55 protein-coding genes (2 of these 55 only partly in view) are annotated in these 57671 nt (G+C 46.8%); 3 read left to right on the forward strand and 52 right to left on the reverse strand.

Annotated elements, in window-relative coordinates; all coding sequences use genetic code 11:
• The 5 genes from ABUA31_RS02675 to mtaB all read right to left on the reverse strand — a co-directional run.
• On the reverse strand, positions 1 to 116 hold the 5' end (the start) of the coding sequence (locus ABUA31_RS02675) for a ribonuclease J (RefSeq protein WP_022217240.1). The gene continues 1549 nt to the left of window position 1, outside the view; only the first 116 of its 1665 coding nucleotides appear in the window; the start codon lies at positions 114 to 116; its stop codon lies off the left edge, out of view.
• A gap of 5 nt (positions 117 to 121) precedes the next feature.
• The gene (locus ABUA31_RS02680; RefSeq protein ID WP_015533126.1) at positions 122 to 400 is read right to left on the reverse strand and encodes a DUF1292 domain-containing protein; all 279 of its coding nucleotides are present in this window, start codon (positions 398 to 400) and stop codon (positions 122 to 124) included.
• A 59-nt stretch (positions 401 to 459) separates the two neighbouring features.
• Positions 460 to 909, reverse strand: a complete 450-nt coding sequence (gene ruvX, locus ABUA31_RS02685; RefSeq protein ID WP_015533127.1) for a Holliday junction resolvase RuvX — start codon at positions 907 to 909, stop codon at positions 460 to 462.
• 14 nt (positions 910 to 923) lie between these two features.
• Positions 924 to 1181, reverse strand: a complete 258-nt coding sequence (locus tag ABUA31_RS02690) for an IreB family regulatory phosphoprotein (protein WP_015533128.1) — start codon at positions 1179 to 1181, stop codon at positions 924 to 926.
• Between the two features lie 66 nt (positions 1182 to 1247).
• A complete protein-coding gene (gene mtaB, locus ABUA31_RS02695) occupies positions 1248 to 2606 on the reverse strand; it encodes a tRNA (N(6)-L-threonylcarbamoyladenosine(37)-C(2))-methylthiotransferase MtaB (protein ID WP_015533129.1) in 1359 nt (452 codons plus the stop codon).
• A 92-nt stretch (positions 2607 to 2698) separates the two neighbouring features.
• Between mtaB and ABUA31_RS02700 the strand changes: the two genes are divergently transcribed.
• Positions 2699 to 2932, forward strand: coding sequence for an HPr family phosphocarrier protein (locus tag ABUA31_RS02700; protein WP_015533130.1), 234 nt, complete (start codon positions 2699 to 2701; stop codon positions 2930 to 2932).
• A gap of 101 nt (positions 2933 to 3033) precedes the next feature.
• Here ABUA31_RS02700 and thiI read toward each other — a convergent pair whose 3' ends face one another.
• The 13 genes from thiI to ABUA31_RS02765 all read right to left on the reverse strand — a co-directional run bounded on the left by thiI (position 3034) and on the right by ABUA31_RS02765 (position 18174).
• Positions 3034 to 4221 carry a tRNA uracil 4-sulfurtransferase ThiI gene (gene thiI, locus ABUA31_RS02705; protein ID WP_015533131.1) on the reverse strand — a complete coding sequence of 396 codons (1188 nt, stop codon included), beginning with the start codon at positions 4219 to 4221 and terminating at the stop codon, positions 3034 to 3036.
• Positions 4222 to 4229: 8 nt separating this feature from the next.
• Positions 4230 to 5375 (reverse strand): cysteine desulfurase family protein, encoded by a 1146-nt coding sequence (locus ABUA31_RS02710; RefSeq protein WP_022217235.1) that lies wholly within the window; start codon positions 5373 to 5375, stop codon positions 4230 to 4232.
• A gap of 77 nt (positions 5376 to 5452) precedes the next feature.
• A complete protein-coding gene (locus ABUA31_RS02715; protein WP_349818527.1) occupies positions 5453 to 6211 on the reverse strand; it encodes a 16S rRNA (uracil(1498)-N(3))-methyltransferase in 759 nt (252 codons plus the stop codon).
• A gap of 28 nt (positions 6212 to 6239) precedes the next feature.
• Positions 6240 to 7202, reverse strand: coding sequence for a 50S ribosomal protein L11 methyltransferase (prmA, locus tag ABUA31_RS02720; protein ID WP_022217233.1), 963 nt, complete (start codon positions 7200 to 7202; stop codon positions 6240 to 6242).
• A gap of 11 nt (positions 7203 to 7213) precedes the next feature.
• Positions 7214 to 8371 (reverse strand): molecular chaperone DnaJ, encoded by a 1158-nt coding sequence (gene dnaJ, locus ABUA31_RS02725; protein ID WP_022217232.1) that lies wholly within the window; start codon positions 8369 to 8371, stop codon positions 7214 to 7216.
• Positions 8372 to 8397: 26 nt separating this feature from the next.
• Positions 8398 to 10245 (reverse strand): molecular chaperone DnaK, encoded by a 1848-nt coding sequence (gene dnaK / locus ABUA31_RS02730; RefSeq protein WP_015533135.1) that lies wholly within the window; start codon positions 10243 to 10245, stop codon positions 8398 to 8400.
• 72 nt (positions 10246 to 10317) lie between these two features.
• On the reverse strand, positions 10318 to 10983 hold the full coding sequence (gene grpE, locus ABUA31_RS02735; protein WP_015533136.1) for a nucleotide exchange factor GrpE: 666 nt from the start codon (positions 10981 to 10983) through the stop codon (positions 10318 to 10320).
• Positions 10984 to 11020: 37 nt separating this feature from the next.
• On the reverse strand, positions 11021 to 12061 hold the full coding sequence (gene hrcA / locus ABUA31_RS02740) for a heat-inducible transcriptional repressor HrcA (RefSeq protein WP_015533137.1): 1041 nt from the start codon (positions 12059 to 12061) through the stop codon (positions 11021 to 11023).
• A gap of 153 nt (positions 12062 to 12214) precedes the next feature.
• The gene (gene hemW / locus ABUA31_RS02745; protein WP_349818526.1) at positions 12215 to 13513 is read right to left on the reverse strand and encodes a radical SAM family heme chaperone HemW; all 1299 of its coding nucleotides are present in this window, start codon (positions 13511 to 13513) and stop codon (positions 12215 to 12217) included.
• A gap of 151 nt (positions 13514 to 13664) precedes the next feature.
• Complete coding sequence (gene lepA, locus ABUA31_RS02750; protein ID WP_022217229.1) at positions 13665 to 15479, reverse strand: translation elongation factor 4; 1815 nt, start codon at positions 15477 to 15479, stop codon at positions 13665 to 13667.
• A 135-nt stretch (positions 15480 to 15614) separates the two neighbouring features.
• Positions 15615 to 16775 (reverse strand): stage II sporulation protein P, encoded by a 1161-nt coding sequence (locus ABUA31_RS02755; protein ID WP_349818525.1) that lies wholly within the window; start codon positions 16773 to 16775, stop codon positions 15615 to 15617.
• A 92-nt stretch (positions 16776 to 16867) separates the two neighbouring features.
• Positions 16868 to 17770, reverse strand: coding sequence for a GPR endopeptidase (gene gpr, locus ABUA31_RS02760; RefSeq protein ID WP_015533141.1), 903 nt, complete (start codon positions 17768 to 17770; stop codon positions 16868 to 16870).
• A gap of 92 nt (positions 17771 to 17862) precedes the next feature.
• Positions 17863 to 18174, reverse strand: a complete 312-nt coding sequence (locus ABUA31_RS02765; RefSeq protein WP_015533142.1) for a hypothetical protein — start codon at positions 18172 to 18174, stop codon at positions 17863 to 17865.
• Positions 18175 to 18435: 261 nt separating this feature from the next.
• Between ABUA31_RS02765 and ABUA31_RS02770 the strand changes: the two genes are divergently transcribed.
• Positions 18436 to 21159: a transglycosylase domain-containing protein gene (locus ABUA31_RS02770; RefSeq protein ID WP_349818524.1), complete on the forward strand. Its 2724-nt coding sequence runs from the start codon at positions 18436 to 18438 to the stop codon at positions 21157 to 21159.
• A 64-nt stretch (positions 21160 to 21223) separates the two neighbouring features.
• Here ABUA31_RS02770 and spoVAE read toward each other — a convergent pair whose 3' ends face one another.
• Positions 21224 to 21580 (reverse strand): stage V sporulation protein AE, encoded by a 357-nt coding sequence (gene spoVAE, locus ABUA31_RS02775; protein WP_055144019.1) that lies wholly within the window; start codon positions 21578 to 21580, stop codon positions 21224 to 21226.
• 6 nt (positions 21581 to 21586) lie between these two features.
• On the reverse strand, positions 21587 to 22612 hold the full coding sequence (spoVAD, locus tag ABUA31_RS02780) for a stage V sporulation protein AD (RefSeq protein WP_015533144.1): 1026 nt from the start codon (positions 22610 to 22612) through the stop codon (positions 21587 to 21589).
• 165 nt (positions 22613 to 22777) lie between these two features.
• On the opposite strand from spoVAD, the gene ABUA31_RS02785 reads away from it, so the two are divergent.
• Positions 22778 to 24133, forward strand: coding sequence for a chloride channel protein (locus ABUA31_RS02785; RefSeq protein ID WP_331473861.1), 1356 nt, complete (start codon positions 22778 to 22780; stop codon positions 24131 to 24133).
• A gap of 25 nt (positions 24134 to 24158) precedes the next feature.
• On the opposite strand, the gene ABUA31_RS02790 is transcribed toward ABUA31_RS02785, so the two are convergent.
• From ABUA31_RS02790 to ychF, 32 genes are all read right to left on the reverse strand, one after another.
• Positions 24159 to 25886, reverse strand: a complete 1728-nt coding sequence (locus ABUA31_RS02790) for a VanW family protein (protein ID WP_238050414.1) — start codon at positions 25884 to 25886, stop codon at positions 24159 to 24161.
• Complete coding sequence (locus ABUA31_RS02795; RefSeq protein WP_015533147.1) at positions 25887 to 26267, reverse strand: DUF3783 domain-containing protein; 381 nt, start codon at positions 26265 to 26267, stop codon at positions 25887 to 25889.
• 119 nt (positions 26268 to 26386) lie between these two features.
• A complete protein-coding gene (locus ABUA31_RS02800; RefSeq protein WP_015533148.1) occupies positions 26387 to 26836 on the reverse strand; it encodes a SpoVA/SpoVAEb family sporulation membrane protein in 450 nt (149 codons plus the stop codon).
• A gap of 40 nt (positions 26837 to 26876) precedes the next feature.
• Entirely contained in the window at positions 26877 to 27293 is a 417-nt protein-coding gene (locus ABUA31_RS02805; RefSeq protein ID WP_349818523.1) for a stage V sporulation protein AB, read from the reverse strand.
• A complete protein-coding gene (locus ABUA31_RS02810) occupies positions 27283 to 27906 on the reverse strand; it encodes a stage V sporulation protein AA (RefSeq protein WP_015533150.1) in 624 nt (207 codons plus the stop codon). The genes ABUA31_RS02805 and ABUA31_RS02810 overlap by 11 nt, the downstream gene beginning before the upstream one ends.
• Before the next feature lie 57 nt (positions 27907 to 27963).
• The gene (locus ABUA31_RS02815; RefSeq protein WP_349818522.1) at positions 27964 to 28647 is read right to left on the reverse strand and encodes a sigma-70 family RNA polymerase sigma factor; all 684 of its coding nucleotides are present in this window, start codon (positions 28645 to 28647) and stop codon (positions 27964 to 27966) included.
• Entirely contained in the window at positions 28647 to 29084 is a 438-nt protein-coding gene (gene spoIIAB, locus ABUA31_RS02820; RefSeq protein ID WP_349818521.1) for an anti-sigma F factor, read from the reverse strand. Before spoIIAB ends, ABUA31_RS02815 begins: the two co-directional genes overlap by 1 nt.
• Positions 29085 to 29101: 17 nt before the next feature.
• Positions 29102 to 29449: an anti-sigma factor antagonist gene (locus ABUA31_RS02825; RefSeq protein ID WP_015533154.1), complete on the reverse strand. Its 348-nt coding sequence runs from the start codon at positions 29447 to 29449 to the stop codon at positions 29102 to 29104.
• A gap of 112 nt (positions 29450 to 29561) precedes the next feature.
• Positions 29562 to 31172, reverse strand: a complete 1611-nt coding sequence (locus ABUA31_RS02830) for a tetratricopeptide repeat protein (protein WP_015533155.1) — start codon at positions 31170 to 31172, stop codon at positions 29562 to 29564.
• A 29-nt stretch (positions 31173 to 31201) separates the two neighbouring features.
• Positions 31202 to 31348, reverse strand: a complete 147-nt coding sequence (locus ABUA31_RS02835; RefSeq protein WP_015533156.1) for a hypothetical protein — start codon at positions 31346 to 31348, stop codon at positions 31202 to 31204.
• The gene (locus ABUA31_RS02840) at positions 31335 to 32633 is read right to left on the reverse strand and encodes a bifunctional folylpolyglutamate synthase/dihydrofolate synthase (RefSeq protein WP_015533157.1); all 1299 of its coding nucleotides are present in this window, start codon (positions 32631 to 32633) and stop codon (positions 31335 to 31337) included. The genes ABUA31_RS02835 and ABUA31_RS02840 overlap by 14 nt, the downstream gene beginning before the upstream one ends.
• 41 nt (positions 32634 to 32674) lie before the next feature.
• Complete coding sequence (queF, locus tag ABUA31_RS02845) at positions 32675 to 33169, reverse strand: preQ(1) synthase (protein ID WP_015533158.1); 495 nt, start codon at positions 33167 to 33169, stop codon at positions 32675 to 32677.
• A 59-nt stretch (positions 33170 to 33228) separates the two neighbouring features.
• Complete coding sequence (locus ABUA31_RS02850; RefSeq protein WP_118016695.1) at positions 33229 to 34449, reverse strand: aspartate aminotransferase family protein; 1221 nt, start codon at positions 34447 to 34449, stop codon at positions 33229 to 33231.
• A 209-nt stretch (positions 34450 to 34658) separates the two neighbouring features.
• On the reverse strand, positions 34659 to 36419 hold the full coding sequence (locus tag ABUA31_RS02855; protein WP_349818520.1) for an ABC transporter ATP-binding protein: 1761 nt from the start codon (positions 36417 to 36419) through the stop codon (positions 34659 to 34661).
• A complete protein-coding gene (locus tag ABUA31_RS02860) occupies positions 36412 to 38148 on the reverse strand; it encodes an ABC transporter ATP-binding protein (protein ID WP_349818519.1) in 1737 nt (578 codons plus the stop codon). Before ABUA31_RS02860 ends, ABUA31_RS02855 begins: the two co-directional genes overlap by 8 nt.
• 187 nt (positions 38149 to 38335) lie before the next feature.
• Positions 38336 to 39085 (reverse strand): YebC/PmpR family DNA-binding transcriptional regulator, encoded by a 750-nt coding sequence (locus ABUA31_RS02865; RefSeq protein WP_015533161.1) that lies wholly within the window; start codon positions 39083 to 39085, stop codon positions 38336 to 38338.
• Positions 39086 to 39131: 46 nt separating this feature from the next.
• Complete coding sequence (locus ABUA31_RS02870) at positions 39132 to 39932, reverse strand: hemolysin family protein (protein WP_055144005.1); 801 nt, start codon at positions 39930 to 39932, stop codon at positions 39132 to 39134.
• A 30-nt stretch (positions 39933 to 39962) separates the two neighbouring features.
• Complete coding sequence (locus ABUA31_RS02875; RefSeq protein WP_055144003.1) at positions 39963 to 40307, reverse strand: type II toxin-antitoxin system PemK/MazF family toxin; 345 nt, start codon at positions 40305 to 40307, stop codon at positions 39963 to 39965.
• Positions 40308 to 40410: 103 nt separating this feature from the next.
• Entirely contained in the window at positions 40411 to 41583 is a 1173-nt protein-coding gene (gene alr / locus ABUA31_RS02880; protein WP_331473864.1) for an alanine racemase, read from the reverse strand.
• The gene (locus tag ABUA31_RS02885; RefSeq protein WP_349818518.1) at positions 41567 to 43087 is read right to left on the reverse strand and encodes an NAD(P)H-hydrate dehydratase; all 1521 of its coding nucleotides are present in this window, start codon (positions 43085 to 43087) and stop codon (positions 41567 to 41569) included. Before ABUA31_RS02885 ends, alr begins: the two co-directional genes overlap by 17 nt.
• A gap of 87 nt (positions 43088 to 43174) precedes the next feature.
• Positions 43175 to 44464 (reverse strand): cell division protein FtsZ, encoded by a 1290-nt coding sequence (ftsZ, locus tag ABUA31_RS02890; RefSeq protein ID WP_022217215.1) that lies wholly within the window; start codon positions 44462 to 44464, stop codon positions 43175 to 43177.
• Positions 44465 to 44589: 125 nt separating this feature from the next.
• Positions 44590 to 46041, reverse strand: coding sequence for a cell division protein FtsQ/DivIB (locus tag ABUA31_RS02895; RefSeq protein ID WP_349818517.1), 1452 nt, complete (start codon positions 46039 to 46041; stop codon positions 44590 to 44592).
• A gap of 24 nt (positions 46042 to 46065) precedes the next feature.
• On the reverse strand, positions 46066 to 47211 hold the full coding sequence (locus ABUA31_RS02900) for an FtsW/RodA/SpoVE family cell cycle protein (protein ID WP_349818516.1): 1146 nt from the start codon (positions 47209 to 47211) through the stop codon (positions 46066 to 46068).
• A gap of 5 nt (positions 47212 to 47216) precedes the next feature.
• Positions 47217 to 48578 carry a UDP-N-acetylmuramoyl-L-alanine--D-glutamate ligase gene (murD, locus tag ABUA31_RS02905; protein ID WP_015533166.1) on the reverse strand — a complete coding sequence of 454 codons (1362 nt, stop codon included), beginning with the start codon at positions 48576 to 48578 and terminating at the stop codon, positions 47217 to 47219.
• Between the two features lie 46 nt (positions 48579 to 48624).
• A complete protein-coding gene (gene mraY, locus ABUA31_RS02910; RefSeq protein ID WP_015533167.1) occupies positions 48625 to 49584 on the reverse strand; it encodes a phospho-N-acetylmuramoyl-pentapeptide-transferase in 960 nt (319 codons plus the stop codon).
• Between the two features lie 70 nt (positions 49585 to 49654).
• On the reverse strand, positions 49655 to 51400 hold the full coding sequence (locus ABUA31_RS02915; protein ID WP_349818553.1) for a peptidoglycan D,D-transpeptidase FtsI family protein: 1746 nt from the start codon (positions 51398 to 51400) through the stop codon (positions 49655 to 49657).
• Between the two features lie 189 nt (positions 51401 to 51589).
• Positions 51590 to 53890 carry a peptidoglycan D,D-transpeptidase FtsI family protein gene (locus ABUA31_RS02920; protein ID WP_349818515.1) on the reverse strand — a complete coding sequence of 767 codons (2301 nt, stop codon included), beginning with the start codon at positions 53888 to 53890 and terminating at the stop codon, positions 51590 to 51592.
• Between the two features lie 37 nt (positions 53891 to 53927).
• Complete coding sequence (locus tag ABUA31_RS02925; protein WP_015533169.1) at positions 53928 to 54503, reverse strand: hypothetical protein; 576 nt, start codon at positions 54501 to 54503, stop codon at positions 53928 to 53930.
• 27 nt (positions 54504 to 54530) lie between these two features.
• Positions 54531 to 55466, reverse strand: coding sequence for a 16S rRNA (cytosine(1402)-N(4))-methyltransferase RsmH (rsmH, locus tag ABUA31_RS02930; RefSeq protein ID WP_015533170.1), 936 nt, complete (start codon positions 55464 to 55466; stop codon positions 54531 to 54533).
• A gap of 19 nt (positions 55467 to 55485) precedes the next feature.
• Positions 55486 to 55938 carry a division/cell wall cluster transcriptional repressor MraZ gene (gene mraZ / locus ABUA31_RS02935; RefSeq protein WP_015533171.1) on the reverse strand — a complete coding sequence of 151 codons (453 nt, stop codon included), beginning with the start codon at positions 55936 to 55938 and terminating at the stop codon, positions 55486 to 55488.
• 337 nt (positions 55939 to 56275) lie between these two features.
• Entirely contained in the window at positions 56276 to 57367 is a 1092-nt protein-coding gene (gene lgt, locus ABUA31_RS02940) for a prolipoprotein diacylglyceryl transferase (protein ID WP_022217208.1), read from the reverse strand.
• 24 nt (positions 57368 to 57391) lie between these two features.
• Positions 57392 to 57671, reverse strand: the 3' end of a protein-coding gene (ychF, locus tag ABUA31_RS02945) for a redox-regulated ATPase YchF (RefSeq protein ID WP_349092960.1). Its footprint extends 818 nt past the window's final position; only the last 280 of its 1098 coding nucleotides appear in the window; the start codon falls outside the window, past its right edge; the stop codon is at positions 57392 to 57394.

Here is a 57671-nt window from a genome sequence, read left to right on the forward strand (position 1 = left end):
CCGCAGTCAATGACTATGATAGAGTCCTCATACTCTATCGCAGTGATATTCATTCCAATCTGTTCCAGACCGCCCAAAGGAATGATCTTCACTGTCTCTTTATTATTCTTATTCAATTTTCTTATACCTCCAAATTTACGTCCTCAAGCAGCTCGTCAAATATCTTGATGACCGCCTCTAATTCATTTTCATCTTCCACAATATCGTATGCTGCCATCTCTTCCGTATCAGCTCCGTTGTTCTCGCGAAGGATAAGGAATGATTCATCATCCGCCTTGTCTATAACGAACAGATAATTCACGCCGCCAAGTGTGGTCTGCTCCACAACCGAGAATTCCACTTCTGTTCCATCTTCTGCTTCAAATATGATACTGTTGTCCGTCTTCCTGTTCTCTGCCATATAAACCTCTTAATACTTCTTCAGGCGTACACAAAACAAAGGCAGAAGGTCTGTGTCTATCACAGACTGCTGCACTTCGCATCAAGATAGTTCTGCAGTATGACCGCAGCCGCCATCTTGTCTATGTACGTCTTCCTGTTCTCTCTTCTCACTCCGCTGTCCATAAGGATCCGCTCTGCCTCCACAGTGGTAAGGCGCTCATCCCACAGAACAACCTCAAGTCCTGTTCTGCGCTCAAGATCCTCCTTGAATGCCTGGGTGGCCTCGCATCTGTCTCCCTCTGAATTGTTCATGTTCTTCGGGTAGCCAAGCACTATCAGCTCTATGCGGTCGCGCTCTCCTGCCGCTCCATACTCTTCAAGTATGGCCTCTATGCGGGCAAGTGTCTGTCTCAGCTTGTTCGCCGACTTTCTCTCTATCGTCTCCAGCGGCTGGGCAGTCATCTTGAGCGGATCGCTCACGGCAACTCCCACCGTCTTGGTTCCATAGTCAAGTCCCAATATTCTCATACTATTCTTTTCCTTTACACGAGGTTATTCTTGATGTAGTCCTCAAGTAAAACCTCAATGATCTCGTCTCTCTCCACCTTCATGATCAGGCTTCGCGCGTTCTTGTAGCTTGTGATATATGTCGGGTCACCGCTCATTATGTACCCAACAACCTGGCTTACCGGATTATATCCTTTCTCGGTAAGTGCATCGTATACTTCTCCAATTATCTCGCGTACGTCCAATGTCGCGTCCTTGATTGGAACAATATTCTGTGTACTTTCGTTATTCATCAAATCACGTCCTCATCTTGTTATTATCTCATGAGCCAATTAACATTCCTATTCTAATATAAAAAACTACAAAAGTAAAGGAAGGTTTCCCCCATTTTGGGTATATGTCACATACACAAAGCTGTTCACAAAACTCTCCGGCATGGATATGTCGCCCACATCTATGAGTATATCCATGTATCTCTCCGTATGTCCTCTGAGATATGTCTTATTGTCCTTCTTTACAACCTCTTCCACCAGGACTTCAAGCTCACAGCCCTCAAACTGGGCTTCATATGCGGTCTTGTTGTCATGGGCAAGCTTAAGCAGCACATCGCTTCGCTCATTCTTTATCTCAGGGGCAACCTGCTCTTTCATGGCGGCAGCGACTGTTCCCTTTCTCGGAGAATACTTGAATATATGCATCTCATACAGATTGAGCTCCGTCAGATATCTGACAGTCTCTGCAAATTCTTCCTCAGTCTCTCCCGGGAAGCCCACTATCACATCCGTGGTGAGCGCAGGGGACTTATACGCCTTTCTCAGCATGTCACATTTTTCAAAGTATTGCTCGCAAGTGTACTTTCTGTTCATTCTCTTGAGCACTGAATCACAGCCGCTCTGCAGGCTCAGATGGAAGTGTGGACATACTTTCGAATTGGATGAAATCCTCTCCACAAACTCCTCTGTTATTATCCCCGGCTCAAGTGAACCAAGCCTTATTCTCTTGATTCCTTTGATTTTTGAGATAGCCTCTATAAGCTCTATAAGTGCTCCCTCATTATTCTTATCTTTGCCATATGACGATATGTGTATACCGGTAAGCACAACTTCTTTTATTCCTGCCTCCGCAAGCTCTGATACTTCTGCAAGGATCGCCTCCTGGCTTCTGCTTCTTATCCTTCCTCTTACATACGGGATTATGCAGTATGAGCAGAACTGATTGCAGCCGTCCTGGATCTTGACATATGCCCTTGTGTGTCCCACAGGGACATGGCCGCCCATCTCCTCGTACTCAGTCTCTCTGGATATATCCACGAAGTATTCCATGGCTTCATGATCTTTACCCGGGGCATTTTTTTCATTGTTTCTCACATTAATATAATCATTAACTATTTCTGTGATACTTTTCTTCTTATTGTTGCTTATTACTATATCTATAGCTTCATCCTGCTCGAGAATCTCTCTGGCTGACTGCACATAGCATCCTGCGGCTATCACTATTCCATCAGGATTCATCTTTCTGGCTCTGTGAAGCATCTGCCTTGATTTTTTGTCCGCAATATTGGTCACAGAACAGGTATTTACTATATATATATCTGCTTTTTCGTCAAATTCCACTATATTTGCACCGGCAGCCTTCAGCATGTCGAGCATGCTGTCAGTCTCCGCCTGATTGACTTTGCAGCCAAGTGTTGTGGCAGCCACAGACATTCCTTTTAGCATGTATTTTACACTCCTTATATTGACTTTTGTATTCTATAAAAATATAATAATGACAGTACATAAAAAACTTACAAGGGTTAGGAGGACTATTTATGACAGCAGTTAAGATTTCTTTAAACTCAATCGATAAGGTCAAGAGCTTTTGCAATGACATTGCGAAATTTGACGCAGAATTCGACCTCGTATCAGGACGTTACGTAATTGATGCAAAGTCAATCATGGGTATTTTCAGTCTTGATATCTCAAAGCCTATCGAACTTAACATTCATGCAGAGAGCGGTATCGATGAGATCATGGCTACTCTGAAGCCATACCTTGCAGAATAGTATTTATTCTGCCCCGTATGTTATATGGATCTGATAATCAAAGAGATGCTTATTATGAAGCATCTCTTTTTTGTTGTCTTTTATCACTGTTTTATATTGTTTTACTGCTTTGCGCGACACATAACGACCTCTGCCGTATCTACAGCCTTGCGGTACAATGGCTCGATAATTCCTGTGAGCTTTGCCTCCGACTTCTCTATCGCAGAGAGAACCGGATGTGTAACCGGATGCTTTGCAACAAATGTCGTACAGCAATCCTCGTATGGCAGTATAGATGTCTCGTATGTTCCGATCTTCTCTGATATGTCTACTATCTCCTGCTTATCCATGCCTATACATGGTCTGAACACCGGCATGGTGCTGACCTGGTTGATAACGTTCAGGCTGAACACAGTCTGGCTTGAAACCTGGCCTATGCTCTCTCCTGTTATCGTACACTGACAGTCATTCTTCTCAGCCAGCTCCTCCGCTATCTTGATCATGTATCTCTTCATGATGATCGTGAGCTCCTCATGAGGACAGTTGTCGTATATTGCCATCTGTACATCGGCAAAGTTGACAACATGGAGTCTGATGGCTCCTGAGTAGTTGGCCACAAGACATGCCAGATCTATAACCTTCTGCTTTGCTCTCTCGCTTGTGAACGGAGGTGCGTGGAAATATACTGCCTCCACAACAACTCCTCTCTTGGCTATCATATATGCCGCAACAGGGCTGTCTATACCGCCTGACAGAAGTGCCATTCCTCTGCCGTTCGTTCCAACCGGCAGTCCTCCCGGGCCAGGTATGGTGATCGAATAGATATATGCTACCTTTCTAATCTCCACATTGATTATCTCCTGAGGTGAGTGCACATCCACTGTAAGATCAGGGAACGCCTCAAGGAGGAAATGTCCAAGCTCGGCGCTTACCTCCATGGAAGTCATAGGATATGTCTTGTCATTTCTTCTGGTGAACACCTTGAATGTGAAGTTCTTTCTGTCGTATGCCTTTTCAACATAATCTATTACCTTCTGCTTGAGGTTTTCAAACTCTGTGTTCTCCTCAACCACAACAGGGCATATTCCAACGATACCAAATACTTTTCCAAGGGCATTTACCACATCCTCATAGTCGTAATCCGACTTGCACTCAACGAATATTCTTCCCTGCTCCTTGCGGATATAGAAATCTCCGTAAGGCTTCAGCTTTCTGTTGATGTTCTTACAGAGTATGTCTTCAAATATATATCTGTTCTTTCCCTTTGTGCCTATCTCGGCATACTTTATCATAAATGCCTTGTACTGCATATTTCCTCCTATTTCTTCCTCACATATCTTCTGAGTATCGGTAAAAGTTCCTTGCAGCACTCGACTGCATAATCTATCTGTTCCATTGTATTCTCCGGTGAAAAACTGAATCTCAGTGTGGACTCAAGCTTCTCAGGTGGCAGACCTATGGCCTTCAGCGTGCTGCTTGTGGAATGTTTATTCGACGAACATGCTGAACCGGATGAGACATATATGCCCTTCTCTTCCAGAGCATGAAGCATGACCTCACTTCGCACTCCCTTGAAGGTTATGCTGGCTATATGGGGCGCATTCCCGGAATTACTGTACACATCGTCTATCTGTGTGAGTTCATCTATAAGATGTTCCTTGAGTTCTCTCATGTGCGCTACATTTGCATCGAGATCTCTGTAGGTCATCTCGGCAGCCAGTGCCATTCCGGCTATTCCCGGTACATTCTCTGTTCCTGACCGCATTCCGCCCTGCTGGCCTCCACCGTATATCACAGGCTTGACCTTGACTCTGTCCTTTATGAACAGTGCTCCAACGCCCTTTGGTCCGTGGAATTTATGGCTGCTTATGGACATCATGTCTATTCCCATACGCTTCGGGTATATCACATATTTGCCAAATGCCTGTATGGCATCCACATGGAAGAGCACACTCGGATTCTTCTCCTTTATACGTCTGGCAATGTCCTCCACCGGCATGACAGCTCCTATCTCATTGTTGACGTACATGACTGACACTATGATCGTGTCGTCGTCGACCTCATCTACCAACCGGTCAACATCGACCACACCATCGTTTCCAGTCGGAATCCTGACAACATCAAATCCCATATCCTCAAGGAATGTCAGCGGACTGCCGACTGAGGCATGCTCAACTGCTGTTGTTATGATCTTGTTGCCCGCTCTCCTGTTGGCAAGTGCGCCTCCTATCAGAGCCATGTTGTTGGATTCTGTTCCTCCCGATGTGAACACGATCTCCTTCGCCTGAACCTTGAGCAGCCTGGCTATCTTATCCCTAGCATCGCTCACGTATCTGGCCGCATCCACACCCTTCTGGTGCAGTGATGACGGATTGCCATAGTCCTGTTCCATTAACTTTACCACAAGATCTCTCACCTCTGGATAAACCGGGGTGGTCGCTGAATTGTCAAAATATGCTTCCATGTTGTCTTCCACCATTCCGAAACCGATATACGTCCGGCTTCAAGCTTCTTTCTTTCACTAATCTCTACAATATTGTTCTAATTGTCCCTGTCGGCACTGAACATGATGATCGACATAACCGCCAGTCCGGCCGTCTCAGTGCGCAGTATCCTGTGTCCAAGAGTTATACATTCCGCCCCGGCCGCCATTGCCTGTTCCACTTCTTCCCTGGCAAAGCCACCCTCCGGGCCTATGAATACCCCCAGACTTCTGCGGGCAGAGGACGGTGCTGTCACATCAGCGATGATCTGTCTGGACTTTGCAAGTCCCTCCGCCTCCTCATATGGAATTATATTCATATCAAGAGTCTTCGCCATCTCTATCGCCTGTGCAAATGTTACCGGCTCCGTGATCTCAGGGACGATTCCCCTTCCGGACTGTTTTGCAGCAGACTCCGCTATGATCCGGCATCTCTCGGTCTTCTTTGCAACCTTCTTTGCATCAAGCTTCACTATGGTGCGCGCAGTGAATACCGGAACTATCCGGCAGACACCGAGCTCCACCATCTTCTGTACTATAAGATCCATCTTATCCGACTTTGGATATCCCTGAAACAGGGTAACCTCCACCGGAAGCTCTGCAAAGTTATCATTCACATCCTCGACGTGGCACAGAACCTCGTCTCTGCCAAGCTCCGATATACTGCACGTATAATCTCTTCCTCTGCCGTTACTGACAGTTATCTCCTGACCCACTTTAAGGCGGAGAACGTTCTTTATATGGTTAACGTCTCCGCCTGTTATGCTTATATCTGTTCCTATATCTCTGCCATCTACGTCTACAAAGAATCTGTTCATATTTGATTATTTCCTCTCACACGCTGGTTCATACATGCTTTTTTGCGACAAAGCTTACCCAGTCATTCATGTAGACAGTATCTACGATATCAAAGTTATTGTCAAGAAGAGCCTGTCTGACCTCATCCTCTTTTATGTTTATAATGCCCGATGATATAAAAATACCATCATCCTTCATAAACTTCTGAACTACAGCCGACATTGGAATTATAACGTCTGCAAGGATATTTGCAACTACTATATCATAATTTGCGCCTATTGACTCTACCAGTTTCTGGTCCTCAAGGACATTTCCGCACTTGAATTCCACAGCCTCGGCAGGAATATGGTTCACATCTCTGTTCTCTCCCGCCACATCAACAGCGATCGGATCTATGTCTATACCGAGAACATGCTTTGCACCCAGCTTATTGCAAACAAATGACAGGATACCGCTTCCGCTTCCGGCATCGAGTATCTCATCTCCATCCTTCATGTACTTCTTGAGCTGGCCTATGCACAGTCTCGTGGTCTCATGGGAACCTGTTCCAAATGCTGTTCCGGGATCTATCTCAATAACTATATCCTCATCCGTTGCATCCTCCGGCACTTCCTCCCAGGTTGGCTTGATGATGATATTGTCATACAGTCTGAATGGCTTGAAGTAGGCCTTCCAGTTGTCTCTCCAGTCCTCTTCCTTCGTCTCACTCTCGGTTATCTTGCCTGTTCCGACAGGAAGAAACTCTGACAGTCTCCTGATCTCTGCAGCCACCTTATCCTTTATCTCCTGCACGTCAAATGTATCGTCAAGGAAACAGGACACCTTTGCAGTTCCATCATTTTCCGGCATATCATCCGGCAGGAGATCGACAAACATCGTCTCCATCTCCTCCTCAGTGAGGGGAATATTATCTTCTATCTGAACACCCAAAACGCCTTCCTCTTCGAGGAAGGCGCTTATGAGGTCTTCAGCTTCACATGTTGTATCTATTGTGAGCTTCGTCCATTTCATATATTTTATACCTACTTTTTCTTTCTTCTCTTGTGATCGCCAAATGTAAATGGTCCTGCTGAATCTGTTGCAGGTCTTGTCTCTACAAGTGTTGCCTGCTCATACTGATTTAGGATCTTCTTCTGCTCCTCTGTGAGCTTCTCCGGCACCTGTACAACAAGTGTTACATAGTGATCGCCTCGCTGAGTTGGGTTCTTGAGGTTAGGTACTCCTTTGCCCTTCAGCTTTATACGTGTATCTGTCTGTGTTCCTGGTGGTATGGTGTAATCAACCTCTCCTTCGATGGTGTTGATCTTGATAACTCCACCAAGTGCTGCCTGTGTAAATGTGATAGGCTCTGATGAATACAGATTGTACTCCTGTCTCTGGAAGTTTGGATGACGATCAACAAGTATGGTAACTGTAAGATCTCCTCTCTCACCACCGTTGATACCAGGCTCACCCTTTCCTTTGATTCGGATGTTAGTACCATTGTCTACTCCTGGTGGAATAGCTATCTGTATCTTCTTTCTGCTCTTTACATATCCTGTTCCTGCACAGTTGCTGCACTTGTATCTGATGATCTTACCAGATCCACTACAATCAGGACATGTCTGAACATTACGTACAACTCCAAAAAGTGACTGCTGTGTTGTCACTATCTGGCCCTTACCGCCGCACTTGCCGCAGACCTCCGGCTGGTGTCCCGGCTGTGAACCGGTTCCCTTACATACATCACACTCATCCTTCAGTGGGAGCTCAAGCTCCTTCTGGGTTCCGAATATAGCCTCCTCAAAGGCTACTCTGATGGTGGTCTTGATGTTTGCGCCCTTCATAGGGCCATTTGTATTTCTCTGACGGCTTGCGCCACCGAACATATCTCCGAATATATCTCCAAAGATATCTCCCATGTCTGCGAAGTCAAATCCACCAAATCCGTCGGCACCGCCACCGTTCTGGTCGAATGCTGCATGGCCAAACTGATCATACTTTGCACGTTTCTCAGGGTCACTGAGGACTGAATAAGCTTCAGCTGCTTCTTTGAATTTCTCTGCAGCCTCTTCATCACCAGGGTTCATATCCGGGTGGTATTTTTTTGCTACCACTCGGTATGCCCTTTTGATCTCGGCTTCAGAGGCTCCCTTGGTTACACCAAGGACTTCATAATAATCGGTCTTTGTCTCTGCCATAGCCTTTACCTTTCATCCTCTATATATTAAACCTCTGTGAAATCTCCATCTACAACATCGCCATCTGAGTAATCAGGTGTGCCTGCACCTGTTCCTGCGTTTGCTCCAGGACCGTTCTGCTCATAGAGCTTTGAGAACAGGTTCTGTGCGCTCTCCATCAGCTTATCCTTTGCAGCCTTGATCTTATCTACATCTGCATCGCTCATATTCTCTGCATCTGTGCTGTCTATTGCTGCTCTTAAGGAGTCAAGATCTGCCTTTACGCCAGCCTTGTCAGAATCTGAAAGCTTATCTCCTACCTCGCCGAGTGCCTTCTCTGTCTGGAATGCAAGTGCATCTGCCTCATTTCTTGCCTCGATGCCTTCCTTACGCTTCTTATCCTGAGCCTCGTACTCTGCTGCTTCCTTAACTGCTCTATCGATATCATCATCTGAAAGTGATGTTCCTGATGTGATAGTAATGTGCTGCTCTCTTCCTGTTCCGAGATCCTTTGCTGATACATTTACGATACCATTTGCATCGATATCGAATGTAACCTCGATCTGTGGAACTCCACGTCTTGCTGGAGCGATACCATCAAGTCTGAATCTGCCAAGACTCTTGTTGTCCTTTGCGAACTGTCTCTCACCCTGTACTACGTTGATATCAACGGCATCCTGATTATCCTGTGCTGTTGAGAAGATCTGGCTCTTCTTTGTAGGGATTGTTGTATTTCTCTCGATAAGGTGAGTAGCTATACCACCCATTGTCTCGATTGAAAGTGTAAGTGGTGTAACATCCAGAAGAAGGATCTCGCCTGCACCGGCATCTCCGGCAAGCTTACCACCCTGGATACAAGCACCGATAGCAACACACTCATCAGGGTTGATTCCCTTGAATGGCTCCTTACCTGTAAGTCTCTTAACCTCTTCCTGTACTGCTATGATACGGGTTGAACCACCGACAAGAAGTACCTTGTCAAGGTCTGCTGCTGTAAGTCCTGCATCAGCAAGTGCTGTGTTAACAGGGCCCTTTGTTCTGTCTACAAGATCTGCTGTAAGCTCATCGAACTTAGCTCTTGTAAGGTTCATATCGAAATGCTTTGGTCCATCCTGGTTTGCTGTGATGAAAGGAAGGTTGATGTTGGTTGTTGTAGCTGATGACAGCTCCTTCTTTGCCTTCTCTGCTGCTTCCTTTAATCTCTGCATAGCCATCTTATCGCCTGAAAGGTCGATGCCCTCTGCCTTCTTGAATTCATCAAGCATATACTGTGTAATTGCGTTATCGAAGTCATCACCACCGAGCTTGTTATCGCCGGCTGTTGCAAGAACCTCGATGACACCCTCACCGATCTCAATGATAGATACATCGAATGTACCACCACCTAAATCGTAAACCATGATTCTCTGCTCCTGCTCGTTGTCAAGACCATATGAAAGAGCTGCTGCTGTAGGCTCGTTGATGATACGCTTTACATCAAGACCTGCGATCTTACCGGCATCCTTTGTTGCCTGTCTCTGTCCATCTGAGAAGTAAGCAGGAACTGTGATAACTGCCTCTGTAACCTTCTCTCCTAAGTATCCCTCTGCATCTGACTTCAGCTTCTGAAGGATCATTGCTGAAATCTCCTGTGGTGAATACTTCTTGCCATCTATCTCTACTCTGTAATCTGATCCCATGTGACGCTTGATAGATGAAATTGTCTTATCTGCGTTTGTAACTGCCTGACGCTTTGCAGGCTCACCTACTACTCTCTCTCCTGTCTTCAGGAAACCTACTACTGAAGGTGTTGTTCTCATACCCTCTGAGTTAGCTATAACTACAGGCTTACCACCTTCCATAACTGCTACACATGAATTTGTTGTACCTAAGTCAATACCTATAATCTTACCCATTGTCTTTTCCTCCTAGAAAAAAAATTTACAATATTAAGAAATCTCCCACTCCGTGGGTCCTTCTTATGAAGTTTAATTTGCTACCTTTACCATGCTAAATCTGAGCACCTGATCCTTGTACATGTAACCCTTCTGCATCTCTTCAACGATTACATTCTCTTCGTAGTTGTCATCCTCTACATGCATCACTGCATTGTGGAATGTAGGATCAAACTGTTCCCCGGCGCAATCCATAGGCTTTACACCTATGCTTTCCAATGACGTCATAAGCTGCTTATATATATTTGCAACTCCCGACTCGAATGGTCTGTCCTTATCCTCATCAGGAATGGCTGCCATTGCTCTCTCAAAATTGTCTACCACAGGAAGGAGCTTCTCAAGAACTCCCTTTGCACCTATGTCGTACAATTTGCCTGACTCTTTTTCATTTCTCTGGCGGATGTTCTCACACTCCGCAAGAAGTCTTGTGTACTTTGTCTCTGCATCCTTGCAGCGTTCCTTGAGCTTCTCGTTCTCCTCACGGAGAGCCTTGCCTCCACGTCTGTTCTCCTTTGCAACATGCTGTGGCTTTGCAGCCTCTGCCTGCTCCTCCGGAACGTCAACGGTCTCATCGACCTTGACTTCTGACTCAACGCCATCCTTTATCTCTGCTGAAGCATCTCCAACTATGGTCTCGGCTGCTGTCTGCTCTGTCTTAACCTTCTTGTCGGATGCAGTACTGTTATTGCTATCAGCCATTACATATCCTCCTATTCATCGTTATAATCTTATCTGTCTATCCATTGTTGTTAAATATGTCATCAAGCTCTCCGGTGAGTTCCTTGAGCATGCTCACAACTTTCTTGTAATCCATCCTCTTCGGTCCGATTATTCCTATCGTTCCTTTTGCACCCTCCGGCATCTTGTATGTTGCTGTTACAAGGGAGCAGTCCTTCAGGTTTTCATCGCTGTTCTCCTGTCCTATCAGGATCTGTATGTCGCTGTCCTGCTGGATCACATCCTCCACATGTTTTGCAAATTCTTCTTTGTCCTCTATGTCTTCCAGTGTTCCGAGCAGCTTCTCTGCGGATGACGTGTTCGCCAACTCAGGGTACTTGAGTACATTCGTTGCTCCACTGGTATAAACCTTGAGATCATCGGCCTCATGGATCGCCTCCATGATTCCCTGGAATATCGTCTCAAGGATCTCTGCATATTCACCTGCCTGAACCTTCATGGTCTGTATAAGTTCAAGATTGATATCCTGAAGTGCCGCGCCCTGAAGGAAGGTATTTAGCAGAATATTAAATTTTAAAATATCTTCATTCTTCAGGCTGTACGTCGTCTTGATCAGCTTATTCTTGACTATATTGCCATCAACCATGATGACCGCCAGCAATGTGGTCTCATCAACCTGTGACAACTGGATGAACTTTACTGTGTTGTTGTACTGTGGCATCGTAACCAGTGTTGCGTACTGAGTGTTAGTCGCAAGCACCTTTGCCACCTGCTTGAGAAGCTTCTCAAGCTTATCAACTCTCTGCAGCAGATTCTCTCTCTCTGTCTGATTCTCTGCTTTCTCTTCATTCCTGTCTGCCATGATGCTGTCAACATAAAACCTGTAACCTGCATCCGTCGGAACTCTTCCTGCCGATGCATGTGGCTGGCATATAAAACCCATGTCCTCAAGATCTGACATCTCATTTCTTATGGTAGCCGGGCTGACATTCATGTCGGCCAGCTTGGAAATGGTTCTCGATCCAACGGGCTCTCCAGTCTCCAGGTAATTCGAAACGATCGCTTTTAGAATTCTGACTTTTCTCTCGTCAAGTTCCATACTCTCATTCCTTTTTGCTTTTAGTCTTATTAGCACTCAACATATCCGAGTGCTAACCACTAAACATAATCTAACACTGCCGCCCCCTTTTGTCAACAAAATAACGAATGTTTTTGTGTTTTTTTTATGTTTTGAAGGACGGTCGTGCCAGTATTATTCTATTAAGAAGTCCGCCAGGATCGTGTTGCTTACGTCGATGCCTTTTTTTGTGAGGCGGATCAGGCCGTGGTCATCTTCGAGGTGGCCGGTGGACTTGTATTTATCTATGACGGAGCCGTATATGTCGTAGATGGAGTGTCCAAAGTAGTCGTTGAATTTTTCTGCACTCACACCGAATATCATACGCAGGCCGAGGAACATATATTCCTCCATCAGCCTGTCTGCGTCAAGTTCTTCTTCCACATTGCGCATGTGTTCTATTATATCTCTTGCCTTACCCGAATTTGCGACGTGATCTCCGAATGTCATGAGCTCCCTGTGTCTTGCCATGCCGTCTATGTAGTCTTCCAGACTGGATGTGTTGGTGTAGCGTCTGCCGTACAGGAAGGACGCTGCTCCGATTCCGATTCCTATGTATTCCCCGAGGGTCCAGTAGACTATGTTATGTCTGCACTCGTAGCCAGCTTTGGCGTAATTGGATATCTCGTATCTGTGGTAGCCGCCGGTGCCTAAGAGCTTATTTGTTATGTCGTACATCTGCCTGTCCACGTCCTCATCCGGGATCTGTGACAGCAGGTTCTCATCTGCTGCCAGAGGAGTTCCGTCCTCCACTATGAGGCTGTAGGACGATATGTGCTCCGGCTTACACCTTAATACCTTGTCAAGGGTGTCCAGATATGACCTCATGGTCTGTCCCGGTATGTCTGACATCAGGTCTATATTTATATTGCGAAATCCGGCCTCCCTAGCCATGTCAAATGCGGCGAGGAACTGGTCATAATTGTGTATCCTGCCCAGAGCTTCCAGCTCATTTTTCTGTGCGGACTGAAGGCCTATGCTCATCCTGTTTATGCCATTTGCTATATATTCTGCTGCCTTACGGCTGGTCAGGGTGCCCGGATTTACCTCTATGCTTATCTCCGCATCCTCTGCGACATCGAACAGCTTCCTCACCGTCGTCATTACAAGTGTGATCTCGTCCGGCTCCAGTATGGATGGGGTTCCGCCTCCTATGTATATTGTCCTGACCTTGTGGGTCTCCGCCAAATACGAGTAGCTTTTCAGCTCCTCGCACAGGGCTTCGATGTATTTCTCACGGTACACTCCATATCCCGACATGCAGGCTGCCCCCACCGGAAATGACAGGAAGTCGCAGTATGCACATTTCTTCACACAGAATGGGATATGTATGTATATGCTGAGCGGCTTCTTCTCATATGACTCTAAAACTTCGTCATTATTTGCATCGCCGAAATCCCGATCTGAATTTTCGGTATTTATTATATCTATCATTAGTATCCTTCCTTTTTATTTCAAATATCGTCACCGCATGAAAAAAGCCGCTACTAAGAATGCTCCTGTCAGAATGCTCTCATTAACGGCTTTTCTACGATTCTATTATTTCTTATTTGATATAACCGTGTCACTGTGTTCCCGGTCTTTTCTATTCCTCATCAAGCTTCAGGACAGACATAAATGCCTTCTGTGGTATCTCCACATTGCCCACCTGTCTCATTCGCTTCTTTCCTTCCTTCTGCTTTTCAAGGAGCTTTCTCTTTCTGGATATATCTCCGCCGTAGCACTTGGCAAGGACATCCTTTCTCATGGCCTTGACTGTCTCGCGGGCTATTACCTTGCCGCCTATGGCCGCCTGGATCGGGATCTCGAACAGATGTCTCGGGATCTCGTCCTTGAGCTTCTCGCACATCTTTCTGCCCCTTTCATACGCTGTATCCTTGTGTATGATAAATGAGAGTGCATCGACCTCTTCCTTATTGATAAGGATGTCCAGCTTCACAAGCTCTGAGCGGACATAGCCCTTCATCTCATAGTCAAATGAAGCATAGCCCCTTGAACGCGACTTAAGTGCATCAAAGAAATCGTATATGATCTCGTTCAGTGGGAGGTCGTACTTGAGAAGCGCTCTTGTCTCCTCCATGTACTCCATGCTCTTGTACACGCCTCGTCTCTCCTGGCAGAGCTGCATGATGGCACCCACATACTCTGTTGTGACCATGATCTCCGCATCGACAAATGGCTCCTCCATGTACTCTATGGTGGAAGGATCCGGCAGATTCGACGGATTGGTGAGCTCTATCACATTCCCATCTGTGGTATGTACCTTATATACAACGCCTGGCGCTGTGGTTACCAGATCAAGATTGAACTCCCTCTCCAGTCGCTCCTGAACTATCTCAAGGTGAAGCAGTCCAAGGAAACCACATCGGAAACCAAAGCCCAGTGCTATGGATGTCTCCGGCTCAAAGCTGAGCGCCGCATCATTTAACTGAAGTTTCTCAAGGGCATCCCTGAGATCCGGATACTTTGCTCCATCCGCAGGATAGAGTCCGCAGTATACCATAGGCTGTGCCTTCTTGTATCCAGGAAGCGCCTCGTCACATGGCCTGTCCGCCTGTGTGACTGTATCTCCCACTGTGGTATCCTGTACATTCTTAAGGCTGGCTGTTATGTAACCAACCATACCGGCTGACAGCTCATCACATGGGACAAATCTTCCCGCTCCGAATATTCCGACCTCAACCACCTCAGCCTCAGCTCCGGTGGCCATCATCCTTATGGTGGTTCCCTTCTTCACGCAGCCGTCAAATAATCGGCAGAATATGATAACTCCCTTGTAGGAGTCATACAGACTGTCGAATATAAGTGCCTTGAGTGGAGCCTCAGGGTCACCATGCGGTGCCGGCACCTTCTTCACGATCTGTTCAAGCACTTCTTCTATATTAATCCCATTCTTTGCCGATATCCTTGGGGCATCCTGTGCCTCTATTCCAATTACATCCTCGATCTCGTTCACGACCCTCTCCGGATCTGCTGACGGGAGGTCTATCTTGTTGATGACTGGCATGACATCAAGGTCATGATCCAGCGCCAGGTATACATTCGCCAGGGTCTGCGCCTCTATGCCCTGTGCGGCATCAACCACAAGTATGGCTCCCTCACAGGCTGCCAGACTTCGAGATACCTCATAATTGAAATCCACATGTCCCGGAGTGTCTATGAGATTGAATATGTACTCCTGTCCATCATTGGCATTGTACACGATCCTGACACACTGTGCCTTGATGGTGATTCCACGCTCCCTCTCAAGATCCATATTGTCAAGAACCTGATTCTGCATCTCCCTGCTGGTCAGAGTTCCGGTCTTCTCTATGATCCTGTCGGCAAGTGTTGATTTACCGTGATCTATATGCGCTATTATACAGAAATTTCTTATCTTTGACTGGTCTAAATGCTCCATGTTTTCACATCCTTATCTATGTCCCGCGCCTTGTATGTGCAGGCTCTTTTATTCTTATACTTGTCTTACTCGCATTTGACGTTAATATAACATGTATGAGCATATAACTGCAAGTGCCAATATGCCACTTAATCCTCACTTCAGAAGCACCTTTGCAAGCATTGCGGCAAATGGTTCGATGGCGTTGTATTCCTCCTCCACCGTGTTAGTCTGTGCGCCTATCTCTGCCAGCATGGCGTGCGGCATGAGATCCATGTTGTACCGGCTCGTACTTATGTATATCTTGCGCATCATGTCGCCGTAATTTGCCCTGCCCGCCAGATAGGTCTGAAGTGCAAATGCCATGTTGTCGACCTTGTTGTCATTGCTCCAATAGTCCACATCGTTGCCATCCTCGTCACGGCACATACCATTTAACAGCATGATCTGTGCTGTGGGCTTTCCATCCACATCTGTAACCAGATGTGTGTCATCCGGCACACCATCCCTGTGGAGATCTATGATGACCTCTATCTCAGGATTGTCCTTAAGTATCTGTGACACACCTTCCCTCGAATAATCATAGGAAGCGTTCCTGTCAAGAACCCCTGTCATCATGTCATATGCCATGGTGTCGTGGTACACCGGTATGCCATATGTATCCGTGAGTATCTCCGCCAGGCGGTTGCCAAGTCCTATCACCGTGTCGTCAACCTCGCCCGGTCTTGAGTCCGCAAATGCCTCAGAGCCGTGGGTGTGATATATCAGAACCTTGTATCCGCCCGTGTCCATATCCAGCGACAGATCTTTGCCGAGCAGATTTTCCGCATCCAGCTCGTCTTTTTTGACGCACTTAGGGTATGTGGCGTTATAACAATATGAAAGGAGTGTATCTGCGTCCATACCTATATAAGAGCTCGTTATATCCGCCATGGCCGACACTGTCCTGGCATCAGCGGATCTCTGCGCAGCTTCTGTGGTCTCAGTGCTGGCAGGCGCAGAAGTCTCTGAAGTCTCCGCCTGCGATGATGCCTCGCCTTCGGAATCCGCATCCTCCGTCTGGTATGTCCTGCCCTCCTCGCACACCTCCCTGACCTGGGATTCCCAGTAATCCATGTAACAGTACACATCCGGCTCAGCCGCACCGGGGCTGTATATGCTCCCGCCTGCATCTCCTGAAGAGCTGCCATATATCCCACGGTACACCAGCTTCCACACATCATCAGCTATCCCGGTCTTTATCAATATCCCCGCGCACACCAGAATCACCCACGCAAGTATATACACAGTCTTCGTATGAAGCTTTCTGTCCGACATACATTTCCACCCCTTTTGAATATGCTATGGCCTCTGTTATCCATTATTCAAATATATGAGTGTACGTGCCAAATGATTCCCTGTATTTTTCTCTACATCGCTATGGCATTTATCGCCTCAGATATCGTAAAGCTGATGCGGCGCACTAGCTCGTCTATATTTTTCGGGGTCACGAACATATCCGCCATATCCTCGTCCAGAAGATTGCACGCTATCTGGTATCTCTGCTTCTCCGTGAACTCCCTCATGATCCTGCGCCCGTAGGTCTCGTTAAATGCATCAGCCACCTCATCCAGCGAATCGTCTATGATGGATGGAACGGAGATGACTGTCGGAACACCGACTGCGATCACGCGTCTGCCAAGGTTGTCTGAGCTCAGTGTCTTTCTGTTGTTGCCGACACCGGAGCCGGGGCTTATACCTGTATCCGTGAGCTGGATGGTGCATCCGAGTCTCTTGCTGCTTCTGGCCGCCAGGGCGTCTATTGCAACCACGATCTCCACGTCTATCTCATCGCATATTCCCCTGACTATATCCACAGTCTCTATTCCGGTCTGTGCCATGACTCCCGGACATATGGCACTCATGACCAGATCTGGCTTTCCCGGAGTGTCCAGGTGCCTTGTCACATACAGATTGTCTATGACCAGCGGGCCTATGGAATCCGGGGTGACCTGCCTGTTGCCAAGTCCGACCACCAGTATATTTCCCGCATGCCCCATGAGCTCCCTGAGTCTGCCCTCAAGCTCCGCCCTCAGAGGTTCATGTATGGACTCCTCATATTCCTTAAGCTTGGAACACTCTATCGTTATATATTGTCCCTTTGCCTTTCCCAGATTTTTCTCCCCTATCTCATCCAGCACCGTTATGGTGGTGGTCTTGATGCTCCTGTCCTCATTCACCACCGTCTTCACCTTGACCCCTGGCATATTTCTCCTGTCGGCTACATTTTCTCTGAGCTCTATCGCAAGATCCGTACGTATCTCCCTGTTCATATGCGTCCTCCTTACATAACCCATTACATGTATAATAAAATACCCCGGCGGATGCATTTTTATGTATCCGCCGGGGCATTCCACGGTAAATCTTACATTACCTTGCCAAGTATTCTGTTGATCACTTCAGGATATCCGCACACCCTGAGGACAGGTGGCTCCCACTCCAGGGATGCCGTCTGATAAAAGCATGTCGACACACCGACTTCTATTCCGCCCTCCATCTCTGATGATCTTACGATCCTTCCAAATTTCTTCTTGTCCTTAACAAGTCCCCAGGCGGCTTTGTTGATGGTAAATTCCACCACCGGGTAGCCTCCCACATATCCTGTCACCTTTGCGTCGTCCACATATGACAGCTCGTCCTTCCAGTATTCAACCGCTTCGTCTATTGATGCAAACATATATCTTCTCCTGTTTATTCTGCACTTTTTTATATTTATTATGCTTTTGAATCATACCGTTGTCAATTTACTCTTTCTGATTTTTTCGTTCACGTTTATTAATTTTTGTTTTGTTGCAATATTTTTTTCTTTATTATTATACTGTTATTTGATATACTAATTTGAAGTGTATATTAACGGCAGTAGTCTGCCCTTATTTAGAATTTACTTTTACAATTAAATAGCGGGGATCTATCCCCCAGGTTTTAAGGAGGTCTTTTTATGGATTTTACTAAGAAGGGAGCGGTGAAGGCTCAGAAGGAGCTGGTATCCAAGCTTCCAAGAAACCGGCGTAAGCTTAACATTTCTGTGTTTAAGATTATACTGGTGCTGGTGCTCGCCATTGTGATAGTCGGTGTCGGAGCCGGATTTGGAGCCCTCAAGGGTATTCTGGATGATACGCCGAACATCAACGCTGACGCTCTCATACCTAAGGGATACAAGACAACTCTTGTATACCAGAATGGAAAGGAGATCACGACACTTGCCAATTCCAACTCCAACCGAGAGTATGTGTATTACGACTCTATTCCTGAGGATCTTGTGAATGCATTTGTCGCTATAGAGGACAGACGTTTCTGGGAGCACAACGGAATCGATGTACAGGGTATCGCCAGAGCATTTATAAAGGGTCTCAAAAGCGGAGACTTCGATGAGGGTGCTTCCACTCTTACACAGCAGCTTATCAAGAACAACGTGTTCAACGTCGGACTGAATGAGTCAACTTTCCTGGATAAGCTTGAGCGTAAGGTTCAGGAGCAGTACCTGGCTGTGGATATGGAGAAGAAGATCGACAAGAAGTCGATAGTCGAGTATTATCTGAACACCATATATCTCGGAGAAGGCTGCTACGGTGTTGAGACCGCTGCCAAGACTTACTTCGGCAAGGGGCTCAGCCAGTTATCGGTATCTGAGTGTGCCGTGCTCGCAGCAATTCCGCAGAACCCTACCAAATACGATCCTCTCCTGTCGCCTGACGACAACAAGACCAGAAGGACCCAGGTTCTTAAATACATGCTGGATCTTGAGTATATAACACAGGCGCAGTATGACGAGGCTATAAACGATAACGTTTACAAGCGTATCGCTTCCGTATCTAAGAAGGAAGAAAAGCAGCAGAAGACAGAGGTCAACTCCTACTACACTGACGAGGTCATCAAGCAGCTTCAGAATGATCTGGTTGCCAAGGGCTACTCAGAGGACGAGGCAGAGTCACTGATCTGGTCAGGCGGACTCAAGGTCATCGTTTGTCAGGATCCTGAGATCCAGGAGATCGCTGACTCAGTTGTAAATGATACATCCTACTGGCCTGAGCCTGTATATCAGCTCAACTACGCTCTCACCCTTGCGGATAAGGAGACAAAGGTTCAGACGAACTACAGCGTGGAGAATCTTGAGAGCTGGTTCACAGAGCAGGAGGGCTACGACTACAGCGCAAGATATTACAGCGAGGATGATGCCCGTGCAGCGGCTGACGAGTTCAGGGATGCCATGGTTGCCGAGACCGGCGACGAAGTCTTCATGGAGACATTCAAGCTTGTCATACAGCCACAGGTATCATTCACTCTCATGGACCAGAACACCGGTCAGGTCAAGGCACTTGTCGGAGGCCGTGGAGAGAAAACTGAGAACAGATCATTCAACCGTGCAACTGAGGCGACCAGACAGCCTGGTTCTTGCTTCAAGATAGTTGCCACATACCTTCCTGCACTGGACGCGTGCAACATGTCTCTTGCCACCGTATACGATGATGCACCTTACTACTATGAGAATGGTAATCAGGTATTTAACTGGTACGGCGGATACTGGGGACCTAAAACTATAAGATATGCTATCATGGAGTCTATGAATATCATAGCTGTAAAGTGTATCACAGACGTAACTCCACAGCTCGCATATGACTATCTGCTGAAGCTTGGATTTACAACTCTTGTTGAGAGAAAGACAGACAGCGATGGTCTCATCCTGTCAGATATCAACCAGTCACTTGCACTTGGTGGTCTGACAAATGGTATTACCAACCTAGAGATCACAGCTGCATATGCAACCATCGCCAACGGTGGTAATTATATAAAGCCTGTGTTCTACTCAGAGGTTTACGACCATGAAGGCAATATTCTGATAGACAACAGGGAGCCTGAGAAGACACGTGTCATATCAGAGCAGACAGCATGGCTTCTCACAAGTGCCATGCACGACGTTGTAACAGGAGGTACCGGTTCAGGTGCCAACTCTTACACAGGTATGTATACAGCAGGTAAGACAGGTACCACATCAGGAGACTTTGATAACTGGTTCTGTGGTTATAACCCATACTACACAGCTTCTATATGGCTTGGAAATGATGAGAACATCACATACAGCCCTGGTTCTATCAAGTGCTATATGTGGAGAGATATCATGGATCAGGTCATTGAGAAGAAGGGACTTGATACATCGGCTACATTTGAGATGCCGGACGGAATCGTACAGGCCACTGTATGTTCGGATACAGGACTTCTTCCATCGAATGGATGTCCTACCGTAACAGATTACTTTGACGCATCCAAGATTCCTACAAAGTACTGTCCAGGTGTCAAGAAGGTTGTCGTATGTAACGAATCACACATGCTTGCCAACAAGGAATGTCCTGAGACTACAACCTTCATCTACAAGCTGAATGATGATGGTGAATATGTTCTTGAGGGTTACACATGGGATGAATCACTCCTCAAGGAGCACTGTAACATCCACGGCAAGAAGAAGGATACAAAGAAAACTACCAAGGCAACAACGACAACCGAGGATACATCGGAGGATACAACGGATGATACAACAACGGAGGAGCCTACAACGACTGAGGAACCTACAACCGAGGAACCTACGTCAGAGGAACCTACCTCTTCAACAGAGATAACCACAACCGAGGAACCAAGCTCGGATGATTCAACCGATACAACTCAATGACGGAAAGCCCCATCATACAATTCAATGTATGATGGGGCTTTTTATATCATGCCTGTCTTCTATTCTATTTTGTCATCTTCGGCTTGAATATCAACGATGCAATATATCCAAATATCAGTGCGGCCGAGCTTCCAACCGCCGCCATCTGAAAGCCTCCGCGGAACAGTCCGATAAATCCATCCTTATCAACCGCCTCAGTTATGCCCTTCCACAGATTATATCCAAATCCCGTGAGCGGCACCGATGCCCCGCACTGTGCAAATTCCAGAAGCGGCTTGTATATTCCAAGCGCTCCAAGCACAACTCCCGTACAGACGAGTATGACCATTATCCTTCCCGGAAGAAGCTTGGTCTTGTCCATCAATATCTGGGCAAGAACACATATTATTCCGCCAACCACAAACGCTTTTACATAATCCATTTACATCTACTCACCTTTCTTTTCGTGATGCTCTATCATGACCGCATGGGCGATCCCCGGTATGGTCTGCCCCTCGTTATAGCTCACCGTGGAAAGCAGGGCTCCCGTCGGAACAAACAAAACTCTCTTCCACTCCCCGGAGCTCACCTTCTTCAATATATATCCGGCGAGGACGGTCGCCGAGCAGCCACAGCCCGATCCGCCAGAGTGGGTATCCTGTTCCTCGTTTTCAAATATCTCTATACCGCAGTCCATATGATTTGCCGATATATCCACATTGTTCATGCTCAGAAGATCCTCAAGTATCGTCTTGCCGACCTTACCGAGATCACCGGTTATTATCCTGTCGTAGTATGTGGGCTTTATTCCAAAGTCCTGAAGATTCTGATATATAACGGCAGCCGCCGCTGGTGCCATGCACGCTCCCATGTTGAGGGAATCCTTCACACCATAGTCCACTATCTGCCCTGTGGTTACGCCCTGGATACACACATCTGACTCTCTGTCTGACACCACAAAGGCACCACTTCCCGTGACCGTCCAGGTAGCTGACAGGGGACGCTGATTTCCATATTCCAAGGGAAAACGGAACTGCTTCTCCGCACTTCCATAGTGGCTTGACGCCTCCGCAATGACGTTGTCCGCATACCCCGCCGCCACAGTCATGGACGCAAGCGACAGTGCCTCCCCGCACGTCGAGCACGCACCATACAGACCGAACACCGGTATCTCCATATCCTTGATTCCAAATGTCGACGCTATGAGCTGTCCCAGCAGATCCCCGGCAAATATATACCTTATATCCTGCTTGACTATTCCCGCCTTCTGTATGGCAAGGGTCACCGCCTGACGCACCATCTCACTCTCGCCTTCCTCCCAGGAATCTTTGCCAAATGTTGCATCCTCGCTCACTCTGTCAAAATATCTCGCCATGGGGCCGTCTATCTCCTTCGGCCCCGCCACCGCTGCTGCCCCCAGTATATATGGGGGATTGCCAAATTTTATGCTCTGTTTTCCTTTTTTCTCATTCATATCATGCAACTCCCTTATATGGATAAATGTAACTGTTACTATAATTCCCTTATGCACTGCAGATTATAATGGTAGTTTTTGTTAATCTCAGCACTGGACAAATTCATTTATTTGCTTTAACATTACTAAAGTTGCTTTACAAAGAAAAAGGAATGGAGAATCGCCGTGGAATTTACAAAGGAATACTGGGTAAACTGTTTTAGCAGATGTGTCAGATATGCTACGACTTTTTTCAAATGGATAGTTTTTTCACTGATAATGGGAACGATATGCGGGCTTGTCGGAACAGCTTTTCATATATGCGTAGAGTACGCCACCGGCTTCCGTGAGAACAATCATATGATAATATATTTTCTGCCGCTTGCGGGAATCGTGATCGTATTTATATACAGGATCTGTGGAATAAGACATTCCAAGGGAACCAATCTTGTCATCGGTTCCATAAGAAGTGTGGAGGACGAGATTCCTTCCCGTATGGCTCCGCTGATCTTCATATCGACGGTCATTACACACCTCTTTGGAGGTTCATCCGGCCGGGAGGGTGCCGCCCTTCAGATAGGTGGAAGCATCGGTGTCTCTATAGGCAAGCTGTTCAAGCTGGATGACAGCGACAAGCACATACTCACACTGTGCGGTATGAGCGCTGTCTTTTCGGCACTGTTTGGAACGCCAATAACGGCTGCACTTTTCAGTATGGAGGTCATAAGTATCGGCATCCTCTACTACTGCGCATTTGTGCCTTGTCTGTTCTCGTCAGTCATCGCATACGCAATAACGAAAAAGCTTCACGTTGTACACGACCACTACAATATAGCCGGCATGCCGACATCCATGGATGTGCCTTTGGTGATCAAGGTCATCGGTCTGGCTATCCTGTGCGCAGTGCTCAGCAGTCTGTTCTGTATATTCATGAACGTTGTGCACAAGCTTTTCCGCAAATATTTCAAGAACCAGTATGTGCGCGTATTTGCAGGAGGCGTGATGCTCGTCCTGCTCAACATAATACTCAACACCACCGACTACAACGGAACCGGTATGAACATCATCGCCCAGGCGCTCAACGGAGAGGCAAAACCAACGGCTTTCCTTCTCAAGGCGCTGTTCACCGCCATAACAATAGGCTGTGGATTCCGAGGCGGTGAGATCGTTCCATCGTTCTTCGTCGGTGCCACATTTGGATGCGCCATGGGTGGACTCATGGGACTCGACCCGGGCTTTGCCGCTGCCCTCGGAATGGTGTGCTTCTTCTGTGGCGTGGTAAACTGTCCTCTTACATCTCTGTTCCTGAGCATAGAGCTGTTCGGAGCGCACGGAATACTTCTGTTCACCATAGGATGTGCCGTCAGCTACATGCTGTCCGGCTATTACAGCCTGTACAACGAGCAGAAGATCATCTACTCCAAGCTCCGCCCTCACTATGTCAATCTCTACACCAACCAGGAGATAAAGACCAAGGAACCGGGATTCCTGGAAGGCCTTATAAGGATCAGGGAGGACGACTCAGACGACATTGAGGAGTAGCCGGCAGCTACTCTTCCTGAGTATCTTACTCAGACTCAGTCGTCTTCTTATCTGTGTCTGAGCTGTCACTCTTATCTTTGTTCTGATCCTTATCTTTGTCTTTATCTTTGTCTTTATCCTTGTCCTTTGGAAGCTTTCCTACCTTGTACACCTCGTCACGCTTAGAGTACACGCTTATCGCCTCAGGATTGTCCGATATGACATTTCCATCGCCGTCATACACTCTTCTGTAGGACTGCACTGTAAGGCCCTCTATTCCCACTGTGTCAAGCACCTGCTCATCCTTGCCAAGACTCTTGTCCAGCTCATACTTGGTCTCATATGGCTCTGTCTCAACGGTCTCCGTGTAGAGCTCCACGCTGAACGGCTCCGTGATGGTGCCCCATATCGTACATGATGTGGAATATCCATCGTAGCTTGTGCTTATCTTTATCGGGTAATCCGTGTCATTTGTAAATACAAAGTCACATCCGCCCCACGCCACAGTGGCGTCAAGTCCCGCAGGAACATACGATGAAGGGTATGGATGACAATGTCTCTCATCTATCTCGAGATTCGCATACAGGCACGCCATGTACATGGTGGATGACACCTGACATATTCCACCGCCCATGTCCATGACTGACTGTCCGTCAGCATATGATGGGCCCGGAAGGAAGCCTCTCTCCTCGGTGAGCTCTCCGACTCCGAGGTTATATGAAAATGACTCTCCCGGCATGAGTATGGTTCCATCGCAATACTGCGCCGCCAGCTTGACATTTGTCTTTCTGTTCTCTGAACCCTCAACCTCTGTGCTGTATGAACTCATCTCGTCTCTGAACAGCAGCTTCCTGTATTCTTCCGTACTCATATCCGCCGGGGTGTATGTGAGCGGGATGCTCACATCCGTTCCCTTCTTGGCAGATTCAAGGCTCTTCTTTGCCGCCTCCAGATCAAAGTCCACACCGTCCTTGGCCTCAACTACCTCGTAGTTCTTGTCAGGGTCAAGCGTTGGATTCTGCGGCTCACAATGTACCTTTTTGTATACCTCGTCCAGATCCACGTCAGCAGACACGACAGGACATTCCACCACAGTGCCATAGTCTCCTTTTGCTATCTGCTTCTTTATGCGGGTTACCAGCTTGTCTGTGTCTATCCTGTAGCTGCCCTTTCCCTTTGTCACAATGAGGTTCTTGTCCTCTATCCTGTATCCATCCTCTATATCCAGATCGACCTTCATCATATCACTGCTCTCGATGGCGGTCGTTATGATGCCGCTGTCGCCTATATATGGATAAATATCATAGCTGCTTCCAAGTGTCCATGATTCCAGAAGCCCATAGCCTCTTCTCCAGAAGCTGTGTGAGTCATCCTGTATCTTCTGCACAGACTTCTCAGAATCCATATCCAGCGCCGCCGACACATCCAGGGTGTAAGTCTTGTCATCCAGCTTCACCTGTATGCCCACACTGCTGTAATCGCGTCTGAACTGGTCATTTATGCTCTTTGCCGCCTCCGCAGATTTCATTCCGCCAACGTCTAATCCGTTTATGGTGGTCTTTTTGTACAGCTTTCTGTTGCCCACACACGCACATATTAGCGCATAAAATATCACCATGAACACCGCCGTGAGTATCCAGCTTATCACTCTGTATCGCTGCTGTCTCTTCCTCCACTGCTCAGATGCACGCCGTCCTGAACGTCCTGAAGCTCTCTGCCTGTTCTGCACAAGTCTCTTTTCAGTTGTATGTCCGTTTCTTCTTTCGTCTGCCATCTACATTCCCCTCATCCTGTAGAATAGATATTCCTTTGCAAGCTCCGAGTAGAGCTGCTGTACAGTCCACTCCCTGTTGCTCCGTGTCACTACCGACTTCAGCCTTACTGCCGGAAGCCCGGTCTTCTTATACCTTTCAAGAAATATATCAAGTTCTTTGCTGCTCACTCCGTCAAATATGAGCATATCCATACTGAGATCTTCCGTCTGTCCGGTCTCATCTCCACAGCCAGATATGTCAGCCGTGTCGCACAGACTTCCGACCTTCATACCGTAATGCTTTCTCTGAATGTCAACGCACTCCGCACCTATGTCACTGCATATATCCTGTACTGCACTCTTCTGCTCAGGTGCCAGATTGACTGTCATAAGCCTCTTCATATCAGCATTTCTCCTGTCTTTCTTCTTTTGTCCAAATCTATACCCATTATGTTATTTTTTCAAATATTGTCAACCGATGTGGGGAAAATATGTTGATTTTTAATTTAATAAACCCCATTTCACCATATTGAGACTATCCAATATATAACACCGAGCAGCCAGCTTGTAAATATACCGTACAGTATAACAGGCCCCGCTATGGTGAACGCTTTCACGCCCTTTCCGAACACCTCACCCTCAGTCTGGAATTCCACTATGGGCGCACACACACCATTTGCAAATCCTGTGATCGGCACAAGTGCTCCGGCACCGCCGTACTTTGCTATCTTCTTGTAGAGATTCAGACTTGTGAGGATGACACTTACGAGGACGAGTATCAGCGATACATACGCATACGCCTCGTCTTCCTTCACATCGAAGTGTACCAGCAGGTCAAATATCCCCTGCCCTATCGTGCAGATCACGCCTCCCACAAGAAACGCCCACAGGCAGTTTCTCGGAACGCTTGATGTGGGTGTCACAAGCTCCACATATTCATTGTAATCGCTCTCTGTAGGTTCAAACTTCATAACAAATACCTCCATTTCACACAAAATAATTTTGACTTTATCACATGCCCAGAACTACACTCAGCACCGAGCCTACCAGTTTTCCCGCAGCAAGGCCGTATATGACATAAGGGAAATTCCTTCTCACACTGAATCTTCTGGCTGCGATCGGAATGACATTCAGCACCTCCGTAAGTGCCCCCGCCAGGCATCCCACAAATATCCCTCCGAACAGACATATAATGGTATATCCCACCCATGTCACCGGAACCGATATTTTGAATACATATATCAGATTTGCCAGCGCCGCACCATATGCCAGCAGACACTCTATGAGCAGATAATACCTTGCCCCCTTTACCTTCTCAAGGAGCTTGGGGAATATTCCTATCATGGATATAAATGCAAAATACCCGCCCGATATGGCCACACCGCTGGCAAAGCAGGCTATGGCAAGCATAGCGTATCTAATCAGCATCTCTCTCCGCCTTCTTTCTGGAGGCATCCGTTATGACTGTCTGGTTGACCTCCTGTTCATACTGTCTCATCTGAACCTGAAGCGGTGTAGGATCATCAGAGAATTTTTTCTTTGCACCGTGATTGAAAAATACGATTATACCGATGAAGAGCCCCAGGGAATATGCTATTCCCGCCACAGGATAGGCATCCCTGCCCTGCCCCACAAATATGTTGTGCATGACGTCAAGCTGTCCAACCATATTGACATCCGAGTTGTACGACATGATGGAAAAGCCTGCTCCGAAAAATGCGATGAAGCATATCATCAGGAATTTGAAGAACTGCTTTACTTTGTCGCTGGTGTCATATGTCCTGTAATACACAACCACGTCCGTTGCCCCTATGGTCTGTGTCTGGCAGTCCGGGTAGTGCTCCTGTATCACCTGCAGAATGTACATCACCGATATGACCTGCTGCTCCTTGCTTCCGGAAAAGCTCATGAGCTCCAGCTTCTCCACGCCGTATTTTATATCGGGATTCGGGCTCAGCACCGTCGCCACATCTTTTATTTTGACTTTTCGCTTCTCCGCCAGACAGCTCTCCGACAGTTTCAAATACAAAAGTTCAGCCATATACATGTCCCCTGTTCTTATATTCTAAGAATAGTCTGTCCATGTATATGGCTGATATTACTCCAATATTTTCCATCTGAGTCTTCCGAGTATCTTTTTCTCAAGCCGGCTCACCTGCACCTGGCTCATGCCAAGGATCTGCCCTGTCTGTCCCTGCGTCTTGTCCTGAAAATACCTCAGCACCACAAGTTTTCTCTCGTCCGGCGTGAGCGTGTCCAGGAGCTGCGATACACACAGCCTGTCCACGATGCGGTCTCCATCTTCCGTGCCGCACATCTCTGCGTGAAGATCATCTATGCATGTCACATCCGATGCCGCGTCCATCGCCATCACAAGCTCTTCAGGTGTCGCTCCTATAGCCTCACATATCTCCTCTATTCCCGGCTCAGTCCCTCTGTTTTTTTCGACCTCATGTCTGTATCTGTCTGCCCTGTAGTATATCGTTTTAAGATTTCTACTGACCTTCACCATTCCGTCATCCCTGAGAAAGCGTCTAATCTCCCCTTGAATGAGCGGAACCGCATACGTTGACAGTTTTACCTCATAGTCCATATCAAACCTGTCTATGGCCTTTACAAGGCCTATAAGCCCTATCTGTATAAGATCCTCAAGTTCCTGTCCTCTCCCCACATATCTTCTGGCAACGCTGACCACCAGTCCCATATTGTCCGTCACAAGTTTATCTCTGGCATCTCTGTCTCCATCTTTTGCAAGTTCAAGCAAACGATGATTATCCGCCATCAATATATCTCCTGACTTTTTCCTATTATCTTCTTCATATTTACCACGGTTCCCTCACCCACGCTGGATTCGACCCTGAGCTCATCCATGAAAGCCTCCATAAATGAAAATCCCATGCCCGATCTGCTTCCGTCCGTGACAGTGGTGTAAAGCGGCTCCATGGCTCTGTCGACATTCTCTATGCCGCAGCCGTGATCTGTGATCGTTATGTACAGGGTGCGCTCCTCTATGTATGCCTCCAGGATTATGCTTCCCTCCCCGGATCCATATCCGTGTATTATCGAATTCGTGACAGCCTCCGAAACCGCCGTCTTGACATCCTCCACCTCACTGAGTGTCGGATTTGTCCTCGTCAGCATAGCCGCCACCACGACTCTCGCCACAGCCTCATTCCGGGCATCACAGCCAAATTCCATGATCAATCTGTTCTTATCCATACCATTCTCCTCGTTATCTATATTTTATCTGTCCAATCCTCAGCCTCATCCCGGACACCGCTGTCCAGCCTTGTCGCGATCCTGTATATACCGGACATGAGCAGTATCCTGTCCATTCTCGCATTTACATTTATCACCCCAACGCTTCCCCCTCTGTCGTGGAGCTGTCTGTACCTTCTCGTTATAAGTCCTATCCCCGAGCTGTCCATGAACGTTGTCCTGCCAAAATCAAATATGGCATGTCTCACCACCTCCTCGGCAAATACTCCGTCTATCCCTGCGGTCATCTTCACCGCCGCATAATCATCCACCTCTCTGGGCATATATACGATTATAGTATCCCCCATTTTCTCGTAGATATTCATCTTCAATCCCCCTGTCACAAAATAAAAGGCACAAAAGAAACGGTTAATCCTTATCCGTCTCTTTTGTGCCTTCTATAAATTATAATCTTTTTATATGTCTTTCTGTCTTTCGTTACTGTCCGTCAGTTGTATCTGTTCCATCGCCTGTATACGAACTGTCGGTCGTGTCTGTTCCGTCACCTGTATACGTATTGTCGATGGTGCCTGTTCCATCATCCGTATACGTGTTGTCGGTCGTATCCGTTCCATCACCTGTATACGAGCTGTCGGTTGTATCTGTTCCGTCACCTGTGTCCGTGCTGTCGGTCGTACCTGTTTCGTCACCTGTGCTTGATCTGTCGGTTGTATCTGTTCCGTCGCCCGTGTTCGTGCTGGCTGTACTTGCAGAATTCTTCTTTTCAAGTCCCGCCTGTATGGCATCTTCATCCGCATAATCACACGCAACCGTGTAGTATACGGAGTTCGGACAGTTCTCAACAAGCTGGTTAAATACCAGTGTGGCATTGTTATCATCAGAAAGCTTCAGATAACACATCGCCTTGTAGAACAGTGCCACATCGCTGTTAGGTGTATCCTGAAGGACTCTGTTCAGATCATCTATGGCAGCCTCATATGTCATGGTCTCGTACTTATAGATCGCTGACTGTACCCTTGCCTTATTGTCATCCGACAGAACCTGTGAAGCGTAATCGCCATACTTATCTATCTGTGTCTGAAGGTTTTTCGCCTCAGTCTCAGCATTTGTGAGCTTGGTGGTCATGCTGTCCACCTGTGACTGGAGCTCCGATATGGCCACGTTCTTATCCGCTATCTCCTGACTGAATGTAACCTTCAGGTCTCTCTCTGAATTGTCAGCCGCCTTATCCCTGTGCGGGATGATGAGCGTCCACATGGCCGCAAGTCCCAGAACAACTCCCGCTATGATATAAGCGATGGAATATTTGTAGAAATTGATGTCCTTGTATCTTCCAACCGGAATCGGATCCCCATCAAAATCCACCTCGCTGTTGCCGGCTATGAGCTTCTTCTGGTCATCCACGAACAGAGAATCCACATCGTAGTCCTCCTGCGGATAATCCCTGAAGTTCATGATTTCCTCATCAGTGTGGCCCATCTCATTGAAATATCTGACCGCCACTGGATTTGTCCTGTCTATCTTGATGACACGCTTGAGTGCCTTGCGAGCCTTGTCATATCTTCCCTCGTCGATGAACAGAAGTGCAAGGAGCAGGTATCCCTGTATAAATCTGCTGTTGTCGGAAAGCACCTTTCTGAGCTGTATAAAGGCAAGATCCTTGCTGCCCTGCTTCGCATATACCAGCGCCTGATTATACTTTCTGGTTACATTGTTCACCGCCTCCAGCCTGTGTGGGTTGGATTTTATCTCCTTGATGTATCTCTTGGCGACATTCTTGCCGTCAAAATAATTCACACTCACTACCCAGTGGCTGAGCGCCTGAACTATCTCTCCGGTCTCATAGTACACCAGTCCAAGAAGGTTCCGGGCATCTATATTCATCTTGTCATACTTCAGAGACAGCTTGAGCGCCTCCTCCGCACCTGACATATCCCTGACCCTCGCCTTATCAAGCCCTATGTTGTAATAGTACTTTGACGAGTTGAGAGCCTTGTTCACGTAATCTATCTTCAGTCCGCACCTGGTACAGTAGCCTGTGACGGCTATCGCTCCACCGCAGTGCTTACAATTCAGTACATCTGCCATATCTTAATCTCCCGACCAATCTGTGTTCTTTACTTCTCTGCTTCCTTTGCAACCCTCATCATCTCCTGCATGACATCCATGATGTCCTTGAGATCATTGTTGTATATTGCATCCTCTGCCTGGTCAAGTTCAAGTGCCGGCTTAAACCTCTTTATCTCTTCATCAAAATTGATCATGTCTGTTCCTCCATCTCTTGACACCGCCCACCAGATACAGGGAACCAACGCAGTATATGTTGGTATTCTCTCTGTCTCCTCTGAGCTCCACTGCCATATCCATGGCATCGTCAATCTCATCGCTGACCATGACCGGAGTATCCGTACACGCCGAGAATATCTCCGCCAGCTTTGCGGAATCCGCCTTTCTGCTGCTGTCAACGCTTGTGACTATTATCCTGCCAAACGTAATATTTCCGGCAAGCAAATGTATCATGGAGTCATACTCCTTATCCTTCACCGCCGCAAATACCAGTATCTTGTCATATTCCCCATGAAGCCTGTTCATGGTCTCTATATATGCATTTACAGCCTCCACATTGTGGGCACCATCCACATATATATGGGGAGCTATCTCCTCCATCCTGCCCTCCCAGTAGAACTGCAGGAGTGCATTCCTCACGGTCTTCTCTATATCCTGTTCCGGTACATTCCGCCTCTCCATGAGCATCCTGAATGCTGTCACGGCAAGGCTGACATTCTCCACCTGGTACAGTGATGTCTTCTGTATCTGTAAATTGCAATAACTATAATACCGATTATGCAATGAAAAATCAATGGTTTTGTTCCCCAAATGATTTATTATATAATCTGATTTTTCGACCGGAATTATGTCCGCTCCACGCTCTTTGGCAGTATCTTCTATGACCCGCGCAGCCGCCTCATCCCGCCTGAAATATATCACCGGAACACCCGGCTTGATGATGCCTGCCTTCTCATAAGCTATCTTCTCTATCGTGTCGCCAAGATACTCCATGTGATCCATTCCCACCGACGTGATGATCGTAAGCTCCGGCGTCAGGACATTTGTCGCATCCAGTCTTCCGCCCATTCCTGTCTCGTATACGGCAAAGTCACACTTCTGCTGTCTGAAATACACCGCCGCCATGGCAAACATGACCTCGAAGAACGAAGGGTGCTCCATGAACTGCCCCTTTACGGTCTCAAATGCCGACACAAAATCGTCATCGGATATATTTGTACCATTTATCTGTATTCTCTCGTTTATGGACACGAGATGGGGTGATATGAACAATCCCACTCTGTATCCCCGGGCTGCAAGCATCTGCGCCAGAGCGCGGCATGTGCTGCCCTTGCCGTTGGTTCCCGCCACATGTATCGCAGGAACAGCCTTCTCAGGGTTCCCCAAACGGCACAAAAGACTGGAAAGGTTCTCCTTGCCAATCTTCTGTGCAAAAAGCGGAATACCCAATATATAATCCACAGTCTCTCTGTAATCCGCCATTATGATTCTCCTATCCGTCCGTGCGTGCTGCTCAGACCCAATCATCTATTGTCAACTTTCTCAGGGTAGAGGTCGTGGTTTGCCAGACGGTTCCAGGCAACCTCCTCCCACTTTGTTCCCGGTCTGCCGTAATTGCAGTACGGGTCTATGGAGATTCCTCCCCTCGGTGTGAACTTGCCCCACACCTCGATGTACTTTGGATCCATCAGTTTTATGAGGTCCTTCATGATGATGTTCATACAGTCCTCATGGAAATCTCCGTGATTTCTGAAGCTGAACAGATACAGTTTCAGCGACTTGCTCTCCACCATCTTCTCGCCCGGCACATATGATATGTACACCGTTGCGAAGTCAGGCTGTCCGGTGATCGGACAGAGGCTTGTGAACTCAGGACAGTTGAACTTTACAAAGTAGTCGTTGTCCGGATGCTTGTTGTCAAATGTCTGGAGCATCTCAGGTGCATAGTCCATGCTGTACTTTACGTCTTTATTTCCAAGGAGGGTCACACCCTCCATCTCTTCTTTACTTCTTCCCATTATGGTCTCCTATATTACTTTTATGATTCATGCTTATTCTGCTATATGATCACGCTGTATTACTGCTCCTGCAGTGCTTCTGTCACAGACTTGATGAGCAGCTTAACAGCCTCGTCACAGTGCTCCTTCTTAACGATAAGTGGAGGTGCAATCCTTATGATGCTGTCTCTTACCGCTGTTATGAGGAGCTTGTTCTCAAGCGCTCTGTGCTTTACTTCAAATGCGATAGGCTTGTTGAACTCAACGCCTATAAGAAGACCACGTCCTCTGATCTCCTTGACACAAGGAAGTGCCTTGAGTTCCTCCATGAAGTATGCTCCTACTTCCTTTGCATTCTCGTAGAGCTTGTTATCCAGTATCTCATCTATCTCTGCAAGCGCCGCTGCACAACACACAGGGTTGGCTGCGTATGTTGAACCGTGGGCACCAGGTGTAAATGCTGCTGCTATCTTGGTGCTTGTACACATCGCGCCTATAGGCATACCGCCCCCGATGGCCTTTGCCATGGATACCATGTCAGGCTTTACGCCATATGTCATATATGCCATGATGTCTCCGGTTCTTCCCCATCCGGTCTGAACCTCGTCGAACATGAGGAGCATGTTCTTCTCATCACAGAACTCACGAAGTCCTTTAAGGAACTCAGGGTCTGCAGGGTATACACCACCCTCGCCCTGTACAGGCTCTACCATGATTCCTATGGTGTTCTCATCGCATTTGCTCTTGAAGTCCTCAAGGTTGTTATACTCTGCATATGTGAATCCCGGAAGGAGTGGTGCAAATCCCTTGTGGCAGGCCGAATCAGGCTGGCCTGTTGCCGACAGTGCACCGTATGTTCTTCCGTGGAAGCTGTTCTTCGCTGTCACGATCTTATATCTGTCCGGTCCGTAATTGTCCACGCCGTACTTTCTAGCCATCTTGATCATGGCTTCATTTGCCTCTGTTCCTGAGTTCTGGAACACGATCTTCTCCATGCCTATGGTGTCGCACACCTTCTTTGCAAGGAGGATCATTGGAAGTGTATATGCATAGTTTGATGCATGTATTACATTTGCCGCCTGGTCAGCTATGGCCTTTGCAACCTTCTTGTTGGCATTTCCCGCGCTGCTTACCGCTATTCCTGCGAAGAAGTCGAGGTATCTGTCGCCGTTCTCAGCGTACACATACATGCCATCGCCCTTCTCCTCTATGAATTCCCATCTTCTGGACTGCTCTGCCAGATATGTATCTACTATCTCTAAAAGTTCTTCTCTTGTATAACCTGATTCACTAACCTTCATCTTTCTCTCCTTTTGTATACTCTCCGGTATATCTGCAAATATCCGCCCATATTATAACAGGCATTCCGCATACATTATATACACAAAGCCCGCCACTGGCAAGCGTTCGTGAAATATAACAGATAAATGCTTTAACCACCGTTAAAAAGGACTGTACCATGAGGTATACCTCAAAGCACAGCCCTTTTATATTTATGCATTTCTCTGTATTATCTTGCAAACTGGGAATTGTACAGATTTGTGTAGAAGCCGCCCTTTGCAAGCAGTGACTCGTGATTTCCCTGTTCGATGATGTGTCCGTCCTTCATGACGAGGATGACATCTGACTCCTTGATGGTTGACAGTCTGTGTGCAACCACGAAGCTTGTTCTGCCCTTCATCATCTTGGCAAATGCCCTCTGTATCCTTATCTCAGTTCTTGTATCTATGGATGATGTTGCCTCATCCAGTATGAGCATAGGTGGAAGATCAAGCATAACCCTTGTGATACATAGGAGCTGCTTCTGTCCCTGTGACAGATTGCCTCCATCCTCTGTTATATATGTGTTATAGCCATCAGGAAGTCTCTTGATAAAGCTGTGTGCATGTGACTGCTTTGCAGCCTCGATGATCTCCTCATCCGTTGCGTCCGGTCTTCCGTATGCTATATTGTCCCTTATCGTGCCACTCTTAAGCCAGGTCTCCTGAAGTACCATTCCGTAATTGCCGCGGAGGCTCTTTCTTGTGACCTCTCTTATGTCATATCCATCCACGGATATGCTTCCCGCATCCACATCGTAGAATCTCATGAGCAGGTTGATTACTGTACTCTTACCACAGCCTGTAGGTCCTACTATGGCTATCCTCTGTCCATCCTTCACATTCAGGTTGAGGTTCTTGATGAGCTCCACATCTTTGTTGTATGAGAAGTCAACATTCTTAAGGTCCACCTCACCGTGAACGTCTGTGAGCTCGTGTGCGCCAGCAGGCTCTGCAGCCTCTGGGTCCTCGTCTATAAGCTCAAACACTCTGGCAGCGGATGCCAGCGCGTTCTGAAGCTCTGTGACAACGCCTGATATCTCATTGAACGGCTTTGTATACTGATTTGCATAGCTCAGGAAACTTGTAAGCTGTCCAACTGATATAAAGCCCTTTATAGCTGTTATGGCACCTATGATTCCAACGCCTGTGTACACAAGGCTGTTGACAAATCTTGTACTAGGATTTGTTATCGATGAGAAGAATGTAGCCTGAAGTCCTGCCACATTAAGTCTTCCATTGACCTCCTGGAATCTGTCGCAGGTCTCATCCTCCATGGAGAATGCTGTGACTACCTTCTGGTTCTCAACCATCTCATTTACAAGGGATGTGAGCTCACCCTTGATCTCAGCCTGCTTCCTGAACATACTGTATGTTCTCTTTGCTATGAATGACGCAACAAAGAGTGATACCGGAGTGATACATACGACCACAATGGCTATGATCCAGTTGATCGACAGCATGAAGCACAGTGTTCCTACTATAGTCATAACTCCTGTGAATAACTGTGTAAATCCCATCAGAAGTCCGTCTGAGAACTGGTCTACGTCAGCTATGATCCTGCTGACTATGTCTCCATGTGTATGTGAATCCACATATGAGAGCGGCAGGCTGCCAAGCTTCTCATATGCCTTTGTTCTTACATCATTAACCACCCTGTATGTGATCATGTTGTTGAGCACGTTCATAACCCACTGTGCAACAGCCGTTATAACGACCACAATCACAAGCTTTGCCAACATTCCTTTAAGTCCTGTAAAATCTACTTTTCCCGGTCCAACGACCCTGTCAACTGCATGTCCCATAATGATAGGTGCATACAGTGTGAGCACGACCGATATGGCTGCACATATAAGAGACAGAACCACGAGGAACCTGTATCTCTTGATATACTTCAGTATTCTGAGTATCGTCTTTTTATTTACTGATTTATTCCCTTTATCTTTACTCATGAGACAGTTCCTCCTCCGAAAGCTGTGACTGACATATCTCCCTGTATATCTCACAGTTAGAAAGCAGCTGCCGATGGGTTCCTATCCCAGCTATCTGACCATCATCCATGACGATGATCTTATCCGAATTCATGATGGTCGACGCTCTCTGTGACACAAGGAATACAGTCATGCCCTTTGTCTTCTCCCTGATCGCTTTTCTGAGAGCCGCATCAGTTGCAAAATCTAGCGCCGATGCGCTGTCATCCAGTATCAGTATCTCAGGCTTTCTGACGACCGCTCTGGCTATGGTAAGCCTCTGCTTCTGTCCACCCGACAGGTTCTTGCCCCCCTGGGTGATCTTGAAGTATATTCCATTCTCCTTGCCGTCTACAAACTCCTTGGCCTGGGCTATCTCAAGCGCCTCGTCTATCTCTGCTTCAGTCGCATCCTGCTTACCCCACCTGATATTGTCTGCTATTGTTCCGGCAAACAATACAGCCTTCTGCGGTACCACTCCGACCTTATGCCTGAGCTCGTCCAGGGTGTAGTCCTTTACGTCAACTCCGTCTATGCACACGCTTCCCTGACTCGCATCATAGAATCTCGGTATCATGTTAACCAGGGAACTCTTGCCTGATCCAGTTCCACCTATAATTCCCACAGTCTCGCCCGGTGCCACGTCAAATGTTATATCTGACAGGGAATCTGCTCCGGCCCCAGCATATCTGAGATTTGCATCCCTGAAGCTTACCTTTACAGCATTTGCCGGTGATCCTGCTACATTGCCTGATCCATCCGTTATGGATGGCTGCTGATCCATGACCGCATTTATTCTCCTTGCGCAGGCAACAGCCTTGGTGATCGTCACGATAAGGTTTGCGAGCTTGATGAGCTCGACGAGTATCTGTGACATATAGTTGACAAGTGCGACGACCTTTCCCTGTGTGATGATTCCCGCATCTGTCTGTCCCGCTGCGATCCAGATTATAGCTGCGGTTGAGAGATTGATTATCACATAAGTGACAGGATTCATGAACGCTGATATACGTCCTGCAAGGAGCTGGAACTTCATCAGGTCATCCGTGGACTTGTCAAACTCCTCAAATTCCTTGTCCTGTCTGTTGAAGGCTCTGATAACTCTCGCGCCCTCAAGTCCCTCACGGGTGAGCAGTGTGACTCTGTCCAGTCTGTTCTGCACCTTCTTGAACAGAGGTATGCTGAGTGCCATAACACCGAACACAACAATTGAAAGTGCCGGTATGGTCACCACAAATGTCATGGCCGACTTCACGTCGATGGTGAATGACATGATCATGGCACCGAACACTATGAACGGTGAACGGAGAAACAGTCTGAGCACCATGTTGACTCCTGTCTGTACCTGGTTCGTGTCACTGGTCATTCTCGTGAGCAGTGTGGATGTTCCTATGCTGTCGATCTCTGTGTATGAAAGTGATGTAATATGCCTGAACAGATCATTTCGAAGTGCTGTTCCAAATCCTGTAGCAGCCTTTGCCGAAAAATACTGGGCGGTGATAGAACACACCAGACCGATAATTCCCAAAAGTATCATGACGAGACACATCTTCACAACGTAGCTTATGTCACGCCCTGCTATACCGACATCGATTACATTTGCCATGACGATCGGGATAAGCAATTCAAATGTTGCCTCCAACATCTTAAAAAGCGGGGCAAGTATGGACTCTTTCTTATAGTCCTTAAGATATCTAAGTATTCCCTTCATCTCTTCTCCTAACAATACTCATTCCGTATATAACAGACACAGATACCATCCATGTCGTCATTACTCAAATAGAACTTCCACACCATATATAAGGTGCGGAAGTTCTATTTCAAGTTATGCTGCAATGGCGCTGATTATCTGAGTAATTGTCTGTTACCAATGTTATCATATCCCTTGCAATTATATATCAGTCCTCATCGTCCTCTTCCGGAAGATTTGCATTGTGATATACTGCCTGAACGTCATCGTCCTCCTCAAGCATATCTATAATCCTTGTGAACTTCTTGACAACCTCAGGATCGTCTATATCAACATAGTTCTGAGGTATCATTGTGAGCTCAGCCTCAGCCATCTTTATGCCTTCCTTCTCAAGGCTCTCTCTTACCTGCGAGAAATCCTCAGGTGCTGTGATGATCTCGTAGCTGTCATCCTCGTCTGAGAAATCCTCAGCTCCTGCATCCAGTGCCATCATCATGAGGTCGTCTGCATCTATATCACAGTCTTCCTTTGCAATGATGATCTGTCCCTTGTGATCAAACATATATGATACACAGCCTGTTGTACCTACGTTACCGCCACCCTTTGTGAAGCAGTTACGCACATTGGCTGCTGTTCTGTTCTTATTGTCCGTAAGAGTGTCTACTATGATGGCGGTACCGTTAGGACCGTAGCCTTCATATGTATTCACTACATAGTTTACTGAGTTTGCATCTCCTGCCGCTCTCTCGATACCACGCTTGATAGTATCGTTAGGCATGTTGTTTGCCTTTGCCTTGGCGATTACATCACGAAGCTTACTGTTGTTCTCAGGATTTGCTCCGCCTTCCTTTACTGCTACCACGATCTCCTTACCAATGATTGTGAAGATCTTACCCTTTGCTGCATCGTTCTTTTCCTTCTTGTGCTTGATGTTCGCAAATTTTGAATGTCCTGACATCGTTAATTCTCCTCTTTCTCTTGATTACTAGTTACGTATATTAACACTATTGCGGTGTTTTTTCAACCTTTGTGATCTTTACCTCACCGATCATGTTGTTATTTACCGACAGGGAAGTGAATCTGTAGTTCTGATACACTATCTCTATCTCCTCATCCGCATATGGAAGTCTCCCCAGCTCATACAGCAGAAATCCGTTCAGCGTCTGGAAGTCCTCGTCCGGGAATTCTATCCCCAGAACGTCACTCAGCTCATCCAGTTCAGCCTTACCACTGACTATGTACATATCGCCACGCTTCTTGATATCCTCGCTGGCGTCATCGTACTCGTCAAGTATGTTGCCGACTATCTCTTCCAGAATATCCTCCATGGTCACGATTCCCTCTGTCTGACCATACTCATCCACAACTATGACCATATGTATCTTTGCTGTCTGCATCCTGCGGAACAATTTTGCTATGTTGTACGTAGGATGTACAAATGTAGCCTCAACCATGATCTCAGCCAGTGATTTCGTCTTATCGCGCAGATATTCCTTCACAAAATCCTTGAAATAGATTATTCCAACTATGTTGTCAAGATCACCGTCATACACCGGATATCTTGAATAGTTATTCTCTATCATTATCTCCATGACTTCGTCCAGATCAGAGTTCTTGTCTATAGCCATGACGTTCAATCTGGCCGTCATCACATCTCTGCTCTCCTTGTCAGTGAACTCAAATATGTTTGTAATAAACTGGGCCTCAGAGTCCTCTATAAGTCCCTGCTCATTTCCCTCGTTCACCATGGATATGATCTCTTCTTCTACCTTTTCCTCTTCTGATTTTTTGTTAAAAATCTTCATATAATAGTCTGTATCACCTCATATATTATTTTATGCCAGTTCAAGACTTATCTTCAGAGCTTCATCAACGCGCCTCAGCACATCAGCGTCAACGTGACACACCTTTTCTTTCAGGCGCTGTTTGTCTATAGTCCTGAGCTGTTCCAACAATATGACGGAATCCTTCGCTATATCACAGCTTGAAGAATCAAGCATGATATGTGTTGGAAGTTTTGGCCTCTTCATCTTGCTGGTTATCGCAGCTATTATGACCGTGGAACTGTGTCTGTTCCCAGCCTCATTCTGAACTACTATAACAGGTCGTATGCCTCCCTGCTCCGATCCAACCACCGGTCTTAGATCCGCGTAATAAATATCCCCACGTCTGATCACCAATTCTGTTCACCCCACAAATACTTTCATTGAATGTGGCTATATACTTATATAGTATGTATTCCACTCTAAAAAAAGTATTGCCCATGACAGTACCGGTTATTCGTTAATCCAGAAGATAGTTTACCTGTCCAAGCTCTCTGCCGTCCCTTATGTATGTTCTCGGAACTCGTCTTGATATGTTACATACCAGCTCGTAATTAAAGCTGTTGGCAGGCGCTGCCACCTCCTCGACAGTTACCTCTCTGTCTCCATCCTGTCCGATGAGAGTTACGTCATCTCTTACTTTTACACCATCAATGTGGCTCACGTCAACCATGAACTGATCCATGCACACCCTTCCGATGATCGGAGCATACTCTCCATGGATGATAACTCTGCCTATATTGGACTGTGCTCTTGGGTATCCATCGGCATATCCTGCCGACACCGTCGCAACCTTTATATCATGATCCGCTATATAGGACCATCCATATCCTATACCTGTTCCGGCTTTTACGTCCTTCACAAATATAACCTTGGACATAAGTCTCATAGCAGGTTTCAAAGCCGCTATATTCTTATCTACCTCATCTGACGGATAAAGTCCGTATGTGACTATTCCCGATCTGACCATATCAAAATCCGAATTGTCCATCTCCATGATACCCGCACTGTTAGATATATGCCTTACAGGTATGTGTATTCCAAGTGCCTCAAGCTGGCTGTTTATCCACCTGAACTTCTCAAGCTGACCATTTGCAGCGGTCTTGTCGAGTTCATCAGCCTTTGCGTAATGGGTAAATATCCCCTCTATCTCTATGCCCGGCATCTGACTGATCTTTTCTATGTTCTTCACGCCATCTTCATCACATGTGAATCCGATTCTTCCCATGCCTGTATCGACCTTGATATGGATCTTTGCCTTTGTATTCATGCTCACCGCCAGATCCGAGAGCTTCTGTGCATCGTCCACCTCATACATGGCAGGTCTAACATCATATCTGAGAAGCAGTTCGTAATCCGAGGGATCTGTGTAGCCCAGTATCAATATGGGCTTATCTATATTTGCTCTTCTGAGCTCCAAAGCCTCATCGATGAATGCCACTGCAAAAAAATCCACCAGATCATCAAGTGCCTCTGCCACCTCGACAGCGCCGTGTCCATAGGCGTCTGCCTTTATGACCGCCAGCATCTTCTTATCACCGTCTATAAGCCTCTTCATAGCCGTGATATTATCCCTTATATTGTCAAGATTTATCACAGCCTGCACTCTGTTAAAGTTACTGTTGTCCATCATGTTCTGCTCCTTTTATAACCTCCGATATAGCGCTCACTATATCCCTGGCTATCATTGCATTTCTTCCTCTGTGCTCTGCCGCCATATCTCCTGCCAACCCATGTATATATACTCCCAGCTTCGCAGCCTCATACGCACCAAGTCCGGTGCAGACAAGCCCAGCTATTATCCCGGCAAGCACATCCCCTGCCCCCGCAGTTGACATACCGTTATTACCGGATGTGTTTATGTACACATCCCTGCCGTCACTTACGCATGTTCTGGCATCTTTCAGCGCACTTACAACATTATACTCCATCGAAAAGTCTTTGCACACCTCTAATATATTCTTTTTTATATCCGGTATGGCGGCGCCTGTAAGTCTTGACATCTCTCCTATATGTGGCGTTACGATCACCGGTCCTCTGTGTCTTCCAAGAATATCGGGCTTTTCGGATATTATGTTCAAGGCATCCGCATCCGCGATCACGGTCTGCACGGCCTCGCACATAATATATTCTACCATGCTCCTTGCCGCATCGCCTTTTCCTATACCAGGACCGATCAGTATGGCATCCGACCACTCCACGGCATCCCTTGCACACTGCTCCGCTTCATCTTTGTTGCTATAGCACATAAGCACTGCCTCAGGAATTCTTACTCCTGCTATCTCCTTGTTGTCGATATGTGTGTATATCTTCACAAGCCCTGTTCCCATCCTGTATGCAGCCTCCGCCGCAAATGTCATGGCACCTGACATGTCTCTGCTTCCAGCTATCACCGCAAGCTTTCCATATGTTCCCTTATTTGATGAATCACTCCGTCCCGGAAGCATGCACAGATCGTCTCTGTTGTAGGAATATGCCACCGGGTGTACTCTGTCCACTTCAGCCTGTGCAAATCCTATGTCTCTCACAACGACCTCTCCGCTTATCTCGCAGCCAGGATAAAATATCAGCCCTCTTTTATTCAGTCCAAATGTGACCGTCATGCCCGCCCTGAATGCACATCCCATGATCTGCCCCGTGCTGGCATCCACACCTGACGGGGTATCTATGGCAACCTTAAAGCCGACAAGTCCGTTCATCGTCTCTATAGTCTCTCTCCATATTCCCGCCACATCACGCTTGAGTCCGACGCCAAATATTCCGTCCACAACCACATCGTAATCACTGTCAATGATGTGATCCGTCACCTGTATGCCGATTTTTTTCGCTATTTCAAGCTGATATGAAAAGCTGTCGCTTACTCTCGATATTCCATTTATATAACAGACATGGACAATATCTCCCTGCTGGTACAGGAGTCTCGCAAGAGCCAGTCCGTCCCCGCCGTTATTGCCGCCTTCAACAACCACAAGGCACTTTAATTTTCTGTCCGCGTTTATAGACTTCAGTCTGGAATTTATCTCCTCCAGCACGGTGATCGCAGCTCTCTCCATAAGCAGGATCCCTGGCACGCCCTTTTCCTCTATGGTCAGCCTGTCTATCTCCTGCATCTCTGTTCGGTCTGCAACATAAAACATATTTCTGCCTCCTTATTGAAGAAAACGGATAATTTCTCTCGAAATTACCCGTTTTATACTTACCTATAAAATCTTCCGATCTCTTCCTTATCTCTTCTTGAGGAAATCAGGAATCTTGATACTCTCTGTCTTTGGTCTTGACACATGTGCCGGCTCAACTGGTGTTGATGTTACAGGTGTCTGCTGTGCTGGTGTCACAGGTGCTGTGTATGCTGGCTTTGCTGCTGGAGCAGTCTCAGTTGTCTGACCGCCGAGGAACGATGGTCTTGTGCTTGTCTGAGTGCTGTGTGTTCCAAGGCTCTGGCCTGCATATGTAGCAGTCTTTGGCTCTGCAGCAGGTGTTGTTGTAACTGCTGGCTTAGGTGTGGTCATTGTTCCCATAGGAGATGCAGTACCTGCATATCTTGCGGTGACATCGCTCTCGCCTGATCTCTCAAGACCTGTAGCAATGATCGTTATGCTTATATCCTCACCCATGTTGTCATTGTCAACTGTACCGAAGATGATGTTGACTCCATCTCCAGCCTGCTCTGTAAGATATGTAACAGCATCATAAGCCTCAACGATACCAATGTTACCTGAGAAGTTTACGATGATATCTGTTGCACCTGAAACGGTTGTCTCAAGAAGTGGTGAATCCATAGCCTCCTTGATGGCGTCAACAGCCTTGTTCTCTCCGCTTGCTGAACCTATACCGATATGAGCGATACCCTTATCTCTCATAACTGTCTGTATATCTGCAAAGTCAAGGTTGATAAGACCCGGCTTATTGATAAGGTCTGTAACACCCTGAACACCCTGCTGAAGTACCTGATCTGCCTTCTTCAGCGCATCAGGAATACTTGTTCTCTTATCACAGATCTGAAGGAGCTTGTCATTAGGGATAACAATAAGTGTATCCACATTCTCCTTAAGTCTCTCTATACCTTCGATCGCGTTTCTCATACGAGGCTTGCCCTCAAAACCAAATGGCTTTGTGACAACTCCGACTGTGAGGATACCAAGGTTACGTGCCATCTCTGCAACGACAGGAGCAGCGCCTGTTCCTGTTCCACCACCCATACCACATGTTACGAATACCATGTTGGCGTCCTTGATGATGTCTACGATCTCTTCTCTATTCTCCTCTACAGCGCTGGCACCGATCTCAGGCTTTGCACCAGCACCAAGACCCTTGGTAAGTTTCTCACCTATCTGGATCTTTGTTGTAGCTCTGCTGAGTGAAAGAGCCTGCTTATCTGTATTGATAGCGATAAGTTCCACTCCCTCAACATTCTCATCGATCATTCTGTTAACAGCATTGTTACCTGCACCGCCGACACCAATTACAAGAATCCTTGCCGGTGTTCTCTCGTCATTTGATTTTATCTCAAGCACGGTTGCATCCTCCTTATATACTTATTCTTTATCCATCAATCATTGTCATCTGCTCAAAAGCTGACCGTTTTATCGCATTAGTACCTATATAATACGATTTTTTATATCATTACGCAAGAAATTTTTTATTTATTTTCTTTAAAGATAACGTTCCTCTGCGATTCACTGTAATTCGACATATCAAGAGTTCCCTTTTTACCCTTCACGCTCTCAAGTATGCTCTCAAGATTCATGAATTTCGTCTCCAGGTTTTCACCGTTGCCGATCCTGATCTTTATTCCATCCTTGTGAAGTATGAGATTCTGATCTGTGTCATAAGTAATCTTGTCTATCTGTATTCCGCTCTTGTAAATGAGCTGTGTCATAGTCAGTATCTCCTGGAAGAACCCCGAATCACCGACATCAAGCTTCTTTCCCTGCTCCACGCTGTCACTTGTAAGTCCCTCTATACAAGGAACATCATCAAGCTTTGCATCGGATATCTCGAGCACGATACCATCGCCATCAAAATATGCATACTGATCGTTGTACTTTATGCAGCCCGCCATGGCCTTCTCGTACACCGTGATCTCTACTGAATTCCTGTTCACATATGTGACGTCTATCTTATCTATAAAGGTTACATCCTGGGCAGGATTCAGTCTGCTCTCAAGTATAAACAGCAGCGTATTGCCATAATCCTTACCGCCGGTCACGATATCGACCATCTGTTGGTCAGTGTAGTGATCAGTTCCGGTCACTTTTATGGACTTCAATTTGTAACATGTACGTATGTATACAAACGCTATAGCACACAGCACCACCAGAATGAGAAGTATCTTGAGAACTATCTTGAATATCCTTGCCGCCTTCTCACGTCTCGCCTTTCTTCTGGCAAGTTTCTCCGCCTGCAGCTTCTTCTTTCTCTCTATCTCCTCCGGGGTAAGCTTTCTGCCCTCTTTTTTGCGTTTTTTCTTGTTCTTCTTTTTTGCAGCAACCGCCTGATCTTGCTTACGCCTGCGTCTCTCCTCGGATCTGCGGTTTTCTGCATCCTCTCTGCGCATCCGGTCATCCGGTCTGCGACGCTCTCCATCCTGTCTCCTGCGCACCTGCTCATCAGATCTGCGGTGCTCTCCATCTGGTCTCCTGCGCACCTGCTCATCAGATCTGCGGCGCTCTCCGTCTGGTCTCCTGCGCACCTGTTCGTCAGATCTGCGGCGCTCTCCGTCCGGTCTTCTGCGCACCTGCTCGTCAGATCTGCGACGCTCTCCGTCTGGTCTTCTGCGCACCTGCTCGTCAGATCTGCGACGCTCTCCGTCTGGTCTTCTGCGCGCCTGTTCGCCTGTTCTGCGGTGCTCCCCATCAGGCCTTCTTCGTGTCTGCTCATCCGTCCTGCGGCGCATATCTCCGTCTGCTCTCCGCTGTCCATTGCGGCTATCTGTCTGCTGTCTTCTCTTATCAACCGGAACCTTGACCCTTCCGTCGAGGCGTTTTCCGGTCATGACATCCACATAGCCGCTTTCACGTCTGGTTTGCGCAACATCAACATTTCTGCTCATTCTATTTTTATTAACATTTCGTCTATTGTTGTTTTCCATTCAAATCTTCCTTTAAAGGATCTGTCATATGTCTGTTTCGTCATACGAAATTCCTCTGGATACGGACATCACTATCCCCATCTCCATCAGAATGAAAATTATCGAACTTCCGCCATAACTGACAAATGGCATCGGCACACCTGTCGGCGGAATGGTATTCGTGACAACACTCACATTTATCAGCAGTTGGACCGCCACATGTGCCATCACTCCCGCTGTGAGCATGCTTCCAAATCTGTCTCTGGCATTCATGGCCGTCACAGCCATCCGCCTAAGTAATATAAGAAAAATGATAAGTATAAATGCCGCTCCGACAATTCCGAGCTCCTCACACACGACTGAGAATATCATATCATTATGTGACTCCGGAATAAACCCCATCTTTTGGACACTTCTCCCAAAGCCCACTCCAAACAGTCCACCGGAACCAACGGCATATAACGACTGAACCGTCTGATAGCCATCTGCGTAATTTTCAGGATCAAGCCATATCTTGACTCTGTTCGCCCTGTAGCCTGCGAACATTATGAAAAGCACACTCCCGACAACACCAAATATACCGATCAGAACAAAATGTCTGACCCTGGGGCTTCCCACAAACAATATTACAAAAAGGATTGCAAAACAGATTATAGCCGTGCTGAGATTCTCCACACCGATCAGGGCTATGGTGATCACGGGCAGGATCATTACCTTTATAAGGCAGCCCGGTCTGCACAGATTTTTGCTCTCCACGGCAGCCCTCGCCGAGGTGTAGATTATGATCGCCGTCTTGGCATATTCTGATGGCTGAAATCCTATAGGTCCAATATATATCCATCTTGCTGACCCATGGCTGGCCGTTCCTATTATCAGCACCACCACCTGAAGAACAAGTGATGACAGCAAAATGACCGCAGACAGCCTGAGCAGCCGCCTGTAGTCATATCTTGACACTATGTACATGGCGAAGATCGCCAGCAACATATAAAGTGCCTGTCTTTTAAAAAAGTACATCTGATCTCCGTACAGGTCGTACGCCCTGTAACTGCTCGTACTGTATATCATGGCAAGCCCAAATATCAGAATCATCCCCAGCGCCAGGAGCATGGTCACATCCACATATCCTCCCGGACACCGTCTTCGTGCATCTCTCACTCTATCTTCTGAAACCTCAGGACCTCCATGCAATCAGATCACTCCTTATAGCTTCTTACATACTCCTTGAACATATCGCCTCTCTGCTCGTAGTTGTCAAACTGTCCCCAGCTTGCACATGCAGGTGAGAGAAGCACCGCATCTCCGTCAACCGCATTCTCATGGCAATATGCTACCGCATCCTGAAGATTCTCCTCAAATATAATTGAGTTAAATCCATGTCTCTTGGCACAGTCAGCTATCTTCTGCGCAGTCTGGCCTATGAGAACGAGCCACTTTACCTTGCCGTCAAACGCCTCTATCCACTCGTCGTACTCAGAACCCTTGTCGTAGCCTCCACCTATGAGGAATGTAGGAGCCACCATGGCCTGTATTCCCTTTATGGCTGCATCAGGGTTTGTTCCCTTTGAATCATTGTAGTATGCGACACCATCGACGGTGTCAACATATTCTATTCTATGAGCAACAGCCTTGAATGATGTTGCAACATCTCTAATAACATCAACAGGGACTCCCATATAATATGATATTCCAACTGCTGCCAGAACATTCTCAACATTGTGAGCTCCCATGAGCTTAAGATCCTTAATGGCAAGTACATTGATCTTCTTATCGCCATCCTCGAGGATGATATCCCCATCCTCTACATATACTCCACCGGCCGGCTTCTCCAGTCTGCTGAAATATACTACATGGCAATGATCCTTTGCCTTCTCTCCCATGGCGCGTGTATGCTCATCATCATAGTTTAGGACTGTCACATCATCCATGGTCTGATTCTTTGTTATTGAAAACTTTACATTTCCATAATTCTCAAATGTATAATGCCTGTTCAGATGATCCGGAGTCAGGTTGAGTATTGCACTGACATTCGGATGAAAATCTATAACCGTCTCAAGCTGGAAACTGCTTATCTCTGCAACTGTATCTGAATCATCGTCTGTTGTGTCGCACAGCTCTGTGTAAGGTATTCCAATATTTCCCACAACGATGGTCTTGGCATTGTGTGCCTTGACTATCTCTCCCACAAGGGCTGTAGTTGTAGTCTTGCCGTTTGTTCCTGTTATGGCTGCTATCTTACCCTTACCATAATGGTATGCCAGCTCTATCTCACTCCAGATAGGTATTCCCGCATTTCTCACCACATCTGTAAATGGCGCATCAACAGGGATTCCCGGACTGATGACCATGAGCTGTGATGATGAGAGTGCATCCTCTCCAAGCTCGCCGAGTTCTATCTGAACAAGCTCTGAATCGCCTGTCTTCTCCTTTATCGCTTCTATATCTCTGTCCTTGTTCTCATCGAACAGATAAACCTTTACTCCATGATTTACCAGAAGCTTGGTTGCACTGATTCCACTCTTTCCTGTTCCTGCTACTATCGCTGTATTAATCTCCATATCATTTCACCATGGTGCACCACTGCACCATTTTCTCCTTTCTACATTACAGTGCCAGTAAACCTACCACACAGAGGACTGCAGTCACTATAGAAAATATAGCAACGACCTTTGACTCAGGCCATCCCCCGAGCTCAAAATGATGATGTATAGGTGCCATTCTGAACACTCTCTTGCCTGTAAGCTTGAATGAAACAACCTGTATTATAACTGATAATACTTCAAGGAAGTATATGAAAGCTATTATAACTATGAATATAGGCATCTTGAGCATATACGCTGTTGATGCAACAAATCCACCGAGTGCCAGAGAACCTGTATCTCCCATGAATACCTTTGCAGGGTACACATTGTACACAAGGAAGCCAAGAAGACATCCAACCGCTGCGCAGGCAACCGGAGCAACACCTGAGTCTGTTCCCACTGCTACAACCGCAAAGAATGTGGCTATGAGAACCGTGACTGATGACGCAAGTCCGTCAAGTCCGTCTGTGAAGTTCGCACCATTAACTGTTCCAAGCACGATGAAGAACAACAGTATCACATAGAGTGTGCTGTTGAGCTGAACCGTCTTGCCAAGGAATGGTATTATAAGCTCATTGTTGATATCTGAATACTTCTCTACATAATATGCAAATACTCCCGTAACGACAATCTGTCCGAGCATCTTCTGCCATGCGTGAAGTCCCATTGATCTCTTCATAACAACTTTGATGTAATCATCGATAAATCCGATAAGTCCAAATCCAAGTGTCACAAAAAGCACCGGAAGGACATCCGGATATTTCTTCATATAGATAAGCGTCGTGATCGTAAGTGACAGAAGGATTATAAGTCCACCCATGGTTGGTGTTCCGGCCTTCTTCAAATGTGCCTGTGGGCCGTCATCCCTGACAAACTGACCGAACTTGAGCTTCTTCAGGAACGGTATAACTATAGGGCACAGCACCACGCTGATACAGAATGCTATCACTACCGGTAAAACAATCTTTAAATCTAAATTCATTTTGTACTCCTTACCTGCCCGCACACCGCGGACTATGTATTTCTTAAACTGTTTTCAGACTGAGATAAATTTAATACTCATTTGTGGCTTTGTCAATTCCCAAATAGGGAAGAATATTCAAAAAAATATCTCTCACAACAGGGGCCGCTATGGTTCCTCCATAATATGTGCCCTCGGGCTCATCTATTAGCACGACCGTCAGGACTTGAGGATCATCCGCCGGCGCAAATCCTATAAAAGAAGATATGTATCTGCCTGTTCCTCTGGGGAGTTTCTCACTCGTGGCGGTCTTTCCGCCTATCCTGCAGCCCTCTATGGCACACTTTGATCCGCCGCCCTCGGCAACGACTGCCTCAAGCATCTCCCGCATCTTCTGTGATGTCTCCTCATCTATAACCTGTCTCTGCTCGTCAAATTCAATGGCTGTAATAGTTTCTTTACTGCTGTCTATTATCCTTTTTCCCAAATGTGGAGTTACCGTATGCCCTCCATTCACAACCGTGCACACTGCAGATATGAACTGTATCGGAGTCACCTGGAATGACTGTCCAAACGACATGGTGGCAAGCTCTACCGGCCCTACATTTTCCTTCTTATGCATGATGGAGTTTGCCTCTCCGGGAAGGTCTATTCCGCTCTGACTGAACAATCCCAGCTTGTGATAATACTCGTACATGCCATCCACACCTGTTCTCTCTCCTATCTCCATAAACGCTGGATTGCAGGAATTCATGAGCGCCTCCTTAAGGCTCTGGCTTCCATGGCCCGTGGTCTTGCTGCACCTTATCCTTCTGTCCTCAACTATCTTATATCCCGGGCAGAAAAAGTTTGAGTTGCTGTCGACCGCTCCCTTCTCGAGTGCTGCCGTCAGTGTTATTATCTTGGCGGTTGATCCCGGCTCATATGTGTCGCTTATCAGATAATTTCTCCACATATTGTTCAGCTCATCCATATTGCCGGCTGTAGGCAGCAACATGGATGTCCCGGATGCGCTGTTATTCCTCTCTGCATCTTCCCCTGTGTCTGTCTCTTCATCGTTCTCTGGCTTAACCAGTTTGAACGGTTCGTTCAGGTTGTATTCCGGCACATCCACCATGGCATATATCTCGCCATTTTGGGGATTGATCGTTATTGCACACACCCTATTTGCTTTTTTCTCGATCAGGACTTTCTCTGCAGCCTGTGTCACATATCTCTGTATATTGAGATCCAGTGTTGTCACGAGATCATTTCCGGGAATGGGCTCTGTCCTGGTTTCTGAATATTCCGCAAGCTCTATTCCCCTTGCATCCGTGACCGCATTTATGCTTCCATTTGTCCCTGTGAGCACACTGTCATATGTCACCTCAAGGCCCAGTATTCCCTGATTGTCAGCACCGGTGAAGCCTATAACCTTCGATGCAAGGGTATCATATGGATAGCTGCGCTTGTAATCCTCGTCCACCTTGATCCCCGGAACAGCAGCCGCCTTGATCTTTTTTCCGGTCTCCTTGTCTACATTTGACGCTATGAGCTCCCTTGAGGATACCTTCTCCACCTTCTTCCTGATGTCTGCCGGATCCTTATCCAGATATCTTGTAAGAAGCTCTGTGACCTCCGCCTCATCCTCTATCTGGCTGTGTATCACGGATATTGAACACACCGCCTTGTTGTCCGCTATGATATTGCCATTTCTGTCGTATATCCTTCCCCTGGGAGCTTTTATGCTTCTCTCCCTCTCATGCAGGGAATCTGCTTTCTCACTATAATATTCTCCCCTGTAGAGCATTATGTATGCAAGACGGCCAACTATAACTCCCAGCGCTAGGGCCGCCATAACGAACACAAACTTTATCCTCCGCCTGTTATAACTGTATACCTTCAACTCTTGATCCCGGACTTTTTTATTATCATATTAGCCGGATGCCTCATGTATTCGCCTATTCGTGTACAAATCTATCTCTGCATTAAAAAAGCACCGGAGGTGTATCTGCACCTTCGATGCTTTGGTTTACTATGTAAATTATCATTCGCCGGAATAGTCCTCGTCACCGCTCCACGTATCCGTGCCGTCGCCTGTTCCGCTGTCATCCTCCCATGTATCGTCCGCCGTATAACTGTCGTCTGCCGTATCGTCATACGACGTGTCATCCGCCGATGTGTCGTCGGTCGATGTATCTTCCGCTGATGTATCTTCCGCTGATGTGTCCTCAGCAGCCGCATCCTCTGTTGCCGCCTCTGTATCTGCAGTCTCTGTATCCGTGTCAAATGCTGATGAGAGCGGCTCCTCCGTTCCGTCATAAGCCACATCATCTCCGTTTGTTGAGTATACATTCAGGTATGGAAGGAGATCCTGCATAACCTGATTGAACAGCTTTGCTCCTGCTCCTGATCCTGACTGATCCTCAACATGAGGCTCATCAACTACAACGTAAAGCATTATCTGAGGATTCTCAACAGGGGTGAATCCTATGAATGACAGTACGTATTTTCCATTTCCTCGAGGAAGCTTCTCGGCTGTACCTGTCTTACCACCGATGGTGTAGCCCTCTATTCCAGCCGCATATCCTGTACCTTCCTCAACAACCGCCTGGAGGTATGTCTTCATGTAATCCGACACTTCCTTGGATATAGTCTTTCTGACAAGCACCGGATCCATATTCTCAACCACATTTCCGTCTGAATCCAGAAGTCTCTTGACAACATGTGGCACATAATAATTTCCGCCGTTTATTACAGAACAGAATCCCGCTGCCATCTGGATCATAGATGTTGTAACACCCTGTCCAAATGAAGATGTCGCAAGCTCTGTAGGATTAAGATTCTCCACATCGTACTTAATACCTGTCGTCTCACCTTCGAGATCTATTCCTGTCTTGGAACCAATGTTAAATATCATCTGATATTTGTCAAATGTCTCTGGTCCCTCCTTGTCCGCTATCTGCATCAACGCATCATTACATGAAACAGCCAGAGCTCTCTTGACGTCAACCATTCCGTGTCCTGCTCTGTAACTACAGTAAATAGGGCTCTCTCCCTCGACTACGACCTGTGAACCATCACAGAGAAATTCATCTCCGTCTGAGATCACTCCATCCTCCATGGCTCCCGCTATGGTAAATGCCTTGTATGTTGAACCCGGCTCAAACACATCACTTATACAGTAATTCTGCCATACATAGTTGAGTGCCTCATATAACTGGTCTGATGTAAATCCATCTATCGTGCTCTGGAACTCTTCATCCGACATCTTTGAGAAATCGTATTCCACTTCCTCAGTCTTTACATTCTTCTTCTGTTCGGTGGTCGCTTCTGTAGATGATTCTGTGGTAGTGCCATCCTCGCTGCTCTCCGTTGTTGCTGTTGTATTTTTCTTTGCACTCTCAACGCTTATCAGGCTGTCCGCATTCTCATCTGCACCCTCGATCTCAACCTCCTGGGTGACGGTGACTGTCATGTTCCTGAGCGCCTGTGTGTTCATCGGGTCATTTGGATCGTAGGTACGTGAGCTTGCCATTCCAAGTATCTCGCCATTGTTTGGATCCATTGCTATGATACCTATCTGCTTAGCACCTGTATTCTGCATATACTCAGTGATGTTGTCCTCTATGATCTTCTGTATATTCATATCTATGGTGGATACTACTGTCTCACCATTCTGGGCTGCCACAGTCTCCGAGTCAACGCCGCCTGAGCCCGACATATATCTGTAAGTCTTGCCATCCACACCGTTTAAGTAGTCATTATAATAGCCCTCAATACCACCCTGTCCAACATTTCCGCTGGCGGTGTATCCGAGCAGGTGACACGCCAGAGATCCATTTGGGTAATTTCTCTTATACACCGTCTCGAATCTCACTCCTATGACATCTGCGCCCTCATCGGTCTTACAGTAATCCTCAAATGCCTTAACCTTTGTATATGGAAGATCCTTGAGGACTACCTCATAATAAGAATCCTCATTTGCAATGTGCTTGTCAAAATCGTCTCCTGACACATCGAAATACTCCAGCACCGCAGCTCTTGTTGCCGCCTTTCCCTTCTCCGTGATCAGAATATTCACAGGCTCAAGTATCAGGCTGTAGGTCTTCTCACTGTTTGCAAGGACATTTCCATTTCTGTCCAGTATCTCGCCTCTCTCATACGGAATATCCGTGGAATTGTAGTCCATCTGCAGAACCACCGCCTCCGAATACTCCTTTCCATTTGCCACGTTGATGTACACAACTCTTATGGTAAGTGCCACCAGAACTCCCACCACCAGCAAATATGCGATCTTGGTCTTTCTTCTCATCCCTTTTAAAAATAGCTTTGATCTCTTTGACATTTTATCTTTCCACCTTAAAAATTAAATATCCCTAAGACTACTTGGCCTTAGGGACATCCTTGTACTGTACTACGTAATCATCATTATTCTGTGAATAGTATAATGTTTGTCCCGGCTGTGAGTATACCATGCCGAGCTTAGTAGTTGCAATATTATATATCTCATCCAGATCTGTCATGGAATCAAGTCCTGCGCTGTAGCTTGCATTCTCGTCAAGCTGTGTTGCCACCTGGCTCTTCAGCGTTGCCACTGACTCCTTCTGTGACTTGACATCTGATGTAAGTTTCAGAAGATAACAGCACAGCGCCACCGCAACGATTATCGCAGCAACCATGCCCGCCGTATATCTTATTTGTGCATTTGTAACTGCCTTTCTCTGTGCCTTTCTGGCTGCAAGCTCTCGTCTCTCTCTGTCAGTCAGATGAGATGATCCCTGTTTCTTTCTTCGCGCCGGCTGTGGAGCTCTCTCAGGTCTCACTGAAGGCTGTGGTCTTCTCGCCGGAGCGGCTGAGCCTCTGACTACAGCTTCGCGGGATCTGTTACGTCCAGCCCGGTCATCATAATTCAGTTGTCTTGCAGAACTACCCTCTGTGTAGTATCTTCTATCTGCCATCTATATCGCCTCTTTCATTTATATCTGTCAAATTGCCTCAAACACTCTGAGCTTTGAGCTCTTTGATCTGGAATTCTCCTCAAGCTCCCTTTCTCCCGGTATGATCGGTTTTCTCGTTATCACCTTGCCGAGAGGCTTTCTTCCGCATGTGCACACCGGAAAGTTCGGTGGACAAATGCATGGATTTTCATTTTTCCTGAATGCTAGCTTCACTATCCGGTCCTCAAGGGAATGAAATGTGATGATACACAATCTTCCTCCCGGATTCAGACTTGCTATCATGCCGTCTATTGAATCCCTGAGCACATCAAGCTCCCTGTTAAGCTCTATCCTGATCGCCTGAAATGTCTGCTTGGACGGATGTCCCTGTCCATTCCTTGCCTTTGCCGGTATGGAGCCACGGATTATATCGTTGAGCTCTTCGGTCGTCTCTATCACCTTGTTCTCACGGTACTTGCATATATGATATGCAATACTCTTTGCATATCTCTCCTCTCCGTAATCCTTAAGTATACGGAACAGCTCAGCCTCGGAATAATCATTGACTATATCCTTTGCAGTCTTTGTCTGCCTGTTGTCCATCCTCATATCCAGTGGAGCATCAACCCGATATGTGAATCCTCTATCCGCATTATCGAGTTGATATGAAGACACTCCCAGATCAAGGAGTATCCCGTCCACCTTCTGTATGTTCAGTTCATCCAATATTCTTCTGAAATTCTGGTAATTATCCCTGACTATGGTCACCTTATCCCCATACGGCTCAAGTCTCTTCGACGCTGCAGCTATGGCATCCTCATCCTGGTCGATACCTATAAGCCTGCCGCCCTCACCAAGCCTCTTCACAATCTGCTCTGAGTGTCCGGCTCCCCCTAATGTGCCATCCACATAGATGCCATCCGGCTTGATATTCAGGTTGTCGATGGTCTCCTCAAGCAAGACCGACTTGTGCGCAAATTCCATAATCAATTACCATTCTCTTCTAAAAACTAAAATCAAGTGCATCAAGCTCATCTGCAAGCTCGTCCATGCTGGCCTGATTATCACTCATGTTCTCAGGGCCATCCCACTCTTCCTTGCTCCAGATCTCCGCTTTCTCACCGTTACCGATGACATACACATCCTTGTCTATATGTGCATATTCTCTCTGCTTCGGAGATAGAAGTATTCTTCCCTGTGCATCCGGCTCACACTTGACCGCTCCGGCAAGAAAACCTCTCTTGAAGGCTCTGGCCGTTCTGTTGGTCATAGGAAGCTTGTTCAGCTTCTCAACGAACTCCTCCCACTCTGTCATTCCATATACATAGAGACAGCAGTCGATTCCTTTGGTTACCATGAATGACTCCCCGAGTTCCGAACGAAGTTTTAATGGCATGATCAGTCTTCCTTTTGCATCAAGCTTATGTTCATATTCACCTGATAAGCATCTGGACATCCCGATCTCCTCCTTTCGTATAACTCCGGTTCAATCACCACTTTTCACCACTTAGTTGCACAGTAATGCCACTTGTAACCACTATTCTATACTATAGCCCCCCAAATTGCAACCCTGTTATATGAAAAAAGTGTGTGCAAATACGCAAAAAAGCCTGTAGATCTAACAGTTTTCACTGTCAAACCTACAGGCTTTTTGTGGTGGGGACAAATCCCAGTTTTTTCCCATTTCGTGGGGGATATCTCCACCTTGTGGGTATTTATCTGTATTGTCTCCCTGTTATATTATTTTTATTGCCACTTTTTCTGCGCTGAAATGCTATTTTGTGGCATCTTTGTCATCTTTCTTTTTTTTCTCCAGCGTCATCTGATCCACCACTGGTCTCCACTTCTGTACCGGCAGCGTCTGCTTCACCACTGGTCTCCACTTCTGTATCCGCAGGATCACATTCGCCACTAATCTTCACTTCTGTGCCAGCGGCGTCTCCCATAACTGCAGCAGGCCAGCCACGCTTGGCACATCTTACATAATTTATGACAAGCAGTACCACGGCAGTTACAAAGCATACAAGTGCAAGCACCTGGGATACCTTGATCCCTGTATTGCCGATCATCAGGGAATCACTTCTGAGACCTTCGACGATAAATCTTCCGAGTCCGTATCCTCCCACATATATGAGAGCGAACTCTCCTTTGAATTTCTTGTGCTTTCTATATATAAATAAGAACACAAGCAGCATAAGATTCCATAAGGACTCATACAGGAATGTCGGATGGACCGTTATGCAATCCATGCCGTCTATATTCACCACATTGTCCAGCATCTTCTGTGTGATGACCCCGGTTCTCTCCAAATAGTCAAGATTGCCATCAGATCTGTAGTAATCAAGCGGAATCGCCATGGCCATCTTACTGTTCGTATATGCGCCAAATGCTTCTCTGTTGAAGAAGTTTCCAAATCTTCCAAGTATCTGTCCGATCAGTATTCCAAAAGTGGCTGTATCCGCCATGAGTACAAAGCTGACTTTTCTCACCTTGCAGAATATTACCGCCGTGATGACTCCCGCTATGATTCCACCATATATGGCAAGTCCGCCGCCTCTGATATTCAGCATGGCTTTGAGTGTAGCTCCCACATCGCCCTGCACTATATACTGGTCAAGTCTGAACAGGATATAGTAGAGTCTTGCTCCAAGTATGGCCGGGATGATAAGTATAAGTATGAAATCCAGATACATTTCAGGATTCTGTTTTGTTCTCTTTGCCTCGTTGGTGACAAGTACATATGCCAGCAGGAATCCTATCATGATGATGATCCCGTAGAACCTCACCTCAAAGCTTCCTATATTGATATGGTCACCTATGTTTCTGAGGGTTATCCCAAGATTCGGAAAGAATATGCTTCTAAAATATTCTGATATCTGAGACATATCGTTACATCCTCCTAGATTCATTTACACGTTGAACTTGAAGAGAATAACATCTCCATCCTCAACCACATATTCCTTGCCTTCCTGTCTTACAAGGCCCTTCTCCTTGGCCGCAAGCATGCTTCCGCAGTCCATGAGATCCTTGTAGCTGACAACCTCCGCCTTGATAAATCCTCTCTCAAAGTCTGAGTGAATCTTGCCAGCTGCTCCAGGTGCCTTCGTTCCCTTCTTGATGGTCCATGCCCTTGACTCTGTCTCTCCGGCTGTCAGATAACTGATAAGACCAAGAAGTGAGTAGCTTGCC

This window comes from Coprococcus sp. RTP31081st1_H1_RTP31081_211007, assembly GCF_040227275.1.
GTDB classification, from domain to species: Bacteria; Bacillota; Clostridia; order Lachnospirales; family Lachnospiraceae; genus Coprococcus; species Coprococcus aceti.

Coding starts and splice junctions, on each gene's coding strand:
- ABUA31_RS02680 (WP_015533126.1), bottom strand. CDS start 400: ATGGCAGAGAACAGGAAGACGGACAACAGTATCATATTTGAAGCAGAA.
- ruvX (WP_015533127.1), bottom strand. CDS start 909: ATGAGAATATTGGGACTTGACTATGGAACCAAGACGGTGGGAGTTGCC.
- ABUA31_RS02690 (WP_015533128.1), bottom strand. CDS start 1,181: ATGAATAACGAAAGTACACAGAATATTGTTCCAATCAAGGACGCGACA.
- mtaB (WP_015533129.1), bottom strand. CDS start 2,606: ATGCTAAAAGGAATGTCTGTGGCTGCCACAACACTTGGCTGCAAAGTC.
- ABUA31_RS02700 (WP_015533130.1), top strand. CDS start 2,699: ATGACAGCAGTTAAGATTTCTTTAAACTCAATCGATAAGGTCAAGAGC.
- thiI (WP_015533131.1), bottom strand. CDS start 4,221: ATGCAGTACAAGGCATTTATGATAAAGTATGCCGAGATAGGCACAAAG.
- ABUA31_RS02710 (WP_022217235.1), bottom strand. CDS start 5,375: ATGGAAGCATATTTTGACAATTCAGCGACCACCCCGGTTTATCCAGAG.
- ABUA31_RS02715 (WP_349818527.1), bottom strand. CDS start 6,211: ATGAACAGATTCTTTGTAGACGTAGATGGCAGAGATATAGGAACAGAT.
- prmA (WP_022217233.1), bottom strand. CDS start 7,202: ATGAAATGGACGAAGCTCACAATAGATACAACATGTGAAGCTGAAGAC.
- dnaJ (WP_022217232.1), bottom strand. CDS start 8,371: ATGGCAGAGACAAAGACCGATTATTATGAAGTCCTTGGTGTAACCAAG.
- dnaK (WP_015533135.1), bottom strand. CDS start 10,245: ATGGGTAAGATTATAGGTATTGACTTAGGTACAACAAATTCATGTGTA.
- grpE (WP_015533136.1), bottom strand. CDS start 10,983: ATGGCTGATAGCAATAACAGTACTGCATCCGACAAGAAGGTTAAGACA.
- hrcA (WP_015533137.1), bottom strand. CDS start 12,061: ATGGAACTTGACGAGAGAAAAGTCAGAATTCTAAAAGCGATCGTTTCG.
- hemW (WP_349818526.1), bottom strand. CDS start 13,513: ATGATAGATATAATAAATACCGAAAATTCAGATCGGGATTTCGGCGAT.
- lepA (WP_022217229.1), bottom strand. CDS start 15,479: ATGGAGCATTTAGACCAGTCAAAGATAAGAAATTTCTGTATAATAGCG.
- ABUA31_RS02755 (WP_349818525.1), bottom strand. CDS start 16,775: ATGTCGGACAGAAAGCTTCATACGAAGACTGTGTATATACTTGCGTGG.
- gpr (WP_015533141.1), bottom strand. CDS start 17,770: ATGAACAGGGAGATACGTACGGATCTTGCGATAGAGCTCAGAGAAAAT.
- ABUA31_RS02765 (WP_015533142.1), bottom strand. CDS start 18,174: ATGTTTGCATCAATAGACGAAGCGGTTGAATACTGGAAGGACGAGCTG.
- ABUA31_RS02770 (WP_349818524.1), top strand. CDS start 18,436: ATGGATTTTACTAAGAAGGGAGCGGTGAAGGCTCAGAAGGAGCTGGTA.
- spoVAE (WP_055144019.1), bottom strand. CDS start 21,580: ATGGATTATGTAAAAGCGTTTGTGGTTGGCGGAATAATATGTGTTCTT.
- spoVAD (WP_015533144.1), bottom strand. CDS start 22,612: ATGAATGAGAAAAAAGGAAAACAGAGCATAAAATTTGGCAATCCCCCA.
- ABUA31_RS02790 (WP_238050414.1), bottom strand. CDS start 25,886: ATGGCAGACGAAAGAAGAAACGGACATACAACTGAAAAGAGACTTGTG.
- ABUA31_RS02795 (WP_015533147.1), bottom strand. CDS start 26,267: ATGAAGAGGCTTATGACAGTCAATCTGGCACCTGAGCAGAAGAGTGCA.
- ABUA31_RS02800 (WP_015533148.1), bottom strand. CDS start 26,836: ATGAAGTTTGAACCTACAGAGAGCGATTACAATGAATATGTGGAGCTT.
- ABUA31_RS02805 (WP_349818523.1), bottom strand. CDS start 27,293: ATGCTGATTAGATACGCTATGCTTGCCATAGCCTGCTTTGCCAGCGGT.
- ABUA31_RS02810 (WP_015533150.1), bottom strand. CDS start 27,906: ATGGCTGAACTTTTGTATTTGAAACTGTCGGAGAGCTGTCTGGCGGAG.
- ABUA31_RS02815 (WP_349818522.1), bottom strand. CDS start 28,647: ATGGCGGATAATCATCGTTTGCTTGAACTTGCAAAAGATGGAGACAGA.
- spoIIAB (WP_349818521.1), bottom strand. CDS start 29,084: ATGGATAAGAACAGATTGATCATGGAATTTGGCTGTGATGCCCGGAAT.
- ABUA31_RS02825 (WP_015533154.1), bottom strand. CDS start 29,449: ATGAATATCTACGAGAAAATGGGGGATACTATAATCGTATATATGCCC.
- ABUA31_RS02830 (WP_015533155.1), bottom strand. CDS start 31,172: ATGGCAGATGTACTGAATTGTAAGCACTGCGGTGGAGCGATAGCCGTC.
- ABUA31_RS02835 (WP_015533156.1), bottom strand. CDS start 31,348: ATGATCAATTTTGATGAAGAGATAAAGAGGTTTAAGCCGGCACTTGAA.
- ABUA31_RS02840 (WP_015533157.1), bottom strand. CDS start 32,633: ATGGCGGATTACAGAGAGACTGTGGATTATATATTGGGTATTCCGCTT.
- queF (WP_015533158.1), bottom strand. CDS start 33,169: ATGGGAAGAAGTAAAGAAGAGATGGAGGGTGTGACCCTCCTTGGAAAT.
- ABUA31_RS02850 (WP_118016695.1), bottom strand. CDS start 34,449: ATGAAGGTTAGTGAATCAGGTTATACAAGAGAAGAACTTTTAGAGATA.
- ABUA31_RS02855 (WP_349818520.1), bottom strand. CDS start 36,419: ATGAGTAAAGATAAAGGGAATAAATCAGTAAATAAAAAGACGATACTC.
- ABUA31_RS02860 (WP_349818519.1), bottom strand. CDS start 38,148: ATGAAGGGAATACTTAGATATCTTAAGGACTATAAGAAAGAGTCCATA.
- ABUA31_RS02865 (WP_015533161.1), bottom strand. CDS start 39,085: ATGTCAGGACATTCAAAATTTGCGAACATCAAGCACAAGAAGGAAAAG.
- ABUA31_RS02870 (WP_055144005.1), bottom strand. CDS start 39,932: ATGAAGATTTTTAACAAAAAATCAGAAGAGGAAAAGGTAGAAGAAGAG.
- alr (WP_331473864.1), bottom strand. CDS start 41,583: ATGATGGACAACAGTAACTTTAACAGAGTGCAGGCTGTGATAAATCTT.
- ABUA31_RS02885 (WP_349818518.1), bottom strand. CDS start 43,087: ATGTTTTATGTTGCAGACCGAACAGAGATGCAGGAGATAGACAGGCTG.
- ABUA31_RS02895 (WP_349818517.1), bottom strand. CDS start 46,041: ATGGAAAACAACAATAGACGAAATGTTAATAAAAATAGAATGAGCAGA.
- murD (WP_015533166.1), bottom strand. CDS start 48,578: ATGGAGATTAATACAGCGATAGTAGCAGGAACAGGAAAGAGTGGAATC.
- mraY (WP_015533167.1), bottom strand. CDS start 49,584: ATGAATTTAGATTTAAAGATTGTTTTACCGGTAGTGATAGCATTCTGT.
- ABUA31_RS02915 (WP_349818553.1), bottom strand. CDS start 51,400: ATGGCGGCCCTAGCGCTGGGAGTTATAGTTGGCCGTCTTGCATACATA.
- ABUA31_RS02920 (WP_349818515.1), bottom strand. CDS start 53,890: ATGTCAAAGAGATCAAAGCTATTTTTAAAAGGGATGAGAAGAAAGACC.
- ABUA31_RS02925 (WP_015533169.1), bottom strand. CDS start 54,503: ATGGCAGATAGAAGATACTACACAGAGGGTAGTTCTGCAAGACAACTG.
- rsmH (WP_015533170.1), bottom strand. CDS start 55,466: ATGGAATTTGCGCACAAGTCGGTCTTGCTTGAGGAGACCATCGACAAC.
- mraZ (WP_015533171.1), bottom strand. CDS start 55,938: ATGTCCAGATGCTTATCAGGTGAATATGAACATAAGCTTGATGCAAAA.
- lgt (WP_022217208.1), bottom strand. CDS start 57,367: ATGTCTCAGATATCAGAATATTTTAGAAGCATATTCTTTCCGAATCTT.